Below are 54,013 nucleotides of genomic sequence, written 5' to 3'. Positions count from 1 at the left end.
GGGGGGGGGGCCCCCCTCCGTAGCTCGGTGAGTGTGGATCAGCGCATGGCGGTGATCAGTGCTTCTCGGAGCCTTCCAGCTCGCGTGTCTCGGCGGCACCCTCGTGCTCGAGCTTGTGCTCAGCGTCCTGCTCGGCGCCGTGGTGGGCGTGTGCCTCCTCGAGCTCCTCGCGGGTGGGGTGCGGGATGTTGCCCTCGGCCCACCACCGGGACGCCCTGGCGCGGGCCTTCGAGACGTTCTGCCCGTTGCGCTGCACGCCGCGGGCGTCGGTGTCCGAACCGGACTCCAGCACCGGCGCATCGTCCGTCGAGGTGAGGGTGAACGCCTCGTCGTGGCTGATCTCCACGTGGTCCTCGACGTAGCCGCCCTCGGCGTTGCGGCGCATGTCGCCGGTCGGCGAACCGTGCAGCAGACGCTCGTGGTCGGTGTTCTTCTTGCCGAGGCAGATCCGCTTGGTCACCCAGAAGGCGATGACCGGCACGACGAAGATCGCGATCCGCAGGAACCAGGAGATCGCGTTCAGTGACAGCTTGAAGTGGGTGGCGATGAGGTCGTTCGCGCCACCGAACTGGAGCAGCAGCATCAGCGTGATGATCGCGACACCGAACGCGGTCCGGGTCGGGTTGTCCTGCGGACGCTCCAGCAGGTTGTGCGACCGGGTGTCACCGGTGAACCAGGCCTCGATCCAGGGCCACAGCGCCATCAGCGTGAAGAAGGCGCCGAGCAGGATCACGCCGGGGATGAAGATGTTCCAGGACCAGGTGGTGTGGCCCCAGTGGGACTCCCAGCCCGGCATGATGCGGACGGCACCCTCGACCCAGCCCATGTACCAGTCGGGCTGGGAACCCGCGGTGACCTGGGCCGGGTTGTACGGGCCGTACGTCCACACCGGGTTGATGGTGACCAGCGCGCCGAACAGGGCGATGACGCCGAACACCAGGAAGAACAGGCCACCGGCCTTGGCGGTGTACACCGGGAACGCCGGCTCGCCGACCGCATTGGTCTCGGTGCGGCCCGGGCCGGGGAACTGGGTGTGCTTGTAGTAGGCCACCAGGCCGACGTGGACCGCCAGCAGACCGAGGATCAGGGCCGGGATCAGCAGGATGTGCACCATGTAGAGCCGTGACACGATCAGGTCGCCGGGGAACTCGCCGTTGAAGGTGAAGAACTCGACCCAGGTGCCGATCAGCGGGATGGAGCGCATCAGACCGTCGGCGAACCGCAGGCCGGTGCCCGACAGCAGGTCGTCGGGGAGCGAGTAGCCGGAGAACCCGGCCATGGTGCCCAGGAAGAGCAGACCGACGCCGAGGATCCACTGGATCTCGCGGGGCTTGCGGAAGGCGCCGGTGAAGAACACCCGCGCGGCGTGGGCGAAGGCCGACGCCACGAACAGCAGGGCCGCCCAGTGGTGCATCTGGCGCAGCAGCAGGCCGCCGCGGATGTCCATCGAGATGTGGATCGTCGACTCGAACGCCTGGGACATCATCATGCCCTTCATCAGCTGGTACGAGCCGTTGTACTCGACCTCAGCCATGGAGGGCTTGAACCAGATGGTGAGGAACACGCCGGTCAGCAGCAGCACGACGAAGGACCACATGGCGATCTCACCGATCAGGAACGACCAGTGGTTCGGGAAGATGTAGCGCAGCCCGAACTTGCCCAGGCCGGCGATCCCGAGGCGATCGTCGAGCCAGCCCGCGAGCGGGCCCCGCTTGACCAACGCCGGGGGCAGGTCGACGTCCTTCGCGGAGGCGGTGCGCGTCGTGGTGGCGGCGCTGCCCGGGTCGCGGGACTCAGAGACGGAGGTGGGCTTGGCCATCACGCGTCACCTTCCTTGAAGTCGTTGCGGGAGTCGCGCTCGAAGAAGCTCGGGCCCACCGGGACGGTGAAGTCCTGGGTCGCGATGAGGTAGCCCTCGGTGTCGACGCTGAGCTTGAGCTGGGGCAGCGACCGGGCGGCGGGGCCGAAGACCACATGACCGGAGTTGCCGAGGTCGAAGGTCGACTGGTGGCACGGGCACAGCAGGTGGTGCGTCTGCTGCTCCCACAGGGTGATCGGGCAGCCGACGTGGGTGCAGATCTTCGAGTAGCACAGGATGCCCGACACCTGCCAGTCCTTGCGGGAGGCCGGGATGTTGATCGACGCCGGATCCATCCGGACGACGATGATCGACGACTTGGCCTTCTGCTGCTGGTACTCGACGCCGTGGTAGTTCTCGAGGTTCTCCGGCTGCGCGTTGATCAGCTGGCCGATCTCGACGTCGGCGGCCTTGATCGGCTTCCAGCTGACGTCGTTCACCAGACGGATCGGCTTCTGCGGGGTCGCCTCGGCGAAGATGGTCCGCTCGATCGTCTGGGCCCGCTTGCGGCCGGTCGGCCACGGACCCATGTCGGCGAGGGTCACCACGAGCGGCAGGGCGAACAGGCCCAGTGCGCCGCCGAGGCTGCCCATCACGAACCTGCGGCGGGCGACGCCGGAGTCACGGACCCCGTCACTCAGCATCACCATCGCGTCGGTACGGGTCTGCTCGTCCGAGTACGGAACGTGCCGCTCCTGGACGATCTCCTCGTCGCTCATGATGTTGCGGGCCCAGGTGATGGCCCCGACACCGATGAGGAAGATCGCCAGGCCCATCGTGGTCCCGAAGATCACGTTGTGCAGGTCGGAGTGGAACGGACCGATCTCGATCTGGATGCCGAGCGGGATCGCGAAGTACGTCACCACGGAGGCCAGGGCGGACAGTGCCGAGACCGCGAAGGCGACCACGACGCGGCCCTCCGCGTGCTTGTCCGCGTGCGGGTTCGTGGAGACCCAGCTGGGGACGTGCGGCTCGAGGCCCGGATCGTCGACCGGTCGCTGGAGCTGGTTGGTCGTGTTGTCGTTCACTTGGAGCGAGCTCCCTTCGAGGTGATCCAGGTGGCGAGCAGGACCAGGCCGCCGATGCCCACGACCCAGGCCCACAGGCCCTCGGTTACGGGGCCCATGCTGCCGAGGGACAGGCCGCCGCCGCTGGAGCCGGCGCCGCCGTTCACGCTCTTCAGGTAGCCGATGATCTCCTGGGCGTCCTGGTCGGTGATGACGTTCTTCGAGAAGACCGGCATCTGCTGCGGACCGATGCGCATGGCTTCATAGATGTGCACCGAGTCCACGTTGACGAGGGAGGGGGCGAACTTCCCGTTCGGCAGCGCGCCGCCCTTGCCGGAGATGTTGTGGCAGGCCGAGCAGTTGGTCCGGAACAGCTCGCCGCCGCGGGCGATCTGCTCGTCGGTCAGGTTCGTCGGGTCGACGACCGAGGCCTCCGGGATCGCCGGGCCGGGGCCGAGGGTGGCGACGTACGCGGAGATCGCGGAGATCTCGTCCGGGGAGAACTCCGTCTTCTTCCGCGGGGCCTGCTGGCCGGGGCGGGACATCGGCATCCGGCCGGTGCCCATCTGGAAGTCGACGGACGCAGCGCCGACACCGACCAGCGACGGGCCCTGGGTCGTGCCCTCACCGTTCAGGCCGTGGCAGGACGAGCAGGACACCTGGAACAGCGCCTTGCCCTGCTCGACCTGTTGCGACAGGCCAGGGGCGGCGGAAACCCGGGTGCCCGGCATGACGAGCGCGTACACGGCTCCGACCAGGAACAGGGCGAGCACCAGGATGAGTGGCTTGGCAGCCGGGTGTCGCCTCCGCGTGGACAGATACTTCACAGCAATGTGCCTCTCTGTGGTTGGGGGTCCGTGACGCTCATCAGTGCAGGAAGTAGATCACCGAGAACAGGATGATCCACACCACGTCGACGAAGTGCCAGTAGTACGACATGGCGATCGCGCTGACCGCCTGCTCGTGCGTGAAGGTCCGCGCGAAGTAGGTGCGGGCCGTGATGAAGAGGAAGCCGACGAGGCCGCCGAGCACGTGCAGGCCGTGGAAGCCCGTGCCGAAGAAGAAGACCGAGCCGTACGCGAACGACTGCGGGGTGAGGCCCTCGGAGGCGAGGGTCGCGTACTCCATGATCTGGCCGGAGATGAAGAAGGCGCCCATCATGAAGGTGAGCGTGTACCACTCGCGCATGCCCCAGCCCCCGATGTTCAGGAGCGACCCCGTACGCTTCACGCGGCCGTGCTCAGCGGCGTGCACGCCCAGCTGGCAGGTGACCGACGACAGCACCAGGACGACGGTCACGGCGACCGCCTTGGGCACGTCGAGCCACTCGGCGGGGGTCCACCCGCCGGTGCCGGCGGCTGCGTGGATGTTCCGCATGTTGAAGTACGCGGCGAAGATCGCGGCGAAGAACATGAGCTCGGACGCCAGCCAGATCCACATGCCCAGGGCGAGCGGATCTGGGCGGCCCGGAAGGCCGCGGAGTCGGGTGTTGGGGACGGCATGGAGGGCTCCGGTGGGAATGGCCCGCCCAGCGCCCATCAAGTCAGATGAAGAAGCCACGTGTGCATTATTGCCGTAATCAGTGCCCCGCGCTCCCCGTCGCGGTCCCGGAACGGGTTTGGTTGGGTGATCGTTACGCGGACCCCATGGAAGAGGGTGGATCGGGGTGAGCGCGAGGATGTCGGTGTGGCGGCCGTCACTTTTGCCGGGGCCTGATCTTTGCCGTCAGGTGGCACGAAGGGTCCGGTGGGGTGGTATGCGAACGGTCGGCGCGGGGCGGTCGGGGCGCTGACGCTACGATGCACGTGTTCACTGGAAGTCGAGTCCCGAGGAGGGCAGATGAGCGCAGACGCGTCGGCCGAAGAGAAGACGGTGACGGTCCTGCTGTACTCCGATGACCGTCAGGTGCGTGAGAGCCTCAAACTGGCTCTGGGGCGCCGAGTGGCCGCCGATCTGCCCGAGGTCGTGATCATCGAGACCGCCACTCATGCCGCCGTCGACAGTGCGATGCGACAGGGTGGCGTCGATCTGGTCATCCTGGACGGCGAGGCCGCGCCCGCCGGTGGGATGGGGATCTCCAAGCAGTTCAAGGAGGAGATCGCCGACTGCCCGCCGATCCTGCTGCTGGTGATCCGCAAGGACGACGCCTGGCTGTCCGCCTGGTCGCTGGCTGACGCCGTCGAGCGGTACCCGATCGACCCGGTGACGTTCCCCGACACCGCCGCGCGTCTGCTGCGCAAGCGGCTGCAGGTCGCCGGCGCCTGACCCGTCGGGCCGTCGGCGCCTGATCCATCGGCGACTGATTCATCGGGTCGGCGACACCGGGGCCGACGTCCCGATGCTGACCGTCCTGGGGTCGCCAGGGGCTGATCCGGTCCTGGCCGGCCACGTCGAGGGCCGGCCCATTGACGTCCGTACGACCCCGCCCGGGGTCCGCAAGCACCGAGGAGGAGTGACATGACCACAGGGAGTCTCAACTGGCCGGATGTGCTGACCGGCTTGCTGAAGGGCGAGAACATGGCGCCGGAGGCGACCGCGTGGGCGATGCGCGAGATCCTCGGGGGCAACGCCACGCCGGTGCAGATCGCCGGGTTCGCGGTGGCGCTGCGGGCCAAGGGAGAGACTGTCGAGGAGGTCGCCGCGCTCTCGGACGTGATGCTGCAGTTCGCGCGTCCGGTCCACGTGGACACCCGGGCGGTGGATGTGGTCGGCTCGGGCGGGGATCGCGCCAACACGGTCAACATCTCCACGATGGCCGCGATCGTCGCTGCGGCCGCCGGGGCGAAGGTGATCAAGCACGGCAACCGGGCCGCCTCGTCGATGTGTGGCACCGCCGACTGTCTCGAGGCGCTCGGCCTCGCGCTCGACCTGGCGCCGGAGAAGCAGCAGCAGGTGATGGACGAGGAGGGCATCGTCTTCCTCTTCGCACCGCTCTACCACGGCTCCCTGAAATACGCCGCCAGCTCGCGCCGGGAGCTGGGCATCTCGACGATCTTCAACTATCTCGGCCCGCTGTCGAACCCGGCGCGGCCCCAGGCGCAGGCCATCGGCATCGCCAACGAGACGATGGCGGGCCTGCTCGCCGGTGTCCTGGCCCAGCGGGGCAACCAGGGCATGGTGTTCTACGGCGGTGACGGGCTCGACGAACTGACCACCACCACGGCGTCCAAGCTCTGGCTGGTCAGGGATCAGCGGGTGGTCCCGACCCGGCTCGATCCGCTCGACCTGGGCATTCCGCGGGCGGTGACATCGGACCTGGTCGGTGGCCGGCCGGACGTCAACGCCGCGATCGTCCGGGAGACGTTCGCCGGCAAGACGGGGCCCGTGCGCGACATCGTCACCCTCAATGCCGCCGCCACGATCCTGGCGTACGACGGGCCGGATCTCGACGCCGACATCACCGAGCAGCTCGCCGCGTACGTCGAACGGGCCCGCGGGGCCATCGACTCCGGCCGTGCCCTGGCACGCCTGGACAGCTGGGTGGCGACCACCCGGCGGCTGGCCGGCCGCTGACTCCCGCCGGAGCGGCGTGACCGTTCCGGGCCACGGCCCACCTCTGAGCCACCGGCCATCTGGGTCACCGGTCCACCCGGGTCACCGGTCCACCCGGGCCACCGGTCCACCCGGGCCACCGGCCCACTGGCCTCTGACTCGCGCTGGGGCCACCGGGCACCCGGGGCACCGGCCCACCCGGGCCACCGGCCATCCGGCACCGGCCCACTGGGCCTCTGACTCGCGCTGGGGCCACCGGGCACCCGGGGCACCGGTCCACTCGGACCTCCGGCACGCGCCGGGGGCACCGCCCCGCCTTGCATGCGGACGCTTCAGAGCAGCCCCGGCCCGGCCGCATCGAACAGCAAGGACGCGGCCGGGCCGAGCCACATCCACGGCCCGTAGGCGAACGGGCCGCGGCGTCCGGTCAGGATGCGGGCGATGCCCCACAGTGCCCCGAGCAGACTGCCGGCGACCAGCGCCACCCACCAGCCGGTCCACGAGACCGAGGCTCCGAGGGCCCCGATCAGCGGGCTGATCCGTACGTCGCCGAAGCCCAGGCCGTGGCCCAGCCGCCACAGGACGAGGTAGAACAGGCCGCTGGCCAGCCCGCCGAGCAGCACCCGGACCAGGTCGGCCGGTGCGGCTGCCCGCCCGGACAGGGGCAGCAGCGCCAGGATGACGGCGACCGACCCGAGGCCCCAGACCATGTGGGTGAGTCGCAGCGGCAGCCAGGTGGTCCGGGCATCGATCGACACCAGCAGGGCGAAGGCGGTGGACCAGACCAGCCACAGCGGCAGCCAGGGGGCCGGTGCCAGGGCGAGCGCGGTCAGTGACGCGGCGGCCCCGAGGCCACCGCAGGCCAGGGCGAAGCCGCGGGTGGCCAGCGCAGGGTAGTGCGGCGGGGCATCGTCGGGGATCGCCTCGCCGAAGAGCCCCGGGGGTGCAGCGGGCCCGGGGAGCGGATCACCGTCGTGGAGCCGGGAGCCCTCGGGCGTCCGGCCGGGTAGCCGGCGCAGCACCGGGCCGGTCAGCACCGCGACCAGGACACCGAGGATGACGGCCCCGGCGAGGGGAACGAGGAGGGGCGGGGGCACGCTCATCTCCGCCCGGTGCCGCGCAGGTCACCGCGGTCCCGACGGCCCCCATCGGCGTGTATGTCGTCGTCGTTCCGGTGGCCGGAGTCCGGGCCGCCGGAGTCGGCGCGGTTCCGGGCCCGGCGGTCGGGGTCGGAGGCGAACGAAGGGCGGAGGGCGACGATGGCCCTCCGCCTTTCGTGGTGCGGCGCCGAGGCGACCGGTGCCGCGAGACCGCCGGTCAGCGTGTCGCCTTGGTGAAGCCGGCTTCGGCGGCCGCTTCCTCGGAGGCGAACCAGACGTCGGTGACGGTCCGGTTGTAGGAGTCGGATCCGGGCAGGTGGTACTTCATCGAGCGGGGGTTGCCCTTGATGGTGAAGCCCTCCGGCGGCTCGGTGCCGACGAAGGAGTCAGGGCCGTAGCTCGTCGCAGTGTCGGTCGACACCGCGAGGTCCGCCTCGGTGATGCCACCACCCTCGCCGATCATCTCGGCCTCGGCCTCGGCGGTCTCCTCGTCCATCTCCCCGTCGGTGACGTCCGGGGCGGTCGGCTCAGCCGCAGCTTCCGCGGCAGCGGTCTCGGCCGGGGCCGGGGCCGTGGGGGCGGGCGCAGGTGGCGTGGGCTGGTAGTTCTGCCAGGCGTCCTCCTTCGGGGAGCCGAGCTTCTTGGCGATGACGAAGCCGATGCCGACCACGCCGGTGAGGATCAGCAGCACCTTCCAGAAGCCGCCACCGCGCTTGCTCTCTCGCCTCGCCAGCTTCGCCTCGGCCTTTGACAGTTCGGCCTCCGCCTTCGCGAACTTCTTCGCGGCCGCCTTGGCCTGCTTGCGGGACATCTTCTTCGCCGTGGCGGCGGTCTCCTCGGCGACGCCGGTGACCGCGTCGGAGGCCTTGTCGAGCAGCTTCTCGGCCCGGGGAACGACGTCCTCCTTGATCCGGGTCGCGGCCTCCTCCGCCAGCGGGCCGACGGCGAGCAGTGCCCCCTCGACCCGGGGAGCCAGTGTCTCCAGCGTGCCGCGGGCGCCGGCGATGCCACGCACCTTGGCCTCGTGGGCGACGGGGGCGAGTCGTGCCTGCGCCTCCGCGGCCACCGGGGCCAGCCGGACCTGGGCCTCGTGGGCGTACTCGGTGAGGATCTCCTGGGCCTGCTGGCCACGCTCCTTGGCCTGTTGGGCGAGCGGGCCGAGCTTGGCCTGGGCGGAAGCCGTGAGCGGGGCCATCCGGTTCTGGGCGCCGGCGACCTTGGCGGCCCCGGCCTCGCGGGCCTGGTCGACGTAGGGGGTGGCGGCCCTGATCGCTGCATCGACGGCGTCGACGCCGACTTCGCGGGCCTGTTCCAGGTAGGGGGTGGCGGCCTTGATCGCCGCATCGACCGCATCGACGCCGACCTCGGTGAGGGACTTCGGCACCTCGGCCTCGATGACGATCTTCTGGGTGTTGCGCTTCACTCTTGCCTCCGAACTCGTCTGTCCGCGCCTGTGAGGTCCGGGTGCGCACCCGTGGACGGGCGGCGCCGCCGGGGCGTACGTCCAGCGTAGCGACCGCCATTCCACATCTGACAGATTTGCGCAGGGTTCTTCGTGACAAGCCGACAATTGCCCCCGGTGCGGTTGCTCCGAGCTGTTGTCCGATGCCGGGGGCGTTGTCGTTGTCCACCGCGGCCGGCGTGACAAGATGGACAGGACATGACCGTGTCGTCGGGTCGCCACCCGTCGACCCGACGAGAGGAAGCTCGTGGGCAACTCCACTGCAATCCTGCACACCAACCATGGGGACATCTCCATCACCCTGTTCGACGACATGGCCCCGAAGACCGTGGCCAACTTCGTCGGCCTGGCCGACGGGACCAAGGAGTACGTCGATGCCAAGACCGGTGAGCGGGTGACCGGGCGGTTCTATGACGGGCTCATCTTCCACCGGGTCATCCAGGGCTTCATGATCCAGGGCGGCTGCCCGCTGGGCACCGGCACCGGTGACCCGGGCTACAAGTTCGCCGACGAGATCCACCCCGAGCTGGCGTTCACCAAGCCGTATCTGCTGGCGATGGCCAATGCCGGCCCCAACACCAACGGCTCGCAGTTCTTCATCACCGTGGACCAGACCCCGTGGCTCAACCGCAAGCACACCATCTTCGGTGAGGTGTCCGACGAGGCGTCCCGCAAGGTCGTCGACGAGATCGCCGCGGTCCGGACCGGCCGCGCGGACCGTCCGGTCGAGCCGGTCGTGATGGAGTCCGTCGAGATCATCGCGGGCTGATCCCGCCGTGACCCAGCCGATGGGGAGCCCGGGCCTCGACGGCCCGGGCTTCCGCCCCTGTTACCGGCATCCCGGCCGGATGACCGGCATCACCTGCCAACGCTGCGGACGGCCGATCTGTGGTGAGTGCATGATCCAGGCCTCTGTCGGGTTCCAGTGCCCGGAGTGCGTCGCCCGGGCCCGCTCCCGGCAGCCCGGCACCCGGACCACCTCCCGGCGGAGCCGACCTCGCGGCGGGGGCGCCGGGCGGTTCAGACTGCGCGAGCAGAGCGGGACCGTGCTGCTGATCGGCCTGATCGTCATCATCCAGGCGCTCGACTCACTGTCCCTGTACCGCGTCCAGGGCCTGCTGGCCTACCAGGGCAACGCCGTCCTGTCCGGTGAAGTGTGGCGCCTGGTCACCCACGTCCTCGTCTCCGGCGGGATCCTGGCCCTGGTCATCAACGGCTTCGTGCTGTGGATGTTCGGCCGGACGATGGAGATGATGTGGGGGCGGTGGCGCTTCCTGGCGACGTACTTCCTGGCCGGCCTCGGGGCCGCGGTGCTGATGCTCGCTGCCGGGCCGACGAGCGTGGTGCTGGGCGGAGCCTCGAGCTCGATCATCGGGCTGCTGGCGGCGAACGCCGGCGCCAAGTTCCACGAGCGGGAGGATGCCCGGGCCGACCTCGTGCTGCTGGCCATCCTGGTCGCCTTCAGTGTCTTCACCGCCCCGGTGCTGGTGATCGCCGACGTGGGGTCCATCCTTGCGGGCGGTGCCTGCGGCTGGCTGTGGATGACCGAGCCGCGGGCCGGCAGCAGCGGCCGGCGCCGCGGGCGGCTGACCGTCTCCGACCAGCTGCATCTGCGCGGAGCGCTGCTGATCCTGGCGGTCTGCGTCGCCGTGGCCGCGGTGGCCTTCTTCGTCCGCTGACCGGTTCCCGCGGGGACCTTGCCCGCAGGGAACCCATGTCGTCGGACGCCGACTGACGATCGCGCGGCTGGCGGGGACCTTGCCCGCAGGGAGCCCACCCGCGGGGAAGCCCACCCGCGGGGACCTGCCGACCGGGCCCCCGCGAGGTGCGGCCGATGCTCGGGCCGCCCGGGTCAGCTGCCGAGGCTGAAGGCGGCCTCCAGGTCGTGCTTGGAGAAGGCGCGGAAGGCGATGTGGGTCTCGGTCTCGATGATCCCGCCGACCTTGTTCAGGCGGTCCGAGACCACCGCCGACAGGTCGTCCAGCTCGCGGACCCGCACCATCGCCACCAGGTCGATCGCGCCGGTGACGGAGTAGACCTCGGTCACACCGTCGAGATCGGCGATCTCCTGGGCAACCTCGGGGATGCGGTCGGTTTCGGCGTTGACGAACACGATTGCGGTGACCATGGGCGTCATCCTAATGTGCGGGACCCGTCGTCGCGGCGCGGGAGGGCGTGCCCCCGTCCGTACGCAGCGCGGCCAGCACCCGGGGCAGGTCAGTGGTGGCGATCGTGGTGCGCAGTGGCCACATCCACTCGCCCCGGACGTCGATGAGACGTACGCCGGGCTCCTCGAGCCAGGCCGCGATCAGCTCGGTCTCCTCGGGGAAGGCCGCCGTGCCGTGGGTCGGCGCCGGGACGGACTCCGCCAGCAGCACGGCCTCATCGGCCACCCGCACCGCCGACTCGCCCGGCCGGGTCCGCGCGGCGCCCGCCAGCCGCCCGTACCGTACGACGTGGATCTCCCACCCCGGGCGCCCGGCCGCGCCCGCGGGCGCGAACGTCTCCGTCGTCCGGCGGGCGGCGACGAGCTGGGGGCACCCGGCGAGTGAAGCGATCCGGTGGTGCCGTCGGCTGGTGTCCAGGTAGCACTGGAGCCGGGCCCGTACCTGATCGGCCTCCTCGTAGCGTTCCTGGTCGCTGAGCGGGCCGATCCGGGCGGCGTGCCCGCTCACCACCGACCCGACATCGCCCGACATCGCGGCGGCCACCCGGCCGATCAGGTCGCCGTAGTCGTCGGCGGAGATCCGATGGTCACAGGGCGCCGGGCACCGGTCCATCTCGGCCAGCGCACAGGCGGCGGTGGGGCGGCGTACGCTCAGGCGCGTCGTGCACCGGCGGACGGGGAACGCCTCCTGGAGCGCCTCGACGACGGTCCGGGCGGCCTCCCGGCCGGGGAACGGACCGAAGCGCACCTTGGCGCCCGGATCGCGCACGATCGACAGCCGCGGGTAGGCCTCGTCGGTGAGGACGATCCACACCGGATGGGCGGCCCGCTTGGAGCGCCGGTTGTACCGGGGCTGGTGACTGGTGATGAGGCGCAGCTCGCGCACCTTCGCCTCCAGCGGCGTACGACACTCGACGCAGGAGACGCCCTCGGCCTGGCGGATCATGTCCTCCATCCGCGCCCGCCGCTCCGAGGCGGTGAAGTACCCCTGGACCCGCCGGCGGATGTCGACACTGGTGCCGACGTAGAGGATCTCCCGCTGCTCCGACCCGGCCGGCTGCGCCGACCCGGCGCAGGTCTCCTCAGCAGCGGTTCCCTCGGTGGCCCTGTCGGCGCCGTCGGGGGCCTGCGGGTCAGCCGCGCTCGTCCGATCGCCGTGGGGCCGGGTGTCGGCGCGGTAGAACCAGTAGACGCCGGGAGCGTGTGGCAGGTCCTTGGCCCAGGGGGCGCGTGCGCGGCGGGCCGGGGACACCGGATGCATCATCGCGACCAGGTCCTCCAGCGTCGTGACGCCGCGATTGCCGACCCGGGCGATCAGGTAGTGCAGCAGGTCGACGGTCGCCCGGACGTCCTCCAGCGCGCGGTGGGTCGGGGCGGTGTCGGCGCGGACGTGGGCGGCGAGCGTCCCCAGCGTGTAGTTGCGCACCTCGGTGCGCGGGATGATCCGGCGGGCGAGCGCCAGGGTGTCCAGCACCTGCCGCGGGCGCCAGGGGTGGCCCAGCCGGTCGCAACCCCGCTGCAGGAACCCCATGTCGAACCGCGCGTTGTGCGCGACCAGCACGCAGCCGTGGCTGAACTCGAGGAAGGCCGGCAGCACCGAGGGCAGTGCCGGCGCCCCGCGCAGCATCCTCGGGGTGATGCCGGTGAGAGCGCTGATCTCGGTCGGGACCGGGCACTGGGGGTCGACCAGTGTCTGGAACTCCCCGACGATCTCCCCGGCCCGGACGTGCGAGGCGCCGATCTCGGTGATCGCGGCGTCCCGGCCGGTGCCGGTGGTCTCCAGGTCGACCACGCAGAAGTCGACATCCGCCAGCGGCTCGCCCAGGTCGCCGAAGGACGGCTGCAGGTCGTCGGCTGCGTGGAGCAGGCCGTCGAGGGGGAGCTGGGTGATCACGGACAGCAGGCTAGAGGCAGCCACTGACAGTGCCCCGCGCCGGGCCGCGCACCTATCCTGGGGCCGGACGCGGCACCGGGCCGCACGGCCGAGGAGGACGGGTGCAGGTCTCGGATGCCTCGGGGACCCGCCGGGCGGGGACGATCCTGATCGCCGTGCTCGCGGTCGCCCTGGTCCTGGTCACCACCGCGGCACCTGGTCAGGTCGGCACCGGGTCGGTGGCCCGCACGGTATCGGTGACATCCACCGTGGCGCGTACCGGAGCCGGACCGTTCTCCGGTGCGGCGCGGCTCCCGGACGGCAGCGTCGTGGTCTGTGCAGCTCCCGCAGACTGCGGGCTGTGGGCCGATGCCCTCGCGCAGGCCGAGGCCGCTCTCGATCCGTGGCTGCCGGCCGAACCGCCGGTCAGCGACCTCACCGTCGTCGCCCCGACCACTGCCGGCCAGGCGGCGCTGCTCGGCGTCCCCGCGACCGCTCGCCCCGCGGCCACCACCCTTGTGGTCGACCAGGCCATGGTCGCGTCGGGCCTCGCCACCGCCGACCAGCGCGGGCGGACCTGGATCGTGGTCAATCCCGACGTCGCCCGTACGGATGGTGACCTTCCGCGGCAGGTCCTGACCCACGAACTCGTCCATGCCCGGACCCGGGCGGCGGTCCTCGACGGCCCGCTGTGGGTGGAGGAGGGGTACGCCGTCGCCCTCACCCACCGGGTGCTGGGGCCGTCGGCGGGGCCCGTACCACCACGGTCGGCGGGGCCCGTACCGTCACCGTCGGTGGGGCCCGTACCGTCACCGTCGGTGGGGCCGACGGCCTGGCCGTCGGACGACTGGGTGCCGCGGACCCTCGACGACTACGGCATCGCCGGGCAGGCCGTCACCGATCTCGCCGCGCGGATCGGCTGGGTGGGCGTGGCACGCTGGTACGCGGCATCGGAGGCGGGCGCCGGATCGCTCGCCGCGGCCCGGGCGGAGCTCGCCCGCCGCGACATCATCGACGGACGGGGATGAGGAGACGCACATGCCCGCAGTGCAGCAGCGGCCGGCGATCGGGATCGACATCGGTGGGTCGAAGGTGGCGGCCGCCGTCGTGGGCCCCGACGGACGGCTGTCGGGGCGTCGTACGATCCCCACGCCGACCGACCGGGCCGATGCCGTCGAGGAAGCGATCGTCCGGCTCGTCGATGCCCTGGCGAGTGACCACGACGCCTGCGCCGTCGGGATCGGCGCCGCCGGCTGGGTCGACGAGACCCGCCGGATCGTACGGTTCTCGCCGCACCTCGCCTGGCGCAACGAACCTCTGGTGGAGCGTCTCGAGGCCCGCCTCGATCTGCCGGTGGTGGTCGACAACGACGCCAATGCGGCGGCCTGGGGGGAGTACCGGTTCGGCGCCGGGCAGGGCAGCACCACCTTCGCGATGATCACCCTCGGCACCGGCATCGGCGGTGGCCTGGTCCTGGACGGCGAGGTCCACCGCGGCCGATGGGGCGTGGCCGGCGAGTGGGGACACCTCTGCGTCGTGCCCGACGGGCAGATCTGCCCGTGTGGCAACCGGGGCTGCTGGGAGCAGTACTGCTCCGGTGAGGCGCTGCGGCGCGAGGCCGTCGCCCTGGCCGGCACCGGGTCCCCGCGCGCGCTGCCGTTGCTGGAACGGGTCGGTCACGATGCCGGGGCGATCCGTGGCTTCCATGTCACCGCTGCGGCACTGGCCGGCGACCCGGCCTGCGAGGAGATCCTCACCGGGGTCGGGGAGTGGCTGGGCCGCGGGCTGGCCGGGCTGGCCGCGGTGCTCGACCCTGAGCGTTTCGTGATCGGCGGCGGGGTCAGTGAGGCGGGCGAGAAGCTCCTCGGTCCCGCCCGTGCGGCTTTCGCGCGCCACCTCACCGGACGCGGTTTCCGGCCGATGGCCGAGATCCTGCCGGCCCGGCTCGGCAACGACGCCGGTCTGGTCGGTGCCGCCGATCTCGCCCGCCGCGGGGTGGCCGGGGCCTGAGGCTCCCGGCGCGGGGCCGGATCGCGGTCGGGCCGTGTCGGGTCAGTGCCGGGTGGTGAACCGGTCGAAGAAGTCTGCGGTCCCGGCCTGGACCTGTGGGGAGTCGTTGTCCAGCGTCGCCACGTGGTAGGAGTTCTCCAGCATCCGGACGGTCAGCTCGCACGGCGCGCCGCGCAGCAGGCCCAGCGAGGCGTCGTCCACCACGTGGTCGACGGTCGAGCGGAACACCAGCGTCGGCGCGGTCAGTCGGTCCAGATGCGCCACCACGTCCTTCCACAGCTGCCGCATCGAGTTCGCCGCGGCCAGCGGGGTCCGGTCGTACGCGTACTCGCGCCGCCCGGGGTTCTTGATGTCGCCGGAGATCCCGGGGATCGAGGGGATCAGCCGGGACAGCACCGGCAGGAACACGTAGCGCCGGTCGAAGGTGGCGATCGACGGATTGACCAGCGCGACCGCCGGGATCTCCGGGTGACGTTCGGCCAGCCGGACGGCCAGCGCCCCGCCCATGGACATGCCCCCGACGAACACCAGGTCGTGCGAGGCGGCCAGCCGGATGTACTCCTGTTCCTCGCGGTCGTACCAGTCGGTCCAGGTGGTCCGGTTCATCTCGCGCCAGGTCGTGCCGTGGCCGGGCAGCCGCGGCACCGACACGTCGTAGCCGCGGGCGGCCAGGTGGTCGGCCAAGGGCCGCAGCGAGGACGGGGTGCTGGTGAAGCCGTGGCACAACAGGACGGCGCGGGAGACCTCGGGTCGGACAGCCCCGGAGGCCGCGGTCGGGACAGTGCGGGAAGCCGCCGGCAGGACGGGGCCGGAAGCCGTGGTCGGCCTGGTGGGCGAGTCCCCGGGGGAGGCCGGGTCATCGGCGAGGGCGCCGCGGGCCGCCGCCAGGCGATAGCTCTGCGACTCCGGGTTCACCGTGACGACCGGCCGTACGGGGCGGTTGACCATGGCCCGACTGTAGCCGGATCGTCCGGTCCCCGCCGGTCCCCGATCGAGGTCCGCCGCCGGGGAGCGATTGGATAGGCTGAGCTGTCCGCAGACCCGTGCCCACGGCGGCGTACGGGTCGGTCCCCAGTACCGGAGGTACCCGTGTCCCAGATGGCGTACTCGCTCTTCAAGCGTCTGCTGTTCCGCCCGGCGATCGTCGGGCTCTGGCGGCCGTGGATCGAGGGCGAGGAGAACGTCCCGGAGGCGGGGCCCGCCCTGATGGCGAGCAACCACATCTCGGCGGGGGACACGCTGATGCTGCCCGCGATGATCCGCCGACGGATGGTCTTCCCGGCCAAGTCCGAGGCGTTCCACGGCAAGGACCTCAGGTCCCGGGTGGTGGCCTGGTTCCTCAAGGCGGTCGGGATGCACCCGATGGACCGTTCCGGCGGCCGGGCCAGCGCGGAGAGCCTGGTGGAGGTGTCGGAGGTGCTCGAGGAGGGCGACCTGCTCGGCATCTACCCCGAGGGCACCCGGTCGCCCGACGGGCGGCTCTACAAGGGCAAGACCGGTGTCGCGCGGCTCACGCTGCACTCGGGTGCCCCGGTGATCCCGGTGGCGATGATCAACTCCCAGCTGGTCAAGGGGCCGTTCGGCATCCCGCTGATGCGCAGGCCCGGCATCCGGATCGGCCGCCCGCTCGACTTCTCCGAGTACCGCGGCCGGGACAACGACCGGCAGGTGCTGCGCTGGATCACCGACCGGATCATGGCCGCGATCGCCGAGTTGTCCGGCCAGGAGTACGTCGACGTCTATGGCACCTCCGTGAAATCCGGCAACTTCACCCCCGAGCAACTCGCCGCCAAGGTGATGGCCCGCCCCGGGCTCAACACCCCCAAGCCGCCGGTCGAGGTCGCGGGGCCCGGCACGGAGTCATGAGGCACGTCAGGGTGGCCCGGGTCGCAGTGCGCGATTCCCGGGACGGCGCGGGACAGTGGTCGTGACCGCCTAGACTCGACGGCGTGTCTGATGCATCACGATTCCCTGCCCTCGAGCAGCTGCATGCCATGAATCCGGTCCAGCAGCCGAGCTATGAGGATCAGGCCGAGCTGGCCGACGTCCTGGCCCAGCTGCGGACCCGCCCGCCGTTGGTGTTCGCGGGGGAGTGCGACGACCTGCGGACCGAGCTGGCTGCCGTCGCTCGTGGTGAGGGTTTCGTCCTGCAGGGCGGCGACTGTGCGGAGACCTTCGCCGGCGTCACGGCCGCCAACATCCAGAACAAGCTGCGGACCCTGCTGTCGATGGCGGTCGTGATGACGTACGCCGCGCAGGTGCCGATCGTGAAGATCGGCCGGATCGCCGGCCAGTACGCCAAGCCCCGCTCCAAGGACACCGAGACCCGGGCCGGGACCACCCTGCCGGCGTACCGCGGGGACGCCGTCAACGGCTACGACTTCACCCCGGAGTCCCGCCGCCACGACCCGAAGCGGCTGCTGGAGACGTACAACGCGTCCTCGGCGACGATGAACCTGGCCCGTGCGCTGCTCACCGGCGGCTTCGCCGACCTGCGCACCGCACACTCGTGGAACGCCGACTTCGTCCGGTCCGCGCCGGTGAACGAGCGCTACACCGAGCTGGTCCAGGAGATCGACCGGGCGCTCGCCTTCATGGTCTCCTGCCGGATGGACGCCGAGGCGATGCACACCGTCGACTTCTACTCCTCCCACGAGGCGCTGCTGCTCGACTACGAGCACGCGATGACCCGGATCGACTCGCGCACCCGTACGCCGTACGACGTGTCCGGGCACTTCATCTGGATCGGCGAGCGGACCCGGCAGCTCGACGGGGCCCACGTCGAGTTCCTGCGTCATCTGCGCAACCCGATCGGCATCAAGCTGGGCCCGAGCACCTCGGCGCAGGACGCCCTGGCGCTGGCGGACAAGATCGACCCGGATCGCGAGCCCGGCCGGCTCACGCTGATCACCCGGATGGGGGCCGGCAGGATCCGTACCGTGCTGCCGCCGGTGATCGAGGAGGTGATGGCGTCGGGCCGTCAGCCGGTCTGGATGTGCGACCCGATGCACGGCAACACGTTCACCACCGACAACGGGGTCAAGACCCGGGCCTTCTCCGATGTCGCGGACGAGGTCGACGGCTTCTTCCAGGTGCACGAGCAGTGCGGCACCTGGCCCGGTGGCATCCACATCGAGCTGACCGGTGACGACGTCACCGAGTGCGTCGGTGGTGTCGGTGAGCTGGGCGAGGACGACCTGGGGGCGCGCTACGAGACGCTCTGCGATCCGCGGCTCAACCGCAACCAGTCGCTGGAACTGGCGTTCACCGTGGCCCAGCGCCTCAACGAGGGGCGGATCAAGCGGGCCAACCCCGTGCAGGAGTACACGCCGAGGACGTTCTGAGCGTCGTGACCGGCCAGGGAGGGGACGCCTGATGTCCGCACCGTTCCGGATCCTCACGGTCTGCACCGGTAACATCTGCCGGTCCCCGGCGGCTGAGTACCTGCTCCGCAGGGCGCTCGGCCCCGGGGTCACGGTGGCCAGTGCCGGCACCGCGGCGCTGGTGGACCGGCCCGTCGACCCGCCGATGGCCGATCGGCTGCGGGCCGACGGACTGTCCACCGACGGCTTCCACGCCCGCTACCTCGTCCCCGCCCTGATCGAGGGCGCCGACCTGGTCCTCGCGATGACCCGCGAGCACCGGGCCGAGGTGGTCACCGCGGTGCCGCGGGCGCTGGGGCGTACGTTCACGCTGACCGAGTACGCCGCGCTCCTCGACCAGTGGTCCGAGGGTGGCCGGCCGCGCCCCTTCTACACGATCCGGGTGCCGGACCGGCTCGCGGAGTTCACCGTGGCCGCGGCTCGGCGGCGGGGGACGGTGCGTTTCGCCGACCCGGGCGACTACGACGTGCCCGACCCGTTCCGGGCCGCCGAGGTCGTCTACGACGAGGCGTTCCGCCGGATCAGCGCGGCCGTCGACACCGTCGCCGCCGGCCTGCACGCGGCCGGGTCGGCCCCGCGTGAGGCCGGATCGCCCGGCTCGGCCGGCGGCCGGGGCGCGTCCGCCGCGACGCGGCCCGGCGCACCGGTCGTGCCCGCTCCGTCGGCCGAGGCGCCGTGGGTCGAGCCGGGCCGGCCGGCACCGGGCCCGCAGGAATCACGCGCGCGAGGCCTGCGCCGCCTGTTCGGGCGCCATCGTCCGTGACCGGGTCTGCGCCGCCACGTCGGAGGCGGCCTGACGTACGGCCGTCGGGTCCGACAGGTAGCTGTTCATGTGGACGTCGAAGCCGTGCAACATGCTGGCCGGGGAGGCGCTGGACACGGTGAAGTCGCAGACCGAGTCGCCGACGTTGCAGATGGTGTGCCACCGGTCCGGGTGGTCCCAGAAGGTGTCGACGGTCGAGGTCGTGGGGCGGTAGCGGTTGCCGGCCATGAACGGCGCCGCGTACGAGATGCCGTAGTGGTCCGGGCCGGTGGCGGTGGTGCCGTAGAGGTGGCCGGTCTCGTCCGGCAGCCGGTCGGGATCGGCGATCGCCAGCACGCCGTCGATCCGGTCCATCAGGCCATGCCCGTACGCGGTGGGGTGGGCGGCCATGTCGGCCATCGCCCGGTGCACGACGATCGAGCCCTGGGACTTGCCGGAGAGCACGTAGTGCTCGGTGGGGCAGGTGACGGAACGTTCGGCGAGCACGGCCTCGAGCTTGGTGACGCCGGTGTCGATGCTGCGGAAGAAGTCCTGCGAGGAGTACGGCGAGGCGAGCGTGGTGACCGGCGTCGACGGGTAGTCGATCGACATGGCGGCGGCCGAGTGCCCCGGGATCTCCATCCGGTACTGCTGCCAGGCCAGCGCCGACTCGGGACCCATGCCGTAGAGGCTGCCCTCGGGGGTCTCACCCGAACCGCGGACGCCGATGAACATGACGTCCTGGCAGGGGAGCACCGTCGTCATCTGGGGCTCGGGGGCGGTACGGGTGGCGGCATCGGCCGGCATCGCGACGACCGCGCCGTAGAGGGCGAGACCTGCCCCTACTCCGGCGGCGACACGACGTCGACGCCGACGGGAGAGGGACTGACGCTCGGGGGTGAAGGATCGGTCGGGGCGCACCATACGAAGGAGAGCGGTGAAGCTGGTCAAACGGGGGAAGCGCACTCAGTGTTCCTGTGATCGGGCCGGGGCGGTGACCCGGGGTGGGGCCCCGGTGCCCTGATGAACGTCTTGCTTCAGGGTACGAGACGGAGTCAAGGAATAACGAATCGATATCGTTCGGGCAGCACAGCGACGTCTCAGGGACGATGCGGGTCCACTCCTGATCGGGGCCGGACACCGCCATCCGCCGGGCCGTCGAGGGTGGTGGGAATCACATCGGACGCCCGGGCGAGGTGGTCGCTGGGGTTCGGACCCGGCAGGCCTCAGACCAGGTAGAGGGTGATCGTGCTGCCCCTGGCCACCATGGTGCCGGGGTCGGACGAGGCCCGCGCCACGTAGCCGAGCCCGAGGTAGTTGGCCTCGACCGGCTGAGTGGTGGTGCGGAACCCCGCCTTGGTCATCGCGTCCTGCGCGTCCTTCACCGCCATCCCCTTGACGTCGGGGACGGCGACCGGCTGCGGCCCCTTGGAGATGGTCAGGGTGACCGTGTCGCCGCGGTGCAGCGTCCCGTCGGAGGGCGTCTGGCCCAGCACCTTGCCGGCCGCGACCTGGTCGGAGAAGTCCTCCCCGGTGACGACCCGCAGGCCCTTGCCGGCCAGGGTGGCCACCGCATCCTTGGCGTCCCGGTTGTACCAGTTGGTGACGGTGATCGGCTCGCGTCCCTTGGAGACGGTGAGGTCCACGACGGTGCCGGGCCGGACCGAGGTGCCCGGCTCCACCGAGGCGGAGATCACGGCGCCCTCGGCCACGCTCTCGCTCCAGGCCTGGTTGACCGTGCCGACGGCCAGGTGTGCCGTCCTCAGCGCCTCCTGGGCGCCGGCGCTGTCCTTGCCGATGACGGCGGGCACCGCGTAGCGCTCCGGTCCCTTGGACAGCACCGCGGTGAGGGTGGCGCCCCGGGCGACGTCCTCGCCCGGGCCGGGCACACTGGCGATCACCCGGCCGGTCGGCACCGTCTCGGAGAACTCCTCGGTGCTGGCGAACTCCAGTCCGGCCGCCTTCACGGCGGCCGAGGCCTCCGGCTGGGTCAGGTTGGTGACGGTGGGGGCAGGTACGTACCGTCCGACCGCCAGCCACCAGACCCCCATCACGAGGGCGGCCGCGGTCAGCAGGGTGACGAGGATCGACACGACCCGACGGGCGCGTCGCCGGCGCGCCTCCCGGGTGATCTCGTACGCCCCGGAGTCGGCCCACTCGACCTCATCCTCCGGCTCGGGCCCGTCGTGACCGTCGTGACCGTCGGTCGCGTCGAGCGCGTCGGCGGCACCGGGCCGGTCGGCGTACGTCACCGATGCCGTCGGCAGCCCGGGTGTCGCCGGCGCGGAAGCGGCGCCGCACGCTGATCCGGTGGTCGATCCCACTGCAGTGGCCCGGGAGGCGGCCAGCGCCGCCATCGCGCGCCGGGTGGGGGTGTACTCGATGTCGACCGGCTCGGTGTCGTCGAGGGAGTTGGGGTCGGCGAGCAGGGTGGTCAGATGCGGGTCGTGCATGATCCCCGACGACAGCGCCTTGCGGGCGCGCCGGACCCCGTCGAGGAACGCGCGGGCGTCGCGCGGCCGCTGCTCGGGATCACGCGCGGTCGCGGCGCCGACCAGAGCGTCGAGGTACGGCGGGATGCCGTCGAGGGACCGGCGCCAGTCGGTGTCGACCCAGTCGGAGGGCTGGGGGACGTCCTTGTGCACGTGGGCGTACGCCACCTGGATCGGCGTGTCGCCGGTGTGCGGCTTCTTGCCGGTGAGCATCTCGAACAGCATGATGCCGGCCGAGTAGACGTCGGAGCGGGTGTCGGCGTAGCCGTGCTCGACCAGCTCGGGCGGCAGGTAGGAGACCGTCCCGACCAGCAGGCCCTGGGTGGCGGCGGCCGACTGGGCGGTGACCGCACGGGCCAGGCCGAAGTCCGCCACCTTCAACTGGCCGCGGCGCGAGATCAGGACGTTCTCCGGCTTCATGTCGCGGTGGATCAGGCCCGCGTCGTGCGCGGCGCACAGCGCCGACAGGATCGGGTCGAGCAGGTCCAACGCACGCGTCGGTGTCAGCGGGGCCTCCCGGCTGACCAGCCGACGCAGGGTCGACCCCTCCACCAGCTCCATGACGATGTACGGGCGGCCGAAATCGTTGCCCTGATCGAAAACAGAGACTATGTTGGGGTGCGAAAGATGTGCAGCAGCCCGGGCTTCGCGATCGAAGTTCGTCGCGAAGTCCTGGTCGTCGCCGAGTCCCTCGTGCATGATCTTGACCGCCACGGTGCGGTCCAGTCGCCGGTCCTCTGCGCGATAGACCGTGGCCATGCCGCCACGCGCCAAGCGCGAGATGATCTCGTAGCGACCGTCGAGGGCACGGCCGATCAATCTGTCGACAGTGCTGGAATGGGTCACGTCTGCTCCTAACACGGTCGAAGGGGAAGGGGCCGTGTCAGCCTCGGCCACGAGTCTAGAGGTGTGGTCGAGTGTTTCGGAGGCAGCGACACGGCGAGTGTCAGAGGTCTGTGCTCCGGCCGGAGACCCGGTCGTGACCTGCGGAAACAGGCGGTCCGAGGGGGCGTGTCGATGCGTCCGGGGGACGCTCGGCTGTGACAACGTTGTGAGTTTTCGATCTCCTGGCGTGCCTTCCGTCGGCCGTTAGCCTGGGATCGTGACCGTCCTGCTGCCGGTGCGCCGGCGACTCGCCATGGCACGGCTGTGGGCCGTGCTGGTGCCCTCGCCGTTCACTCCGCCCGAGGCACTGCTCCGTCGGGTGGAGGACCTGCTCGCCGCCGGGGCCGAGGTCGTCCAGGTGGTGCTCGACGACTGGGAGGCTGCCGACGCCCTCCGTCTCCTGCGGCGCTGCGCGGTGACCACCGGGGCCCTCGGGCGCCTGCTCGTGACGGCCCACGACCCCGAGCTGGCGGTCGATCTCGGCGCCGAGGCGTTGCTGCTCGGCTCGGAGCAGAACCTCCCGGAGGACCTGCTGGGCCGACTCGGCCCCGGCGCGGCCGTCGGGCGCGAGGTGGCCGACGCCCACCAGCTCCTCGAGGCCCTCCGCGAGGAGCACCTCGCCTTCCTGGTCCTGATCGGTGATCGCGCGGAGCGGCTGGCCCGCGATGCGCACGACCACGGCCCGCGGGTGGTCCGCGATGAGTTCGCCGACCCGGTGACGGCTCCGCTGCCGTGGTTCATCGACCTGGGGACCGACTGGAACGCGCCGGGAAGCATGCTCGCAGGGCCCTGTCGGGTGCGCTTCGAGGTCCCGGTGCCGGTCTCCTCGCCGACCGACGAGCCGTCGCCCGGGCTGCGGGCCGACGTCCGCGCGCTGGCGGCCCGGGTCGAGCAGCGCTGGGCGGCGGACCCCACGGTCGCCCGGCACCGGGTGGCGGAGTGGGCGGCCGCATCCGCGGCGAGTCGGTCCTTTCTTACCGGGGCGACCGATGCCGTCACCGGGGCGACCGATGCCGTCACCGGGACGACGGATCCGGTCCCCGGGACGACCGGCTGAACCGGCGTCAGTGATTGCGGCGCACCGCGGCGTGGGCCAGTCCGGCGAGTGCGCGGTGGCCCTCGTCGCTGATCGGCGCCCCGTCGAGGGCGGTCAGCGCACGGTCCAGGTGCGACTCGATGTCGGTCTCCACTCTGTCCCGGGCGCCGCTGGCGATGATGATCTCGCGCGCCTCGTCGATGCCGTCCTGGTTGAGGTCGGGGGAACCGACCAGGCTGAGCAGCCGGTTGCGGCCGACATCCTTCGACCCGGCCAGGGCGTACGCCAGCAGCAGCGTGTGCTTGCCCTCGCGGAGGTCGCCGCCGGCGGGCTTGCCGATCACGCCCTCGTCGCCGAACACGCCCAGCAGGTCGTCGCGGTACTGGAAGGCGCGGCCCAGCGGCGAGCCGTACGCGGCCAGCGCCTCCTGGGCCGCATCGCCGGCACTGCCCAGGGCGGCGCCGAACTGCACCGGCCGGCGGACCGAGTACCGGGCCGACTTGAACTCCACCACGCGGCGGACCTGGTCGATGTTGTCCTGCAGGCGGTCGGGGCGCAGCGGCTGGGCCTGGGCGACCACGTCGAGGAACTGTCCGCAGGTCACCTCGGTCCGCATCGCCGTGAGGTAGGGCAGGGCCCGGTGCAGCACGTCGAGCGGGAGCCCCGCCGCGTGGACCATCTCGTCGGACCACATCACCAGCAGGTCGCCGAGCAGGATCGCCCCGGCCCGGCCGAACTGCTCCCCGGAGCCGACCCAGTCGCGGGTGTCGTGCAGGCCGGCGAACTGCAGGTGGGCGGCCGGGACGCCGCGGCGGGTGTCGGAGTTGTCCATCACGTCGTCATGGACCAGGGCGGAGACGTGCAGCAGCTCCAGGCTCGCGGCGGCCCGGACCAGGGTGGCGTACGTGTCGTCATCGGGGCTGCCGGCCGCTGCGACATAGCCCCACAGGGCGAACGCCGGGCGCAGCCGCTTGCCGCCTCCGGTGAACACCTCGGCGAGCTCGGTCATCGGCTCCAACTCGGTGCCGATCCCCGCCAGGACCTGCCGCTGTTCGGTGAGGAAGCCGGTCAGGGCGTCCTGGACGTCCTGACGGAACTCGGCGGCGAGCGGCTGGGTGGGATCGAGACGGTTGACCACGGACTGAGCCTAGGGGGTCCGCTCTGAATCGGCCACATTATGGTGAGCGCCATGACGCCCAGGACCATCGACGAGATGCTGCGTGCCGGCGACCGTACGCTGCATTCCTTCGAGTTCTTCCCGCCCAAGACCCTCGAGGGCGACGCGGTGCTGTGGCAGTCCCTGCGCGAGCTCGACGACCTGGAACCGGACTTCGTCTCGGTGACGTACGGTGCCAACGGCTCGCGGCGCGACATGACGGTGACGATCACCGCACGCCTGGCGCAGCTGATGAACGAACGGCTCGCCCGCAACGCCGAGGCCCACGTCATGCAGGTGATGGGGCATCTGACCTGCGTCAGCCAGCCGGTCGACGAGCTGGCCGAGGTGATCGACCGCTACGCCCAGGCCGGGATCAACCACATCCTGGCGATCCGCGGTGACATGCCCGGCGGGCCGACGGTGCCGTGGGTGCGCCATCCGCAGGGGCTGGACAACGCCACCGAACTGGTGCGGCTGATCCGGCGCCGCAACCCCGCCGCCGTGATCGGTGTGGCGGCGTTCCCCGATCTGCACCCCGACCGGCGCGACGCCGAGCTCGACGCGCGGATCCTGGTGGAGAAGCAGGAGGCCGGGGCCTCGTTCGCGATCACCCAGCTGTTCTTCGAGCCCGACCGCTACTTCGAGCTGGTCGACCGGGCCCGCGCGATGGGCTGTGACCTACCGATCATTCCCGGCATCCAACCGGTGACCAACCTGGGCCAGATCGAACGGTTCGCCGAACTGTCCGGTGCCGCCCTGCCCGACCGGGTCGTCGCCCGGCTCCGTGCGGTCGGCGACGACCCCGAGGCGGTGCGCCGGGTCGGGGTGGACATCGGGGTCGAGCTGTGCGAGCGGCTGCTCGCCGGTGGGGCGCCCGGATTGCACTACTACACACTGAACCGCTCCCGGGCCACCCGGGAGATCTTCTCCCGGCTCAAGCAGAGCGTCCCCGGCGCCTGAGCCCGCCCAGCCGCGGGCCCGGACGACCGGGGACGCGACCGCGCCGGGGGCGGGATCTCAACCGCCCGCCAGCACGCTCACATGGTTGGCGACCGCGAGACCGCCCATGTTGTGCACCAGACCGAGGTGCGGCGCCGGCAGCTGCATCTCCCCGGCGCCGCCGGCCAGCTGACGGGCCACCAGCACGTGCTGGGAGACCCCGGTTGCGCCGATCGGGTGCCCCTTGGCCTTCAGACCGCCGGACACGTTCACCGGCAGCCGCCCGTCGGGCTCCACCCAGCCCTCCTCGATCGCCCGCCGACCCTCGCCGGGGCCGGTGAGGCCGAGCATCTCGTACGCCACGAGCTCGGCGATCGTGAAGCAGTCGTGCACCTCGGCCAGGTCCAGATCGTCCAGCGTCACCCCCGCCATCGCCAGAGCGCGGGCGACCGCCACCCGACCGGCGGCGAACTCGGCGAGGTCGCGCCGGTGCGGCTCGAGGGCCTCGTTGGCGTGCCCGATGCCGGCGATCGTGGCCAGCGGGCGGACCGGGTCCCGGCGCAGCACCAGCGCCGCCGCACCGTCACTGACCAGTGAGCAGTCGGTCCGGCGCAGTGGCGCGGCGACCATCGGGTTCTTCTCCGACACCGTGCGGCAGAACTCGAAGCCCAGGTCCTTGCGCAACTGGGCGTACGGATTGGCGCAGCCGTTGCGATGGTTCTTCGCGGCGATCCGGGCGAGCACGTCCCCGAGCCAGTCCTCGGCGTGGTGGCGCTGTGCGTACGCCACGGCCACCTCGGCGAAGCTGCCGGCGAACCCGGTGGGCGAGTCGGTCCCGGCCCGCTGCAGGTCGGCGCCCAGCAGGGCGCGGGCGACCGTCGGGCGGTCGGCGTGGGTCATCTTCTCCACGCCGACGACCAGGACGGTGTCGGCGAGGCCGGACAGGATCGCCCGGACCCCCTGGTGCACGGCGGCCGACCCGGAGGCGCAGGCGTTCTCCACCCGGGTCATCGGCCTGCCCCACAGTCCCGGCTCCCGGCTCAGCGGCAGCGAGGAGGGAAACGCGAACGGGGTGAGGCCGCTGTTGAACTGCGAGACGTACACCTCGTCGATGTCGCGCGGCTCCAGGCCCGCCTCGGCGATCGCCTCCACGGTGACCCGGCCGACCAGACTGCTCACGGTCTCGTCGGGAAGCCGGCCGAACGGGGTGTGCGCGGTGCCGACGATGCCGATCCGCACGGGCAGGGTCGAAGGGGACATTGGTGCTCCTCGGAGGGTGGGGTTCAGGACGGGGTGGTGGATCCGTGATGGGTGGATCCGCGATGGGTGGATCCGCGACGGGTCCGCGGCGGGTGGATCCGCGACGCGGGCGGGGCCGGGGCGGATCCGTGGGGCGCGGTGACAGGAGCCGGGGTGCGCGGCGTCGTCAGAGCGTGATGCCGTAGCGGTGCAGCTTGCGGTAGAGGCTGGAGCGGGACAGGCCGAGCTGGTGGGCGGCGGCCTGCCGGTTGCCGCCGCACTCGTGCAGCGCGGCGGTGATCGCGTCGCGCTCGGCGGTCTCCAGCGGGGTGAGGGGGCGGATCTTGCTGGTGTGGCAGTAGCTGGGCAGGTCCTCGGTCCGGATCTCGCCGACCGGCCGGCGATGCACCGCGTACTCCAGCGCCTCATGCAGCTGCGGGACGTTGCCCGGCCACGGGTAGCGGGCCAGGGTGCGCTCTGCCTGGGGTGACAGACGGACCCGGCGGTTCGGCGCGAGCTGGGCGAGCAGCCGGTCGACGATCGTGGCCAGGTCCTCCGGACGACACCGCAGCGGAGGCACGGTCACCGAGACGGTGAAGTGCCCGAGCAGGGCGTGGAACGGCAGGTCGGGATCCGGCCGGCCGTCCGGGAGGGTGGCCGCCACCATCGTCCGGCCCGCGGACGCCGTCAGGGTGGGGAGCAGCCGGTCGAGGAACGCGACACCGGCGGCGGAGACCCGGTCGAGGTCGGGGATGATGCACAGCGTCGGCTGGTGGGTGGCCGGCAGCGCCTCGAGGTCGAAGGGGGCTGCGCCGTCCAGGTGCGCCGGTTCGATGGTCATGCTGCGCCCGCCCGGGTGGGTGGCGTGGAAGATCTCGGCGACCAGGGTGAACCTGCCCGACCCCGGCTCGCCCAGCACCAGGGTCGGCTCGCCCTCGGTCAGCGCGGCCCGCAGCTGCGCCCCGGCCCGTCGCCAGGCCGGCGCACTGCCGTCGGCGATCGGCACGTACGGCCGGCGCAGGTCGCCGGCCAGCTCGCGGGTGGGCGAGTCGGGGGCACCGACGGTCAGATCCGGCAGCCGCTGGATGGTGAAGGCGGTGCCCCCGGGTGAGCCCGCCGTCGGGTCGGCGGACGACTCGGCCGGGTGACCGGCCGCCGCCGTGCCGTCGGTGCCGTCGACTGGCGCCGTACGACCGGACGACACCGTACGACCGGACGACGGGGCGACACCTGCTGTCGCGACGTCGGGCCCGGCCGCGGCCCGCGGGTCGGCGCCGCGCCCCGGGCCTTCGATCGCCTCGACGATGACGACGAGGCCCGCGGTCTGCCCGCCCGCGAGGATGCGGGTGCCCCGCAGCCGGATCCGGCGCCCGGAAGCGAGCTCGACGGTGTCGCTGGCCCGGTCGCGATGCGCCATCACGAACGAGGCGTGGTGCCGGATCGCGCGCTGTTCCTCACCGGTGAACAGGCCCTCGGCCGCCGCGTTGAGCATGCTCGTCGACTCGCCGAAGGCGAACACCGCCTGCCGGGTGGCCCGGGCGTCCGCCCGGACGTACGTCTCGAACAGCGCCTGCTGGGCCCGGCTGCGGTCGAGCAGCAGGTTGCGGCTGATGTCCTTGGCCGCCGACCGGGCGAGTGTGTGCATCAACGGGGTCCAGGCGTCGGCCAGGGTGGACAGATCGAGGATCCCCTCGACCCGCCCGGTGAGCGGGTCGATGATCGGGGACCCGGTGCAGGCGAACGACTGCAGCTGCTCGGAGTAGTGCTCGGGGCCGACGATCGACACCGACCGGCCCGACTCGATCACCGTGCCGATGCCGTTGGTGCCGACCGCACCCTCGGCGTACGCGTACCCCGGGACGAAGTCGACCCGGTCCAGCAGCCGGCCCAGCCGGCGTGAGGAGTCGCGACGCTGGATCAGCCGGGCACTGCGGTCGGTCAGCGCGATCACCACCGCCACGTCAGCGGTGTCCTCGCGCAACTGGGTGAGCACCGGCTCGGCACACCGGGCCAGCCGGGAGGCGGGGTCGAAGTCCGCGGTGAACGGTGCCTCCCAGCGGGCGGCGTCCACGCCGGCGGCCCGGCTGCGCTGCCACGACGCGGCGACGAGGTCGGGCACCCCGAGGTCGGGCACACCGTCGGTGGCACCACCCCGTTCGAGGAAGTCGGCGCGCGCCGACGCGATCCGCCGCAGGCGCTTCTCGGGATCCGGCATTGTCACCTCCTTGTGACGGAACCGTACGCACTGTGACGCACGGCACGTCCCATGGTGACGTCCGGGCCCCGGTCGGTCCAACCCGTACGGGTGTCCCAACTTGGGACATGGCGGCCGATGTGAACCAGATCACGCTGGTGTTCACCGTCACCGACGCCGGTCGCCGCCCCCAAGGCGTCGTGCGTCGACGGTCCATCCGACCAGAGGGAGAGGGCATGGACACCCTGATCAACATCGACAACGGCGGGACACTCACCGACATCTGTGCGTGGGACGGCGACGCCTTCACGTTCACCAAGACCCTGACCACCCCGCAGGACCTCTCGGACTGCCTGTTCACCGGTCTGGAGAAGGTCTCCGCCGCACTGTACGGGGAGGCCGACCTGGAGCGCCTGCTGCACGCGACCCAACACATCCGTTACTCGACCACCCAGGGCACCAACGCCCTGGTGGAGCGCCAGGGCCCGATGATCGGCATCCTCACCACGATGCCGGAGCTGGCCGACCTGATGCGGACCACCGACCCCGAGCGTGACCTCTTCACCGGGCTGGTCGGCGACCGCTGCCTGCGGATCGACCTGGCGGCGGGCGATGCCGAGGAGGTCGACCGGGAGGCCGTCCGCCTCGTCACCCGGCTCACCACGCTCGGCGCCGGCCGGGTGGTGGTCGCGGGACGTACGCCCGAGGAGGAGCACCGGCTCCGCCATGTGCTGCTGCGCCGGTTCCCCCGACACCTGCTCGGCTCGGTGCCACTGCTCTACAGCTGGGACCTCGCCGGTGACCGGCACGACGTGCGCCGGGTGTGGTCCTGCGTGATCAACACCTTCCTGCACCCCACCATGGAGCGGTTCCTCTACGGGGCCGAGCGCCGGCTGCGGTCGTACCGCGTGGTCAACCCGCTGCTGGTCTACCGCAACGACGGCGCCTCCTCACGGGTGGCGAAGGCGGTCGCCCTCAAGACGTACTCCTCCGGCCCGCGCGGCGGTCTGGAGGGCACCGCGGCGCTGGCCCGGGTCTACGGGCTGGCACACACCGTGATGATGGACATCGGCGGCACCACGACCGACGTCGGCGTCGTCAGCGGCGGCAAGGTCGCCCCCGACGGGCGGGGGAGCGTCAAGGGCGTGCCGATCTCCTACCCGATGAGCAACGTGCACTCCAAGGGGGTGGGCGGCTCCTCCGTCATCGCCGTGCAGGACGGGGAGATCACCGTCGGCCCGAGGTCGGTGGGCGCCGCGCCCGGCCCCGCCTGCTTCGGCTTCGGCGGCCGCCGGGCGACCATCACCGACGTCAACCTGCTGCTCGGCGTGCTCGACGCCGACACGTACATGGACGGGACCTTCCGGCTGGACCCGGAGCGCTCCCGGACGGTGATCACCGAGACCATCGCCGAGCCGCTCGGCATCCCGCTGGAGGAGGCCCTGGTCCGGATGGAGCAGGCCTACTTCGCGGCCCTCGCCGACAGCTTCGCCCACGTCGTCACCCCGGACACCACCCTTGCCGCGTTCGGCGGCGCCGGGCCGATGAGCGCCGCCGGCGCGGCCCGCATCGCCGGGGTGCGCGACGTGCTCGTCCCACGGACGGCCGCGGTGTTCTCCGCCTTCGGCATCTCCTTCTCCGACATCGGCAAGTCGTACGAGGTCGGCGTCCCGACCCCCACGACCGAGGCGGTCCGGACGGCCCATGAGGAGCTGGTGGCCCGGGCCGAGCGGGACATGTTCCAGGAGGGCTACCACCTCGCCGACTGCCGGTCCTCGTGGGACCTGACCGTGGAGGAGGCCGACGGCACCCTCGTCGGGTCCCATGCCTACCACCCCGGCGACCCGGTCGAGGCACCCGGCCAGCAGGTGTCCCTGCGGCTCACTGTCACCGCACCGCTGCCGCACCCGGTGCTGCCCGACGATCGGGCGGTCGAGCCGCGGCCGGCCGCGATCGCCGGCACCCGCCGGGTGCGCTCCGCCGCCGACCGGGTCGACGACGTGCCCGTGCACGTGCTCGACGACCTGGCGCCGGGCGACGCCGGCGAGGGCCCGGCGATCGTCGAGGGGCCGTTCTTCACCGCCCGCGTGCTGCCCGGCTGGCGGTTCCGGGTCACCGCTGTCGGTGACCTGCTGCTCCACGACTCCCACTGAGGCACCCCACCCGCCCGTCCGACCGACCCGAAAGGACGACTCCCGATGCGAGTCCCGATGACCGAATACCTGCTGATCGACCTGGACACCGAACGCTGGGTGTGCCGCGTGTGCTCCCACGACTTCGGCGACGCCCGGGGCAACTACAAGCGCGGTGCCCTGGTGTACGACCGCGACCCGCGCGAGATCCACCAGCCGATCATCGACCCCGAGCGCTACGAGTACACCTTCTCCCCGGATCCGGGCTACTGCCGGATCCTCGAGTACTACTGCCCCGGCTGCGGCACCCAGCTCGAGGCCGAGTACCTCCCGCCGGGCCACCCACCGACCGTGGACATGCTGGTCGACGTCGACGCGCTGCGCGGCCAGTGGGAGGTGCGCGGCCTCGACGCGGAGGCGGTGCACACGTACGGCCCCGGCGACGACGCCGCGGCCGCGAGCGCCCACAACGCCCTGTCCGCGAGCAGCACCCACAGCACCCCGTCCGTCCGGTGATCCGGCCCGACACCCCGACCACCTCCCAGGAGACTCCATGAAGCGCATCTCCGTCGACATCGGCGGCACGTTCACCGACTGCTTCTTCGTGTGGGACGAGCAGTACATCGAGGCCAAGGCCCTCACCACCCACCACAACTTGGCGCTCGGCTTCAACGAGGCCCTCGACCTCGCCTGCTCGCGGGCCGGGCTCGAACGGTCCACCGTCCTCAGCGGTGTCGACTCGGTCCGCTACGCGACCACGCTGGGCACCAACGCGCTGATCGAGCGCAAGGGCCCCAAGGTGGCGGCCATCGTCACCCACGGTTTCGAGGACACCATCCCGCTGTCCCGTGGCCGCGGGTACGGCGAGGGCCTGGACCAGACGATGCAGCAGAACCTGCCGGCCGCCGAGCGGCCGGACCCGATCGTGCCCCGCCACCTGATCCGTTCGGTGAAGGAGCGGGTGAACTCGGCCGGCCGGGTCGTCGCCCGGCTGGACCCCGACGACGTGCGGCAGGTGTTGCGTGAGCTGGTCGACGCGGGCGCCGAGGCGATCGTCGTCGCGCTGGTCAACGCCACCGAGAACCCGGCCCACGAGCTCGCCATCCAGGAGATCTTCCTCGACGAGTTCCCGGCCCACGAGCTGGGTGCGATCCCGATCCTGCTCGGCCACCAGGTGTCCGGCCGCAAGGGCGAGTACGTCCGGTCCACCTCGACGATCATCGACGCCTTTCTGCACGAGATCATGTTCCACGCCCTCTCCCAGCTGTCGAACAACCTGCGTGACGCCGGCTACGACAAGCCGATGCTGGTCATCCACAACTCCGGTGGGATGGCCCAGATGAACTCGACCGACGCCCTGCAGACCATCCACTCCGGCCCGATCGCCGGGGTCGGGGCCGCGGAGCACCTCAGCGACGAGACCGGGCTGGGCCACGTCATCTCCACCGACATGGGCGGCACCTCGTTCGACATCGGGTTGGTGCCCGAGGGCGGGGTCAAGCACTACGACTTCCTGCCGACCATCGACCGGTGGCTGGTCTCGGTGCCGATGGTCCACCTGGACACCCTCGGCGCCGGTGGCGGCTCGATCGCCAGCTACGACCGGATCCATCACTCGATCAAGATCGGCCCCGAGTCGGCCGGATCCAACCCCGGCCCGGCCTGTTACGACCGCGGCGGACTGCGCCCGACCGTCACCGACGCCGACCTGCTGCTCGGCTACCTCGACCCGGACAACTACGCGAACGGCTACATCAAGCTCAACCCCCGGCGGGCGCGGTTCGCGATCGAGGAGACCCTGTGTGACCCGCTCGACCTGGACGTCATCGAGGCGGCCCGGTCGATCAAGGACGGCGTCGACGAGCAGATGGCGATCGGCATCGGCAAGGAGCTGCGGGTCCGCGGCTATCTGCCGGAGGACTTCACCATGCTCGCGTACGGCGGCAACGGCCCGCTGCACGCCTGCGGCATCGCCCGGCACGCCGGTATCTCCCGGGTGCTCGCGCCGCCGTTCTCCTCGGTGTTCTCCGCCTGCGGTGCCGGCAACATGAAGCAGCTGCACTTCCACGAGCGCGGCGTGCACGTGACGCTCTACAACGCCACCACCCGCCGGCTCTACGACGACTACGCCGAGTTCAACGCCGTCGTCGAGGAACTCGAGGCCCGTGGCCGCGAGGACCTGATCCGCCAGGGGTTCGCCCCCGGCGACGTGCGCTACCGCCTCGAGCTGGACATGCGCTACGGCAACCAGCTGCTCACCCAGGCCGTCACGGTGGACGACATCGACCGGGTCCGCGGCGTCGGGGACGTGCTGCACATCATCAAGAAGTTCGGCGACGTCTACAGCCACCGGTTCGGCGCCAGCAGTGCCGCGCCGGAGGCGGGCATCCGCTGCAACACCATCCGGGTCGCCTCGTACGTGGCGGGTGACGCGGTGAAGTTCGCCGCACTGCACACCGGCGGTCCGCGTACGGTCCCCGCCCCCGTCTCCCGCCGCCAGGCCGTGTTCGTCGGGATCGAGGGACACGTCGACACCGCCCTGTACGACGAGTCCGCCCTCCGGCCCGAGCACGTCATCCCCGGCCCGGCGATCGTGACCACCCAGAACACCACCTTCCTGGTCGAGCCCGGATGGCGACTCGAGCCGACGCCGCAGGGCGCCGTCTGGTTCCTGCAGGACTGACCGACCACTCCACAGCAAAGGAGCTGTTGATGACCATCACCGACGACACCCCGACCACCCGGCTCACTCCGCAGGAGCAGCAGTGGGTCGACGACTTCATGGACGAGACGACGCTGTTCCTGGGCCCCGACCCGGAGATCATGCGCAGCCACCGCATCGCCCCGCGCACCGAGCGCGAGGACCAGGTGGTCCGCGCCGGGGTCGACCGACTCCAGGTCGAACGGATCCGCAAGCGCATCGCCGGTGCCCTCGACGAGGGCTACGAGATGTGTGAGGCCCAGGGGGCGGCGCCCGGCGCGAAGTGGGGTGACCTCACCACCGCGATCTACACCGCCCAGGGCGATGTCTCCTACCTGTCCTGCCACGGCGTGATCGCCTTCAGCGCGATCCTGCACCACCCGATCCGCTACATCATGAAGTACTGGAAGGACGAGCCGACGGTCGGCGTCCGGCCCGGCGACGGCTTCATCCACAACGACGCCCGGTTCGGCAACGTGCACAACACCGACCAGTCGATGATCATGCCGATCTTCCGCGACGGCGAGCTGATCGCCTGGGTGGCGGCCACCATCCACGAGGGCGAGAACGGCGCCTGCGAACCGGGCGGCATGCCCTCCGGCTCCGAGACCCCGTTCGACGACGGCCTGCGGATGAGCCCGTTCAAGATCGTGGAGGAGGGCCACCTGCGTCGTGACCTGCTCACCTTCCTGCAGCACTCGGTGCGCGACCCGAAGCTGCAGCTCGCAGACCTCAAGGTCAAGATCACCGCGGTGCGCAAGATCATCGACCGGATCGACCGGGTCGTCGACGAGGTCGGGGTGGACGCCTTCATCGGCGCGCTGCGGACCACCGTCGAGGATGTCGATGTGGAGGTCCGTCGGCGGATCGCCGAGCTGCCCGACGGCACGTACCGGATGGACCAGTTCATGGACTCCACGCTGAAGGAGAACATCCTGATCAAGTTCGCCTGCGCGATCACCGTCAAGGGCGACCAGATGACCGTCGACCTGCGCGGCACCGGCCCGGAGATCCTCAACCGGGCGATCAACTCCCCGCTGTGCTCGGTGAAGTCGATGTTCATGCAGGCGATCCTCGCCTTCTGGTGGCCCGACCTGCCCCGGTGCACGTCGGCGATGAGCTGTATCGAGATCATCTCCGACGAGGGGACCTGGGCGGACGCCTCGTACGACGCGCCGATGGGCCAGTCGTTGCAGGCCTCCTTCCGCGGGTTCTCCGCGCTGCAGGCGCTCTACAGCCGGATGTCGTTCTCGACCCCGCACAAGTACAGCAACGTCGTGGCGAACTGGTTCAACCAGATCAACACCTTCCTCTGGGGCGGGATCACCCAGCACGGCGACGTCGTCGGCAACCTGTGCGCCGACCTGAACGGCATGCCGGGCGGCGCCAAGCCGTTCCGGGACGGTGAGGACGCGGTCTCCCCGCTCTTCTGCGCGATGGCCGACACCGCCGAGCAGGAGGTGATGGAGGAGGAGGTGCCGTTCATGCAGTTGGTGTCGAAGCGCCTGGTGCGCGACAACATGGGCTTCGGCAAGTTCACCGGAGGGATGGGCTACGAGATGATCGTGGCCGCCGAGGGGTCGCCGCAGTGGGGCTTCATGACCGTCACGTCCGGCGCGAAGTTCTCCTCCATCTACGGCATGTACGGCGGCTACGGCTGCGGCACCTACCCACTGGCGATGGTGAAGGGCACGAACGTCTACGAGCACATCCGCCGCGACAACACGAAGTTCGACCTGTCCATCGCCAAGGTGATGAACGAACGGCCGTTCCCCGAGGGCCGCTACTCGACCCACCACATGGGGCTGCAGTTCGACCTCGCCAAGGACGGTGAGCTCTACATGATCAGCCAGGGCGCCGGTGGCGGCTACGGCGATCCGCTGGAGCGGGCGCCCGAGGCGGTCATCCGCGACATCGAGCTGAACCGGATCAGCCAGCAGGTCGCCGAGGACATCTTTGCGGTCCGCTACGACCCGGCGACCCTGCGGCTCGACGCCGAGGCCACCCGGGAGGCCCGCGCCGAGGCCCGCCGGGCCCGGCTGCGCCGCGGCAAGCCGTACGACGAGTTCGTCGCGGAGTTCGTCACCGCCGAGCCGCCGGCCGACCTGCCCTACTACGGCTCCTGGGGCCCGGACCACACCGAGATCACCGCCACCATCTACGGCATCGACGGGCCCGAGCGGGTCACCGCCCCGCTCGCGGAACTGCCGCCGGTGATGGTCCCGGACCGCCGCGAGGTGAAGATCGCCCGGCTGGAGCAGCGCCTCGAGGAGCTCGAGAGCAAGCACGGCGAGCGGGTCCACCGCCTCGCCTGACCGACGGGTGCCGCCGGACCCGCTCCGGCGGCACCTGCCACCCCGCCGGCGTCTGCCGTCGGCCTCCCGCCCGGCGCCTTCCGATCCGTCCGAGGCCTCTTCCATCCGTCCCGCATCCCTGCCGTCCCCTTCCGACCCGGAGGAACCGTGTCCAGCTCATTGCAGTCGCTCATTGCGGCGCGACCCACCGGCCGCCAGCGGCCCCTGCTGCTCGACCCCGACGCCTATGCCACGGCGGTCATCCGCCAGGGCGCCGCCATCCCGTGGATCGACCTGCCGGCCCTGGCCGGCCACGTCGGCCAGGTCGCGGGACTGCTCGACCCGGACGCCGGCTGGGTCGACATCGGCGCCCTGTACGGGGCCCACCTCGCCGAGCACCCCGAGCTGGTCGCCGCGATGGGCGCACGGCCGCGCGCCGGCGTCGCGCTGCGTACGCTGCTCGGCGACCCGTCCGGTGTCCGGCTCGTCCTCGAGACCCTGCAGGCGATCGCGGCGGCGAGCCGACGGCCGCTGGTCCTCGACCTCCCCTCGCCGGTCCGCTGGCTGCTGGCGGCCCACGAGGCCGCCGGGACCCCGCTCGACGAGGTGGACGAGGACCGCGCCGATGCCGCCTCGGTGTACGTCGCCGAGTGGCTCGGTCATCTCGGGGACCTGCCGGTGGGGCTGGTCCTGCTCGACGCCCGTGCCCGGGGCGACGAGGTCGCACCGTCGGTGCCCGAGACGCTGGCCGCGTACACCGCCCTGACGAACGTCTGCGGACACTTCGGCTGGTCGATCGGGCTGCGGACCCACAGCGGGATCGCGCTCGGCGACGACGAACCGCGCCTGGCGGTGCTGGACGAGGCGTTCTGGACCGGCGTCGCCGAGGTCCCGGAGGCGGACGCCCTGGTCGCCACCATCCCGGCGACCGCGGTGCCGGAGCAGGTGCTCGACCGGCTGGCCCGGCTGTCATGACGCAGCGGGCCGACGCACCGGGACCGAGGGTCCCGCGATCGAACAGACAGGAGTGAACAGATGGACAAGGTCGTTGCCACGGCCGCCGCGGCGGTCGAGGTCGTCCGATCGGGCGACATGATCGCCGCCGGCGGCTTCGGAGTGTGCGGCATCCCCGCGGTGCTGCTCGAGGCCCTCAGCCGGACACCGGTGGATGATCTCACCGTCGTGTCGAACAACTGCGGCCTGGAGGGGATCGGCAACTCACTGCTGCTCGAGCACCGTCAGGTACGCCGGCTGATCGCCTCGTACGTGGGGGAGAACAAGGAACTCGAACGCCAGTACCTGGCCGGTGAGGTCGAGATCGAGCTCAACCCGCAGGGCACCCTGGCCGAACGGCTCCGGGCCGGCGGCTCGGGCATCGCCGCCTTCTACACCCGCACCGGCGTCGGGACGGTCGTCGCCGAGGGCGGCATGCCGTTGCGGTACGCGTCGGACGGTTCGGTGGCGCTGGCGTCCGCGCCGAAACCGACCGAGCTGCTGGCCTGGGACGGCGCGGAGCACTTCTTCGTCCGTGAACTCGCCCTGCGGCCCGACGTCGCGTTCGTCCGGGCCCGGCGCGGCGACCGGTTCGGCAACCTCGTCTTCCGGCAGGCCGCCCGCAACTTCAACCCGCTGTGCGCGATGGCCGCCCGCTACACCGTCGCCGAGGTGGAGGAGTTCGTCGAGGCCGGCGAACTCGACCCCGACGCGGTGCACCTGCCGGGGGTCTACGTCGACGCGGTGCTGCCGTTGACGCCCCGGCAGGCCGCCGACAAACCGATCGAGCGCCGGGTCGTCCGGCCCCGCGCCACCGTGGAGGTGACCCGATGAGCTGGACCCGCGACGAGATGGCGGCCCGCGCGGCACGTGAACTGGCCGACGGCGACTACGTGAACCTCGGGATCGGCCTGCCGACCCTCGTGCCCGCACACCTGCCGGCCGGGGTGCACGTGGTGCTGCAGTCGGAGAACGGGATCCTGGGGCTGGGGCCGAGCCCCTACGACGGCGAGGAGGATCCCGACCTGATCAACGCCGGCAAGCAGACCGTGACCGTGGTGGCCGGGGCGAGCTTCTTCGACTCGGCCCTGAGCTTCGGGATGATCCGCTCGGGACGGATCGACGTCGCGATCCTCGGGGCGATGCAGGTGAGCGAACGCGGCGACCTGAGCAACTGGGTGGTGCCCGGCAAACGGGTGAAGGGCATGGGCGGGGCGATGGACCTGGTGCACGGCGCCCGTCGGGTGATCGTGCTGATGGAACACGTGGCGAAGGACGGCTCCCCGAAGCTGCTGCGGGAGAACGTGCTGCCGCTGACCGGGTGCCGGGTCGTCGACCGGGTGATCACCGATCTCGCCGTGCTCGACGTCACCGACGAGGGGCTGCGTCTGGTCGAACTGGCCCCGGGCGTACCCCTCGAGGAGGTCCGTGCGGCGACCGGGGCCCCCGTCGTGGCCTGACTGCCCGTGCGGCCACCGGAGCCCCGTCCTGGCCTGAGACGGTCAGGGTGGCGACCGGAGCTCCGGGCCGGCCTGACGGCCAGGATCGGGCGGGGGCCGGACGGGGTCGGGGAGGAGCCGGACGGGGTGGGAGCGGGCCGGATCAGAGCCCGACCCGCCAGGCGCCGGGCTCCAGTGCGGCCCCGTTGGCCACCAGATCGAGCGTCACCAACCGCTGGGTCGGCCGGGTGAGGGCGACGTAGAGGATCCGGGTCCCGCCGATGTGCTCGGCGATGATCTCGTCGGGGGCGACCACGATCACCGCGTCGTACTCCAGGCCCTTGGCCTGCAGGGTGTTGACCACCGCGATCCGGTCCCGGAGGACGGGGTCCAGGCCCAGGGCGTCGACCAGATCCTCGAGGTCGTACTGGCGCGACGGCGGGGTGATGATGCCGAGGGTGCCCTCGACCTGCCGGGCCAGCTCGGTGAGCAGCTCCGCCAGGGTCTCGGTCAGTTCGCCGCGGTGGATCGTGCGCAGGTCGGGCAGCACGCCGGTGGAGCGTACGGCGGTCGGCAGGTCCGCGTCGGGCACGTCGCGGGTGACCACCGCGGCGGCCAGGTCGAAGACCTCGGAGGGGGACCGGTAGTTGGTGCTCATCCGGAACGTACGGCGCTGGCCGAGGCCGACCAGTGCCTCGAGCTCCGCGTCCAGCTCGTGGCGGTCGGGCCAGGAGCTCTGGGCCGGGTCGCCGACGATGGTCCAGGAGGCCTGCGCCCCGCGCCGGCGCAGCATCCGCCACTGCATCGGGGTGATGTCCTGCGCCTCGTCGACCAGGACATGGGCGTACGTGGTGAAGCGGTCGGCGTACGGGTCGTCGGTGTGCTGGCGGGCGAGCCGGTCGGAGATCGTCACGATCTCCTGCATGGTGGAGCCCGCGGTGAGGAACAGCGGCTCGTCGGGATCCTCGTCCAGCGGGGTGCCGAGCAGGGCGACCAGCTCGTCGAGCAGGGCGACGTCGGCGACCGACCAGTCCTCGTGGCCCTCCGCACCGAGCTCGGCGAAGGACTTCAGCAGGGTCTGCTGCTCATCGGCGTCGAGGATGCCGTCGGCCACCCGGGCGACGACCTCCGGGTAGGAGAGCCGGCGCAGCTCGACGGTCGCGTGCTGCGTCGGCCACCACACGTTCAACGCCTCGACGAAGGCCGGATGGTCGGTGACCAGGTCGGGGAACTCCTCCCGCTCGATGCCGTGGTCGGCAGGCATCAGGTCCCACAGCGCCGCGACCATCGCGTCGCGCCCGGCCCGGCGGGCGTGGTTGGCCTTGGGCTGGCGGATCGTCTGGCGGCGCAGGCCCAGCAGCGCCCGCCCGGTCAGGCGCAGTGCGTTGCCCTTGACGGTGAGCAGCAGGTCGCGGTCGAGCTTGGGCTGGTGACCGGTCCGGCCGATCACCTTGACCGTGCCGGGCACCTGGACCAGCCGGGTCAGCACGTCGACCATCCGCACCGACCCCTTGATCGCCGCGGCGCGGGAGGCGTCCGTACGGTGCGCCTCCACCGGCAGCACGTCGGAGGGGACACTGCCCACCGACCGCAGGGTCACCGCATCTTCGCCCAGTGACGGCAGGACACGTTCGATGTAGGTCATGAACACGTCGGAGGGGCCGACGACAAGCACGCCGCCCTGTTCGAACCGGCGCCGATGCGTGTACAGCAGGTAGGCCGCCCGGTGCAGGGCCACCACCGTCTTGCCGGTGCCGGGGCCGCCGGAGATGATCGTGACGCCCTGGTAAGGGGCCCGGATCGCCTCGTCCTGCTCGGCCTGGATGGTGGCGACGATGTCGCGCATCTGGTGCCCGCGGGCCCGGCTCAGGGCGGCCAGCAGGGCCCCCTCTCCGATCACCGGCAGGTTCTTCGGCGCCGATGCCCCGTCGAGCAGGTCGTCCTCGATGCCGATCACCCGGTCGTCGCGGCAGCGCAGCACACGTCGGCGGATGACGTCCATCGGGTCGGCGGCGGTCGCCCGGTAGAAGGGCTCGGCGGCCCGGGCGCGCCAATCGATCACCAGCGGCTCGTAGTCGTCGTCGTGGACGCCGATCCGGCCGATGTAGTCGGTGTCGCCGTTGGTCAGGTCGAGCCGGCCGAAGACCAGGCCCTCGTGCTCGGCCTCGAGGACTGCCAACCGCTTGGCCGCCTGGTAGGCGAAGACGTCCCGCTCGTAGACGCTGGTCGCATCCTCCTCCCGGAGGTAGTCACCGCGATCGCTGGTGTAGTGCGAGGCCCCGGCCCGGGCGGCCCGCTGGGCGCCCTCGGTGGCGATGGCCAGGCGTTCGTAGACCTTGTCCACATGGGCCTGTTCGACGGCGAGCTCGCGGGCCAGGTCCGACGAGATGTCATGAGAAGTCAAGAGCGTTTCGTCCTTACCGGGAGTGACTCTCAAGTCTATCCCGATGCCTTGTCCGCACGCCGCAATGGTCCGGTCAAAGGGAATCCGCGTCCTCTCGTGCGCCTGTCCGAGAGGCCTTGACCGGTCCTTTTCGGAGAGGGACACAGGGTCCTTTCATAGGGCTTGTCGGTCCCTTTCGGAGTGCTGACGGAGTCCTTCGTGGGCCTCAGGGGCCTTGTCGGAGGGCTGACGGAGTCCTTACCTGGGAGCTCACTGGTCCTTGTTCGACGGGTGGGTGTCCAGTCCGGTGAGGTCGAAATGGGCGTCGTACGTCGCCAATGCCGCGGACGTCAGGACGCCCGCCAGATCGTCGCCGCCCCGGCCCCAGGGGCCGGCGGAGTACAGCCGTTCACCCAGCCGGACCGGCAACCTGCACAGCCACGAGGCCTCCCCGTCCCAGGCGGGGCCGCGGTCCGGCGCGACGGTGGCCGCCCCCCAGTCGTGCAGCAGCGTCCGGGCGGGGGTGGCCCAGCTGACCCGGCGGGTGGTGTGGTCGACGGTCTCGGTGAGGACCGGGCCGGGGCCGGGCGCGCGGGGAGGAGAGGCACTCAGCGAGCCCGGGCCGGGGGAGTCGGGGTCGGGGGAGCCGGTCGGGATGGACGAGAGCCGGGGGGCCAGCACGGGGCCGAGGCCGGACACCCGCCGGGTGGCGCGGGTACGCAGGCCGTACGTCGCGGCCGGGTCGTGCAGCCCCTCGGTGAGGACGACCGCGTCGGGCCGCCCGTCCGCCAGCACGGCCCCGACCACCTCGGTCGCCAGGGCCCGGCCGTCCGGACGCCGGGCTGACCCGTCGAAGCCGATCGGGCCGTCGTAGCGGACGATCTCCACCCTGCGGGCGATCAGCCGCGCCTCGAGCAGGTCGAGCAACCGCTCGCTACCGGCCGGCCGGCCGTGCTCGTCGACGACCATCCAGCGGCCGAAGGTCCGTTCCACGTTGAGCCGGCTCGCGACGAAGGCCGGCGTCCGGGCCGGGTCCTGTCCCTGGCGCCAGGCGCTCGCCTCCACCAGGGCCCGCAGGTGGGGGTGCGGCTGGGTGGCCGCGAGGTCGGCGACCGTACGACCCCAGAGCAGGTCCCGGCGGTGCGGGCGGAGCTGGCGTGCGGCCAGCAGCGAGGTCTCCAGCCCGAGGTTGCGCACCCGGTGCCAGACCGGTTCCAGCGAGTCCACCAGGGTCCGCCAGGAGTCCGCGACCGCGTCCCCGTAGCTGGCGGCCATCCGGTGGAACTGTTCTCCCCGATCGCCGCCGAGGACGAGCTCCTCACCGCCGGCGAAGACATGGCGTGTCGGTGGTGCCGGGACCAGGTCGAGCCCGGCCCGGGCCAGTTCCGCCGGCAGGATACGGCCGGACTTCTTGAACAGATCGCGCCACGCGGCCGGCAGGGTCAGCACCTCGGGCAACGGGCCGGGCCCGCCGGGGGCGGTGGGCCGCCAGTCGGCGCCGAGCCGCTCCGTACGCTGCAGCAGGGTCACCCGGTGGCCGCGCTTGGCCAGCCGGGCCGCGGTGGCCATCGCGGCCAGGCCACCCCCGACGATGACGACGGTGTTACCGGTCCCGGTCCCCGCGACCGCACCGTGGGGACCGCCGTGGCCGGGGCGGCCCGCCGCCCTGCTCACTGCAGGGCCGAGGTGACGGTCCCGGCCCACAGCTGGGCCCCCTGTTGGGTCGGCCGGGCGCCGATCACCAGCTCGGTGAGGGGGACGGAGGCATCGGTGAAGGCCTTCATGACGTCGACGGTGGGCAGCCCGAGCCGGTCGGCGGTCCGGGCCAGGTTCTTCATCCGGGTCTCCTGGAGACCTGTGGTGGCGGTCTCCGGGTTCTGCAGGATCACCAGGCCCAGGGGCGTCTGCTTGGCGGAGACCGCCTGCCATAGCGTGGTGACATCGGCGTCGAAGGTCGCCTGGTCGTCCTGGTGGCCCAGGTTGAGGATCACGATGTCGGTGGGTTGCGGGTAGAGCTTGCCGAGGTCGGCGGTGTCCTTCGCGGCTGTCGCGCTCAGGTAGGAGGCGTTCCACACGTCGACCGTCGGCCCCTTGCTCGACAGGGTGCGCGCCGCCGCGTAGCCCCCGGTGGTCCGGTTGTACTCGTGGTAGACGACCGTGTGGTCGGCACCGAGGGTGTCCCGCGCCCAGAGGAACACCCAGCCGGTGTCCCCGACCGAGGAGTCGTCCCCGAGGACGGTGATCGACAGCGGCTGGCCGTCGGTGAGGCGGGCCCGGATCTGCCCGATGCCCTGGCGGCGTGCCGCCGCGGCGATGGTCGGGGAGGCCGTGGTCGAGGGGTCGGGGGTCGTCGCGGAGGCGGACGGTGACAGGGCGGAGGCGGTCGCCGAGGGGGCGGAAGCGGTGGCGGTGGGATCCCCGGAGGCGGGACCACCGACCGTCCCGCCGGTCGCGAGTGCGGTGGCGGCCGCGACGACGGCAACGACGATGACGGCGGCGACGACGGTCCCGCCCGGGGTGAGGTTCCTGACGCTGTCACCGGGATGCATGGGTCCGATCGTACCCAGAGGTACGGGTCGGGCAGCGCTCATGGAGCGCCGGTGGCCGGTCGTCCGCGCGCTCCCGCCGGGTGTCTGAGACGCCGTCCAGGCTTCTTCCTTCTCGAACAATTGTTCGATGAGTTTGAGCTCTGGTCGGTGTCGGAGATCGGTCCGGGCAGGGCTCGTTCGGAGTCGGCCCGTCCGGGCGCTGCCCGCACCGCGCGTGAGCCGGTCGCCGCGCAAGCCGCGGCACTCCGGCCCGGGGAGCTCGGGACGGTAAGGGGACGACTGGGTAGGCTCGGAGTGCCCGCCATACCGCTGCGGTGCGCCACCTCCCGACGAAGGACTCGCCATGACCCGACCCGACCAGCCGACTGCGGCACCCTCCACCCTCGCAGTCGACAAGAAGCGTCGGTCCCTCGGGGGCACCTTCACCCTGCGGGTGATCCTCGAGCAGGCACAGGTCTGGCAGGGGGATCGGCCGGCGGAGGAGATCCGGGTCGTCGACCTCGGTGGTGGTGCCGGAGGCATGGGCGTGCCCCTCGCCCGCGCGGGCTACGACGTGACCGTCGTCGACCCGAGCCCCAATGCCCTGGCCTCCTTGCAACGCCGGGCGGCCGAGGCCGGGTTGTCCGGCCGGCTCCGGGGGATCCAGGGGGATGCGGCCGACCTGGTCGATCTGATCGGGGTAGGGACCGCGGATCTGGTCACCTGCCACGAGGTCCTCGATGTGGTCGAGGACAAGCCGGCCGCCGTCCGGGCGATGGCCACGGTCCTGCGGCCCGGCGGAGCGGTCAGTCTGCTGGTGCGGCAGCGCTACTCACGGGTGATGCACAAGGCCCTGGCCGGCGACTTCGCGGCGGCACGGGCGGCACTGGCCGACCCCGGCCGGTTGGACCAGGGACGGGTCCGCGCCCTGTTGGAGGACACCGGCTTTGCCGTCGTCGAGACCCGGGGGATCGGGGCCGTGCTCGGCGCGGTGAACGAGGAGTACCTCGACGTCCCCGGTGCCCGGGACGAACTGCTCGCCCTGGAGGATGAGATCAGCCGTACCCCGGACATGTGGTCCCTGGCGGCGCAGCTGCACGTCCTCGCCTCGATCGGCTGACCCACCCTCGATCGGCCCCGGGACCCTGTCAGCGGCGGTGCGGCGCGTGCCGCGCAGGGCGACGAGGATGCCGGATCGGTGGACACCGCCTAGGCTGGTAATCCGCGATGTCGTTCCGGTACGACGCAGCGGGCACTAAACTGTAGTCAGAAGGCGCGGAGGGGCGGCGATCGCCGTACCTCGCAAACCAACAAGGACGGTCGGAGGTAGCGCGGTGGCCCTCTCAGAGCACGAGCAGCGGCTGCTCGAACAGATGGAAGCTGCTTTTGCTGCCGAGGATCCCAAGCTTGCGGACACCCTCAGCGGCAACAGTGGACGGCGTCTCGAGACCCGTCTCGCCATCGGTGCCGGACTTGCCTTCGTGGTCGGCGTCGTCCTGCTGCTGGTCGGCATCCAGGTGCACTGGTTGATCAGTGTGTTGGGCTTCTTGGTGATGCTCACCGCCACGATCGTGGGACTGAGCGCATGGCAGAAGCAGGATGCCCTCTCCCAGCACAAGGGGCGCACCAAGGTGCATGTCAGCGCCGATGACCGGCGCATCATGCACAGGTTCGAAGAGCGGTGGAACCGTCGCCAGGAGGGCAACGATCACTGACGGTCGTGCGCCGGGTACGCCGGCCGACGTTCCACCCGAAGACGCGACAGCGCACGCGGTGACCGAGGTCCCGCAGACCGCAGCGTCCCATGACCGCACGGCGGGCGACACCCGCCGGCGGCCTGCATCCTTCGGACAGTTGATTCCCCGGGACCTCATCCTCCCCGCCTGATCCCCCGAAGGCGGACGGACATCCGGCCGCACCCCCACCGGTTCTCCTCAGCGCGGTAGCCGGCAAACGGCGACGCGGCCAGGAACGGTTCCGTGACGGAGGGCGACACCGGGAACGACGTCCCTCAGGAGTACACAGGAATACGTGTGGGCCGACCCGCAAGGGCCGGCCCACACGTACGTCACCAGTCGTACAGCACTGTCATCGGTCGCGCTGGTCGTGCGGGTCGCGCAGCACTGTCATCACGCTGTGGGCATCGTCATCGGTCGTCCGGCACCGTGTCATCACGCCCGGTGCCCGTCGGTTGCCCGGACCGTCGGTTGTCCGGCGGGCACCGGATCAGCGGGCCCGCCAGCCTGCGATCACGGCCTTCGCCCTGGCCCACAGCGCCTGCCAGGCCAGTGCCTGCCCCAGGGCGCGCCACCACGACCGGGGCCACCACTCGCTGATCAGCCGGGCATCCCAGCCCTTGTCGGTCCGCAGCCCGTCCCGGACCGTCCCGACCAGCGCCGACAGGTCGGCCGAGTGCACCGCCGCCAGCGCGTACCGGGACCGCTCGACCTGGCGTGACAGGATGACCAGCGCCCGGCCGGCATCCTCCGGCAGCACCTGGGCCGCCTGCCGGCCGACGGCGCGCGGTGACCCGGACGGCCACGTGTAGCCGTAGTCGACGAAGCTGTCGCGCACCTCGGACCAGGCGGCGTCGACCGCTTGCTGGGAGACCTCGACGTCACCGCCGTCCGGTGGGGCCAGGCGACGCCTCCGCTGCCGGTGGCGCAACAGGCCGGGCAGGGCGAGGAGGCCGGTGACGAGGGCCAGCAGGCCGATCGCCACGCCGATCCGGGCGAACACCGCGAGGACGTTGATCACCGGCGCAGCCGGCTGCACCGGAGCGGCGGAGACCGTCGGGTTGACCGACGGGGTCGGGGCGGCCTCGGGGGTGGCCGATGCGGTCGGTGTGGGCGTCGCGCTCGGCTGCTCGGGGGCCGTCATCGTCCAGGCCGGCGGAACGGCGACACCGGGGGTCGGCTCGAACCGCACCCATCCGACGCCCTCGAAGTACAGCTCCGGCCAGGCGTGCATGTCGTGCATGGTGACGCTGTAGCCGTCGCCCTTCCGGGTGCCGGGGAGCCAACCGACCGCCACCCGCGAGGGGATGCCGATGATCCGGGCCATCGCCGCCATCGAGCCCGCGAACTGCTCGCAGTAGCCTTTGTGATCCTGCAGCAGGAAGCGCTTCATGGCATCGTAGCCGGTGCCCGGCTGCGGCTCGAGGCTGTAGCTGAACTGGTCGCTGCGCAGGTACTTCTGGATCGCCGCGGCCTTCAGCGCCGGGGTCGGCTCCGACTGGGTGATCTTCAGCGTCAGGTCGACGATCTCCTGGGGCATGTCCTGCGGCACCGCCCCGGTCAGGTTCGCGTCACTCGGCCGGCCGGCCATCGCGGTGGAGAGCCTGGTCCCGTCCGGGGTCGGGTCGATGCTCGTCACGTCGTAGGACAGGTCACGGGTCGCGGCCGTACGGTCCTGGCCGGTGGCGACCACGACGAGGGAGTCCGTGCCGTAGGCCCATTGCCCCGGGGCGTCGAACCGCTTGGGGGCGTACGGCAGCGGCAGGTACTCCGCCCGGAAGTCACCGATCTTCACCTGGGTGCGGACGTCGGGGCCCGGAGTGTCCATCCCCGGCGGCGCGGGCAGGGTGTTGCCCTGGGTGAGGTGGAACGAGGCGTTCTGCCAGCCCCTGCCGTCGAAGACCGACAGCGACGCCATCCGCAGGTACTCGCCCCCGGCTGCGGTCGTGGTGTATGTCAGCACGTCGGTGTCGGCCGGCTGGGACAGGTTGCGTCGCATGTCGAGCATCGGGTCGGTGAGCTGGACCGGGCCGGTGTCCTGGTTGAGCTGCCCGCCGTTCAACTGGTGCGCCGGCGGCAGCGGCACCACGAGCCCGACGAGGAGGGTCGCGGCGAGCGCCGCGACGGCGACCACGCCGCCCATCCGCAGCGCCAGCGGGGTGATCCGCCCGGTGAGCCGTACGGTCCGCTCCAGGTGACGCGGCCAGCTCTCGGCCGAGTTGATCCCGTCAGCGAGCAGGATCCACAGGTAGCCGACCGCCACCGGGAGGATCGTCCACCACGGGATGTCGCGCAGCAGGCCGACCGCGCCGATCAGGTAGAGGGTCAGCGACGGGAGCAGGGCCCAGCCGGGGCGGTCGACGCCCTCGGCCAGCAGGTCGGTGAGGATCGTGGTGACCCCGACGGTGGCCACCAGCAGCATCGTCAGCCCCGGGTCGGCGATCATCGGCGTGGTGTGCGTCGACATGTGCCGTACGCCTTCGGCGAACAGCCCGGCCATCCCCTGGCCCGGCCGCGCCAGCGACAGGGAGATCGCGAACAGATACACCACCAGCGCCACGAGCTGGGCGAGGAAGGCGATCGCGTCGTTGACCCGCATCCGGCGCAGCGCCAGGCCGATGGCACCGAGCAGCACCACCAGCGGGATCGCGCTGATCAGGTACGACGGGTCCTGGGTGAACGGCAGCAGGATCAGCGCCGCGAGGATCGAGGAACCGGCGATCGCGCCGGCGGTCCGATCGAGGGGCCGGATCACAGCAGTTCTCCCATCCGCGACATCCTCATCCAGGCGTCGTCCACGGTCATGTCGGAGGTGACCCGGACGACCCGCCAACCGGAGTCGCGTAGCACCGTCACCGCCCGCTCGTGGTCGTCGAGGACCGTACGGAAGGCGTGGTCCACTTTCCCCGTGCCGTTCACCCAGCCGTCGATGTCCAGCACCCAGGCCATGGCGTACGCCTGGTTGCGCTGCATCTCGACCATCCGCGCCGCGTCGGCCGACGACATCAGGCCGAGCACGGCCACCGTCATCTGGGAACCGACGCCCCGCAGGGACGCCTCGGCGGCGCGGCTCAGATCGGTGCTCCCGGACAGCGTGACGTCGGTGAGCTGGGTGATCGCCTCCCGGCGGCTGGTCGCCTTGCCGAGGTCACCGAGCTGGGGGTCGGCCAGCGGCCCGTCGGCACCGAACAGGGTGATCGCGTATCCCTCGCCGAGGAAGTGCACGGCCAGCGAAGCGGTCAGCGACACCGCCCACTCGAAGGAGCTCTCCGGCCCGGTGCCGCGGTGGGCGTGTTCGCGCGAGTCGAGCAGCACCGTGGCGCTCGGGTCCCAGGCCTGCTCCTCCTGGCGCACCATCAGTTCACCGTGGCGGGCGGTCGAGCGCCAGTGGATCCGGCGGACGTCGTCACCGCGGACATAGGTACGGACCAGGATGTCGTCCTGGCCGGACAGGCCCAGACGCTGCGGGCGGGCCTCACCGGTGCTGCCCGTGCCACCGGCGTTGCCCATCGAGTCGAGCGGGACGATCCGCGGGGTCACCATCACCTCGCTGGTCGCGTTGAACTGTCGGTCCAGCGCGGCCATCCCGAACGGGTCGGAGACCCGGACCAGCAGCGGGCCGGTGCGGAACCGGCCACGTTGACTGCCGGTGAGCGTGTAACTCACCTCGCGGCTCCACTCGGCGGCGAGATTCTGCAGGGTGAAGCGGGGCCGCGGCCCCAGGGCCGGGGGCACCTGGTCCTCGAAGCGCAGCACGCCCACCGGCAGTTTGCCGTGCCGGTCGAGCGCAAGGGTGCCGGTCATCTCTGCACCGATGGCGGCCCGGGACGGGGAGACCTTGCGCTCGCAGGAGAGCTTCAGCCGGCTCCGGTCGACGAAGACGGCCGCGGCCAGCGGGATGAAGACCAGCAGCAGACCGAGCAGCAACGCATCGCGCTGCCCGAGGAGGACCGACAGGATGGCGAGCGCGGCGCCGGCGACGAAGGTCACCTTGCCGCGCAACGTCATCAGGACCCACGGATTGCGCAACAGCAGGCGCATCACTCAGCTCCGGTCGGGGATCGGGACCGACCGGACGCAGCTGCCGATGATGTCCGCGACCGTCCGCTGCGCCAGCTGGGCCTCGGTGGAGGGGAGGACGCGGTGGGCCAGCACCGGGACCGCCAGTGCCGCGACGTCGTCGGGGGTGATGTAGTCCCGCCCGGAGATCGCCGCCAGGGCCCGACAGGCCCGCAGCAGCTGCAGGCTGGAGCGTGGTGAGGCGCCGAGTCGCAGGTCGCGGGTGGAGCGGGTCGCGCCGACCACCTGGACGATGTAGCGCTCCAGCGCGGGGGCGACGTAGACCGTGGTGACCGCCTGCACCAGGCCGTTGATCGTCCGGCCGTCGGTGACCGGCTTCAGGTCGGCGAGCGGGTGGCGTCCGCCGTGGTTGCGCAGCATCTCCACCTCGGCGTCCTCGGCCGGATAGCCCATCTCGATCCGGGCCATGAAGCGGTCACGCTGGGCCTCGGGGAGGGGATAGGTGCCCTCCATCTCGATCGGGTTCTGGGTGGCGATGACCATGAACGGGCTGGGGAGCTGGTACGTGGTGCCGTCGGCCGACACCTGCCGCTCCTCCATCGCCTCCAGCATGGCTGACTGGGTCTTGGGCGAGGCGCGGTTGATCTCGTCGCCGAGGACGATGTTGGCGAAGATGCCGCCCTGCTTGAATTCGAACTGACGGGTCGCCTGGTTGTAGATCGACACGCCGGTGATGTCGGTCGGCAGCAGGTCGGGGGTGAACTGCACGCGGTTGACCCGGCAGTCGATCGCCCGGCCGAGGGCCTTGGCCAGCATCGTCTTGCCGACCCCGGGGACGTCCTCCAGCAGCAGGTGCCCCTCGGCGAGCATGACGACCAGGGCGGTGTCGATCGCGCCGCGCTTGCCCTCGATGACGGTCTCGACAGCGTCGCGTACCCGGCCCATCACCGTGGTGACATCGGCCAGGGTGTGGGTGCCGGCGGGTGCCGGTCGGGTCACCCGCGGTCCGGTCGGGGCGCCCGCGGCCGGCTGAGAGGCCGCACCGGGCTGGCCGGTGGCACTGGACCGGCCGGCGGCGCTCACCTGGGAGGTGGCGCCGGTCGCCGAAGCGCTCCGCTGATACGCCGGGACGCCGGGCCGGGTGGCGCTGGGCCGGGTGGTGCCCGACTGGGTGGAACCGCCCTGAGCGGCAGCCGATCCCGGCTGCCCGGGGGGAGCCTGGTAGCCGGTGCCGGTCGGGTAGCCCGCGCTCGACTGGTAGCCGGGTGCCGCGGAGGCGGAGCCGTACGGGGAGGTCGACGGGGGGCCGGTGAGGCGGCCGGTCGGCGAGCTGCTGCGTCCGGTGCTCGACGCCGGCGAGGTGTAGCGGGACGCCGAGGGTGCGGAACCGGCTGACGTGGCCGAACCGGACGACGTCGGGGTCCACGGAGCCACCGGTGTGGCGGACCGCTGCGGGGCCGGGGTCGCCGACCGTTGGGGTGCCGGTGCGGCGGAGCGTTGGGGTGCCGGTGCGGCGGAGCGCTGGGGCGGCGGGCTCGCGGACCACGGAGAGGCGGGTGTCGCGGAGCGCTGGGGTGCGGGTGTCGCGGAGCGCTGGGGGGCCGGGGTGGCCGACCGCTGCGGGGCAGGTCCTTGGTCGCCGGACGGGGTGGAGCTCACTGTGCCTCCCAGGAGTCGTGACTGATGTCGCCCACCAACCCTACATGTCCCCGCCGTGCCGGACTCCGCGCGGAAACGCGGCCGGACTCCGCGCGGAATCGGGGCAGTGGAGGGCTGTGGAGCGGGCTCCGGCTGCGGTGGAGCGCGGTGGGGAGCAGGTGCTCCGGCGCGAGGCAGGAGGGCGGCGCCGGGAGCGACACGCCCGGATCCGTCCGTTCCCCGTGCCATGGCACCCCGGTGGTGGTGCGCCTCCGGGGTGGGGACGGGGGCGGAAGTGGGTGATGAGGGTGGCTGGGTGGAGGGAAATGGCATAAGGTGGGGGAAAGTGGAGGACGGTGGTCCAGCTGATCGGGTCAGGGGGTGGCCGGCATGTTCCTCGGCACATTCACCCCGAAGCTCGATGAGAAGGGTCGCTTCGTCCTGCCGGCGAAGTTTCGCGAGGAGCTCCAGGACGGCATCGTCGTGGCCCGGTCGCAGGACCGGTGTCTCACGATCGAGACCGTCCAGGCGTTCACCGCACGGACGAAGGAGTTGGCAGACGCACCGATGACGGTCCGACAGGTCCGCGAGTACCAGCGCATGCTGGCCGCGACAGCCTTCGACCAGGTCCCTGACAAGCAGGGACGGGTGACGATCCCGGCGAACCTGCGTGTCTACGCAGGGCTCGACAAGGAGATCGTCGTCACCGGGGTGATCAATCGGCTCGAGATCTGGGACGCCGCCGCGTGGGAGCAGTACTCCACTGAGCACGAATCGGCGTTCGCCGAGATGAACGAAGAAGTTTTCCCGGGGGCCTAGGCCGCCGGGGGATCGGGACAGGCCGTACGGTCCGGCCCCGACCCGAGGGGTGAGCCCCCTGACACAACTTCCCCTGTGTCAGGTGGCACTTCCCGCACTCCTCGGGTCGGAACCAGGTCGTACGGCCCTCCGGTCTCCCGGCTGCGGGACGACTCCGGATCGGTGCGGGACGACACGAGCGAGGGCAACGACGAAGGGCAGGACCGAGACATGGCTTCGACGCGGCGACCCGAGGGGGCACCCGGAGACGACGCTGCCACCGGCACACCCTCCGCAGACCTGCCCGACGTGGACGCCACCGGTGCCGGTCGGGCCCGCCCCGAGGCGGTCCACCTGCCGGTGATGCGGGACCGCATCGTCGAACTCCTCGCCCCGGCGCTGCAGCAGCCCGGCGCCGTGTTCGTCGACTGCACCCTCGGACTGGGCGGGCACACCGCCGCGCTGCTCGACGCCTGCCCGCAGGCCCGTGCCATCGGGCTGGACCGGGATCCCGACGCATTGGCCACCGCGGGGGAGCGCCTCGCCGGGTACGGTGACCGGGTCACCTCGGTCCGGGCGGTCTACGACGAGATCGGCGATGTGCTGGCGGATCTCGGGCTGGCCCGGGTCGACGCGGTGTTGGCGGATCTGGGGCTGTCCTCGCTGCAGATCGACGCGCGTGACCGTGGGTTCGCGTACGCCGTCGACGCCCCTCTCGACATGCGGATGGGGCAGGAGGGGCCGACCGCGGCGGACGTGGTGAACACCTACACCGCCCCGCAGCTCGCCCGGATCCTGTCGCGGTACGGGGAGGAGAAGTTCGCCGACCGGATCGCCCGGGCGATCGTGGCCGCGCGGGTCGAGGCGGAGCTCACCACCTCGGCGCGACTCGTCGAGGTGATCGCGGCGGCCATCCCGGCGGCGGCCCGGCACACCGGCGGCCATCCTGCCAAGCGCACCTTCCAGGCCCTGCGGATCGAGGTCAACCGGGAACTGGAGGCGTTGGAGGGGATGCTGCCCGCCGCTCTCGACAGCCTCGCCCTGGGCGGCCGGATCGCGGTGCTCGCCTACCACTCCCTCGAGGACCGGCTGGTGAAGCATGCCCTCCGCGACGTCACCACCAGCCGCGCCCCCCGCGACCTCCCGGTCGTCCCGGACGAGCTGCTGCCCACCTTCACCCTGCTGACCAAGGGGGCCGAGAGGCCCTCCGACGAGGAGACCGCCACCAACCCACGTGCCGCCTCGGCCCGGCTGAGGGCCGCGCAGCGGATCAAGGAGTCGCGATGAGTGCCCTGCTCTCCCCGGCCGCGTGGGGCTCCCGTTCGGGCTTCGTGGCGGCCGCCCAGCGTCGGCGCGCCCAGCTGGAGGTCGTTCCGCGCCTCACGGCGCAGATCTCGCAACGGTCGTTCTGGACCGTGCTGATCGCGACCGTTGTGGTCGGCACCACCCTCCTGCTGATGCTCAACGTCACCCTGCAGAACCAGGCCTTCCAGCTGCGGACCTCGGCCGCCCGGGCCCAGGTCCTGAAGAACCAGGAGGCCGACCTGCAGCAGCAGCTCACCCGGACCTCCTCGTCGGCCCAGCTCGCCCAGCGGGCGGTCGACATGGGCATGGTGCCGGACACCACGCCCGGATTCGTCACCGTGCCGGCCGGCACCGTGGTCGGCGACGCCCGGCCCGCGTCGGGCGGCGGGCCGTACGCCGGTCTGCGCGCCCTGCCCCCCACGGCGGCCCAACCCGATGCCCAGGCCGCGCCGCAGGCGACGACCCAGCCCCAGGCGCCCGCCCAGCCGCAGGCCTCACCGTCCGTCTCCGCGAGCCCCACCACGACCCCACAACCCACACCGTCCCAGGGATGATGACCATGCCGGAAGACCGCCGCCACGACCGGGCAGAGCCGTCCCGGGGGCGTCCCGGCGCCGGCGACCGTCGCGGTGAGCGCGGCGCCGACCGGGCACGTACGTCTGAGCGGGCACGTACGCCTGAGCAGGGACGTACGTCGGACGGGGGGCGTACGTCTGAGTGTGACCGTGGGGGCGTCCCGCGCAGTGCCGGCCGGACCGGGGCAGGCGGGGTGACCGGGAGCGCCCGGGCGACCGGGACGGGTGGCGGGACCGGCCGTGGCCCTGCCGCGCAGTCCGGGTCGCGCTCTGCCGCGCCGTCCGGGTCGCGCTCTGCCGCGCCGTCCGGGTCGCGCTCTGCCGCGCAGTCCGGGTCGCGCTCTGCCGCGCAGTCCGGGTCGCGCTCTGCCGCGCAGTCCGGGTCGCGCTCTGCCGCGCAGTCCGGGTCGCGCTCTGCCGCGCAGTCCGGGTC

43 protein-coding genes are annotated in these 54,013 nt (G+C 71.7%); 23 read left to right on the top strand and 20 right to left on the bottom strand.

The annotated features are described in order from the left end of the window. Positions 1-55: 55 nt before the first annotated feature. From VB059_RS10570 to VB059_RS10555, 4 genes are read right to left on the bottom strand one after another with little or no spacing between them, the layout of a single operon-like run. Entirely contained in the window at positions 56-1,819 is a 1,764-nt protein-coding gene (locus VB059_RS10570) for a cytochrome bc complex cytochrome b subunit (RefSeq protein WP_323421985.1), read from the bottom strand. Further along, entirely contained in the window at positions 1,819-2,886 is a 1,068-nt protein-coding gene (locus tag VB059_RS10565) for a Rieske 2Fe-2S domain-containing protein (RefSeq protein ID WP_416339543.1), read from the bottom strand. Before VB059_RS10565 ends, VB059_RS10570 begins: the two co-directional genes overlap by 1 nt. Continuing rightward, positions 2,883-3,692 carry a c-type cytochrome gene (locus VB059_RS10560; protein WP_323421984.1) on the bottom strand — a complete coding sequence of 270 codons (810 nt, stop codon included), beginning with the start codon at positions 3,690-3,692 and terminating at the stop codon, positions 2,883-2,885. Before VB059_RS10560 ends, VB059_RS10565 begins: the two co-directional genes overlap by 4 nt. A 40-nt stretch (positions 3,693-3,732) precedes the next feature. After that, positions 3,733-4,311 carry a cytochrome c oxidase subunit 3 gene (locus tag VB059_RS10555; protein ID WP_323421989.1) on the bottom strand — a complete coding sequence of 193 codons (579 nt, stop codon included), beginning with the start codon at positions 4,309-4,311 and terminating at the stop codon, positions 3,733-3,735. Positions 4,312-4,704: 393 nt separating this feature from the next. Between VB059_RS10555 and VB059_RS10550 the strand changes: the two genes are divergently transcribed. Both VB059_RS10550 and trpD read left to right on the top strand, forming a co-directional pair. Continuing rightward, positions 4,705-5,130, top strand: a complete 426-nt coding sequence (locus VB059_RS10550; RefSeq protein WP_323421983.1) for a response regulator — start codon at positions 4,705-4,707, stop codon at positions 5,128-5,130. A 192-nt stretch (positions 5,131-5,322) separates the two neighbouring features. Further along, positions 5,323-6,378, top strand: coding sequence for an anthranilate phosphoribosyltransferase (gene trpD / locus VB059_RS10545; protein WP_323421982.1), 1,056 nt, complete (start codon positions 5,323-5,325; stop codon positions 6,376-6,378). Between the two features lie 311 nt (positions 6,379-6,689). Here the strand turns inward: trpD and VB059_RS10540 are convergent, their stop codons facing one another. Together VB059_RS10540 and VB059_RS10535 are read right to left on the bottom strand one after the other, a co-directional pair. Continuing rightward, complete coding sequence (locus VB059_RS10540; RefSeq protein ID WP_323421981.1) at positions 6,690-7,454, bottom strand: prepilin peptidase; 765 nt, start codon at positions 7,452-7,454, stop codon at positions 6,690-6,692. 220 nt (positions 7,455-7,674) lie between these two features. Continuing rightward, positions 7,675-8,880, bottom strand: coding sequence for a hypothetical protein (locus VB059_RS10535; RefSeq protein ID WP_323421980.1), 1,206 nt, complete (start codon positions 8,878-8,880; stop codon positions 7,675-7,677). Positions 8,881-9,166: 286 nt separating this feature from the next. On the opposite strand from VB059_RS10535, the gene VB059_RS10530 reads away from it, so the two are divergent. Together VB059_RS10530 and VB059_RS10525 are read left to right on the top strand one after the other, a co-directional pair. Beyond that, complete coding sequence (locus VB059_RS10530) at positions 9,167-9,688, top strand: peptidylprolyl isomerase (protein ID WP_323421979.1); 522 nt, start codon at positions 9,167-9,169, stop codon at positions 9,686-9,688. 130 nt (positions 9,689-9,818) lie between these two features. Continuing rightward, entirely contained in the window at positions 9,819-10,598 is a 780-nt protein-coding gene (locus VB059_RS10525; protein ID WP_323421978.1) for a rhomboid family intramembrane serine protease, read from the top strand. 173 nt (positions 10,599-10,771) lie between these two features. Here VB059_RS10525 and VB059_RS10520 read toward each other — a convergent pair whose 3' ends face one another. Then, a complete protein-coding gene (locus VB059_RS10520) occupies positions 10,772-11,047 on the bottom strand; it encodes an Lrp/AsnC ligand binding domain-containing protein (protein ID WP_323421977.1) in 276 nt (91 codons plus the stop codon). Between the two features lie 10 nt (positions 11,048-11,057). Beyond that, complete coding sequence (locus VB059_RS10515; RefSeq protein WP_323421976.1) at positions 11,058-12,980, bottom strand: DEDD exonuclease domain-containing protein; 1,923 nt, start codon at positions 12,978-12,980, stop codon at positions 11,058-11,060. Between the two features lie 101 nt (positions 12,981-13,081). On the opposite strand from VB059_RS10515, the gene VB059_RS10510 reads away from it, so the two are divergent. Beyond that, complete coding sequence (locus VB059_RS10510) at positions 13,082-13,987, top strand: hypothetical protein (protein ID WP_323421975.1); 906 nt, start codon at positions 13,082-13,084, stop codon at positions 13,985-13,987. A gap of 10 nt (positions 13,988-13,997) precedes the next feature. Further along, positions 13,998-14,969, top strand: a complete 972-nt coding sequence (locus VB059_RS10505) for an ROK family glucokinase (protein ID WP_323421974.1) — start codon at positions 13,998-14,000, stop codon at positions 14,967-14,969. 42 nt (positions 14,970-15,011) lie between these two features. Here VB059_RS10505 and VB059_RS10500 read toward each other — a convergent pair whose 3' ends face one another. Further along, positions 15,012-15,917 carry an alpha/beta hydrolase gene (locus VB059_RS10500; protein ID WP_323421973.1) on the bottom strand — a complete coding sequence of 302 codons (906 nt, stop codon included), beginning with the start codon at positions 15,915-15,917 and terminating at the stop codon, positions 15,012-15,014. A gap of 150 nt (positions 15,918-16,067) precedes the next feature. On the opposite strand from VB059_RS10500, the gene VB059_RS10495 reads away from it, so the two are divergent. From VB059_RS10495 to VB059_RS10485, 3 genes are all read left to right on the top strand, one after another. Beyond that, positions 16,068-16,835 carry a lysophospholipid acyltransferase family protein gene (locus VB059_RS10495; protein WP_323421988.1) on the top strand — a complete coding sequence of 256 codons (768 nt, stop codon included), beginning with the start codon at positions 16,068-16,070 and terminating at the stop codon, positions 16,833-16,835. A gap of 128 nt (positions 16,836-16,963) precedes the next feature. Beyond that, a complete protein-coding gene (locus VB059_RS10490) occupies positions 16,964-18,313 on the top strand; it encodes a class II 3-deoxy-7-phosphoheptulonate synthase (RefSeq protein ID WP_323421987.1) in 1,350 nt (449 codons plus the stop codon). 31 nt (positions 18,314-18,344) lie between these two features. Then, positions 18,345-19,115, top strand: a complete 771-nt coding sequence (locus VB059_RS10485; protein WP_323421972.1) for a hypothetical protein — start codon at positions 18,345-18,347, stop codon at positions 19,113-19,115. Here VB059_RS10485 and VB059_RS10480 read toward each other — a convergent pair. Then, positions 19,068-20,060, bottom strand: a complete 993-nt coding sequence (locus VB059_RS10480; protein ID WP_323421971.1) for a cutinase family protein — start codon at positions 20,058-20,060, stop codon at positions 19,068-19,070. The two genes, VB059_RS10485 and VB059_RS10480, sit on opposite strands and share 48 nt — an antisense overlap. Before the next feature lie 260 nt (positions 20,061-20,320). After that, a complete protein-coding gene (gene pknB / locus VB059_RS10475; protein ID WP_323421970.1) occupies positions 20,321-22,432 on the bottom strand; it encodes a Stk1 family PASTA domain-containing Ser/Thr kinase in 2,112 nt (703 codons plus the stop codon). A 256-nt stretch (positions 22,433-22,688) separates the two neighbouring features. On the opposite strand from pknB, the gene VB059_RS10470 reads away from it, so the two are divergent. Continuing rightward, positions 22,689-23,528 carry a thiamine phosphate synthase gene (locus VB059_RS10470; protein ID WP_323421969.1) on the top strand — a complete coding sequence of 280 codons (840 nt, stop codon included), beginning with the start codon at positions 22,689-22,691 and terminating at the stop codon, positions 23,526-23,528. A gap of 7 nt (positions 23,529-23,535) precedes the next feature. On the opposite strand, the gene VB059_RS10465 is transcribed toward VB059_RS10470, so the two are convergent. Then, the gene (locus VB059_RS10465; RefSeq protein WP_323421968.1) at positions 23,536-24,645 is read right to left on the bottom strand and encodes a polyprenyl synthetase family protein; all 1,110 of its coding nucleotides are present in this window, start codon (positions 24,643-24,645) and stop codon (positions 23,536-23,538) included. 51 nt (positions 24,646-24,696) lie between these two features. On the opposite strand from VB059_RS10465, the gene VB059_RS10460 reads away from it, so the two are divergent. Further along, positions 24,697-25,626, top strand: coding sequence for a methylenetetrahydrofolate reductase (locus VB059_RS10460; protein WP_323421967.1), 930 nt, complete (start codon positions 24,697-24,699; stop codon positions 25,624-25,626). 57 nt (positions 25,627-25,683) lie between these two features. Here VB059_RS10460 and VB059_RS10455 read toward each other — a convergent pair whose 3' ends face one another. Both VB059_RS10455 and VB059_RS10450 read right to left on the bottom strand, forming a co-directional pair. Continuing rightward, the gene (locus tag VB059_RS10455) at positions 25,684-26,865 is read right to left on the bottom strand and encodes a thiolase domain-containing protein (protein ID WP_323421966.1); all 1,182 of its coding nucleotides are present in this window, start codon (positions 26,863-26,865) and stop codon (positions 25,684-25,686) included. A 166-nt stretch (positions 26,866-27,031) separates the two neighbouring features. Then, positions 27,032-29,059 carry a sigma-54-dependent Fis family transcriptional regulator gene (locus tag VB059_RS10450; protein ID WP_323421965.1) on the bottom strand — a complete coding sequence of 676 codons (2,028 nt, stop codon included), beginning with the start codon at positions 29,057-29,059 and terminating at the stop codon, positions 27,032-27,034. A gap of 215 nt (positions 29,060-29,274) precedes the next feature. Between VB059_RS10450 and VB059_RS10445 the strand changes: the two genes are divergently transcribed. The 7 genes from VB059_RS10445 to VB059_RS10415 all read left to right on the top strand — a co-directional run bounded on the left by VB059_RS10445 (position 29,275) and on the right by VB059_RS10415 (position 38,618). Next, on the top strand, positions 29,275-31,191 hold the full coding sequence (locus tag VB059_RS10445; RefSeq protein WP_323421964.1) for a hydantoinase/oxoprolinase family protein: 1,917 nt from the start codon (positions 29,275-29,277) through the stop codon (positions 31,189-31,191). Between the two features lie 45 nt (positions 31,192-31,236). Next, entirely contained in the window at positions 31,237-31,686 is a 450-nt protein-coding gene (locus VB059_RS10440) for an acetone carboxylase subunit gamma (RefSeq protein ID WP_323421963.1), read from the top strand. A gap of 37 nt (positions 31,687-31,723) precedes the next feature. Further along, a complete protein-coding gene (locus tag VB059_RS10435) occupies positions 31,724-33,853 on the top strand; it encodes a hydantoinase/oxoprolinase family protein (RefSeq protein ID WP_323421962.1) in 2,130 nt (709 codons plus the stop codon). Between the two features lie 29 nt (positions 33,854-33,882). Then, positions 33,883-36,186 carry a hydantoinase B/oxoprolinase family protein gene (locus VB059_RS10430; RefSeq protein ID WP_323421961.1) on the top strand — a complete coding sequence of 768 codons (2,304 nt, stop codon included), beginning with the start codon at positions 33,883-33,885 and terminating at the stop codon, positions 36,184-36,186. A gap of 147 nt (positions 36,187-36,333) precedes the next feature. Beyond that, a complete protein-coding gene (locus VB059_RS10425) occupies positions 36,334-37,140 on the top strand; it encodes a hypothetical protein (protein ID WP_323421960.1) in 807 nt (268 codons plus the stop codon). Between the two features lie 60 nt (positions 37,141-37,200). Next, the gene (locus tag VB059_RS10420) at positions 37,201-37,992 is read left to right on the top strand and encodes a CoA transferase subunit A (RefSeq protein WP_323421959.1); all 792 of its coding nucleotides are present in this window, start codon (positions 37,201-37,203) and stop codon (positions 37,990-37,992) included. Beyond that, positions 37,989-38,618 (top strand): CoA transferase subunit B, encoded by a 630-nt coding sequence (locus VB059_RS10415; protein ID WP_323421958.1) that lies wholly within the window; start codon positions 37,989-37,991, stop codon positions 38,616-38,618. The genes VB059_RS10420 and VB059_RS10415 overlap by 4 nt, the downstream gene beginning before the upstream one ends. Positions 38,619-38,760: 142 nt before the next feature. Here VB059_RS10415 and VB059_RS10410 read toward each other — a convergent pair whose 3' ends face one another. From VB059_RS10410 to VB059_RS10400, 3 genes are all read right to left on the bottom strand, one after another. After that, positions 38,761-41,001, bottom strand: coding sequence for a HelD family protein (locus tag VB059_RS10410; protein WP_323421957.1), 2,241 nt, complete (start codon positions 40,999-41,001; stop codon positions 38,761-38,763). A 249-nt stretch (positions 41,002-41,250) separates the two neighbouring features. Beyond that, a complete protein-coding gene (locus tag VB059_RS10405) occupies positions 41,251-42,654 on the bottom strand; it encodes an FAD-dependent oxidoreductase (RefSeq protein WP_323421956.1) in 1,404 nt (467 codons plus the stop codon). Further along, complete coding sequence (locus VB059_RS10400; RefSeq protein ID WP_323421955.1) at positions 42,651-43,529, bottom strand: hypothetical protein; 879 nt, start codon at positions 43,527-43,529, stop codon at positions 42,651-42,653. The genes VB059_RS10405 and VB059_RS10400 overlap by 4 nt, the downstream gene beginning before the upstream one ends. Before the next feature lie 343 nt (positions 43,530-43,872). On the opposite strand from VB059_RS10400, the gene VB059_RS10395 reads away from it, so the two are divergent. Both VB059_RS10395 and VB059_RS10390 read left to right on the top strand, forming a co-directional pair. Next, complete coding sequence (locus VB059_RS10395) at positions 43,873-44,628, top strand: methyltransferase domain-containing protein (protein ID WP_323421954.1); 756 nt, start codon at positions 43,873-43,875, stop codon at positions 44,626-44,628. 214 nt (positions 44,629-44,842) lie between these two features. Next, positions 44,843-45,223, top strand: a complete 381-nt coding sequence (locus VB059_RS10390) for a DUF3040 domain-containing protein (protein ID WP_323421953.1) — start codon at positions 44,843-44,845, stop codon at positions 45,221-45,223. 511 nt (positions 45,224-45,734) lie between these two features. Here VB059_RS10390 and VB059_RS10385 read toward each other — a convergent pair. From VB059_RS10385 to VB059_RS10375, 3 genes are read right to left on the bottom strand one after another with little or no spacing between them, the layout of a single operon-like run. After that, positions 45,735-47,999, bottom strand: a complete 2,265-nt coding sequence (locus tag VB059_RS10385; protein WP_323421952.1) for a transglutaminaseTgpA domain-containing protein — start codon at positions 47,997-47,999, stop codon at positions 45,735-45,737. Beyond that, on the bottom strand, positions 47,996-49,285 hold the full coding sequence (locus tag VB059_RS10380) for a DUF58 domain-containing protein (protein WP_323421951.1): 1,290 nt from the start codon (positions 49,283-49,285) through the stop codon (positions 47,996-47,998). Before VB059_RS10380 ends, VB059_RS10385 begins: the two co-directional genes overlap by 4 nt. A gap of 3 nt (positions 49,286-49,288) precedes the next feature. Next, the gene (locus VB059_RS10375; RefSeq protein ID WP_323421986.1) at positions 49,289-50,209 is read right to left on the bottom strand and encodes a MoxR family ATPase; all 921 of its coding nucleotides are present in this window, start codon (positions 50,207-50,209) and stop codon (positions 49,289-49,291) included. A gap of 1,083 nt (positions 50,210-51,292) precedes the next feature. Between VB059_RS10375 and mraZ the strand changes: the two genes are divergently transcribed. The 3 genes from mraZ (at position 51,293) to VB059_RS10360 (ending at position 53,559) form a co-directional block, all read left to right on the top strand. Continuing rightward, positions 51,293-51,721, top strand: coding sequence for a division/cell wall cluster transcriptional repressor MraZ (gene mraZ, locus VB059_RS10370; RefSeq protein WP_323421950.1), 429 nt, complete (start codon positions 51,293-51,295; stop codon positions 51,719-51,721). 210 nt (positions 51,722-51,931) lie between these two features. Next, positions 51,932-52,987, top strand: coding sequence for a 16S rRNA (cytosine(1402)-N(4))-methyltransferase RsmH (gene rsmH, locus VB059_RS10365; protein WP_323421949.1), 1,056 nt, complete (start codon positions 51,932-51,934; stop codon positions 52,985-52,987). Beyond that, positions 52,984-53,559: a hypothetical protein gene (locus tag VB059_RS10360; RefSeq protein ID WP_323421948.1), complete on the top strand. Its 576-nt coding sequence runs from the start codon at positions 52,984-52,986 to the stop codon at positions 53,557-53,559. The genes rsmH and VB059_RS10360 overlap by 4 nt, the downstream gene beginning before the upstream one ends. The last annotated feature ends 454 nt before the right edge of the window (positions 53,560-54,013 follow it).

The organism is Raineyella sp. (genome assembly GCF_034933565.1).
Classification (GTDB): domain Bacteria; phylum Actinomycetota; class Actinomycetes; order Propionibacteriales; family Propionibacteriaceae; genus Raineyella.
This window is presented reverse-complemented; position numbering and strand designations above follow the sequence as displayed.

What these genes read in the sequence shown, in the direction of transcription:
- VB059_RS10570 (WP_323421985.1), bottom strand. Translation starts at nt 1,819, where the DNA reads ATGGCCAAGCCCACCTCCGTCTCTGAGTCCCGCGACCCGGGCAGCGCC.
- VB059_RS10550 (WP_323421983.1), top strand. Translation starts at nt 4,705, where the DNA reads ATGAGCGCAGACGCGTCGGCCGAAGAGAAGACGGTGACGGTCCTGCTG.
- trpD (WP_323421982.1), top strand. Translation starts at nt 5,323, where the DNA reads ATGACCACAGGGAGTCTCAACTGGCCGGATGTGCTGACCGGCTTGCTG.
- VB059_RS10525 (WP_323421978.1), top strand. Translation starts at nt 9,819, where the DNA reads ATGATCCAGGCCTCTGTCGGGTTCCAGTGCCCGGAGTGCGTCGCCCGG.
- VB059_RS10520 (WP_323421977.1), bottom strand. Translation starts at nt 11,047, where the DNA reads ATGGTCACCGCAATCGTGTTCGTCAACGCCGAAACCGACCGCATCCCC.
- VB059_RS10505 (WP_323421974.1), top strand. Translation starts at nt 13,998, where the DNA reads ATGCCCGCAGTGCAGCAGCGGCCGGCGATCGGGATCGACATCGGTGGG.
- VB059_RS10500 (WP_323421973.1), bottom strand. Translation starts at nt 15,917, where the DNA reads ATGGTCAACCGCCCCGTACGGCCGGTCGTCACGGTGAACCCGGAGTCG.
- VB059_RS10495 (WP_323421988.1), top strand. Translation starts at nt 16,068, where the DNA reads ATGGCGTACTCGCTCTTCAAGCGTCTGCTGTTCCGCCCGGCGATCGTC.
- VB059_RS10490 (WP_323421987.1), top strand. Translation starts at nt 16,964, where the DNA reads ATGAATCCGGTCCAGCAGCCGAGCTATGAGGATCAGGCCGAGCTGGCC.
- VB059_RS10485 (WP_323421972.1), top strand. Translation starts at nt 18,345, where the DNA reads ATGTCCGCACCGTTCCGGATCCTCACGGTCTGCACCGGTAACATCTGC.
- VB059_RS10460 (WP_323421967.1), top strand. Translation starts at nt 24,697, where the DNA reads ATGACGCCCAGGACCATCGACGAGATGCTGCGTGCCGGCGACCGTACG.
- VB059_RS10455 (WP_323421966.1), bottom strand. Translation starts at nt 26,865, where the DNA reads ATGTCCCCTTCGACCCTGCCCGTGCGGATCGGCATCGTCGGCACCGCG.
- VB059_RS10450 (WP_323421965.1), bottom strand. Translation starts at nt 29,059, where the DNA reads ATGCCGGATCCCGAGAAGCGCCTGCGGCGGATCGCGTCGGCGCGCGCC.
- VB059_RS10445 (WP_323421964.1), top strand. Translation starts at nt 29,275, where the DNA reads ATGGACACCCTGATCAACATCGACAACGGCGGGACACTCACCGACATC.
- VB059_RS10440 (WP_323421963.1), top strand. Translation starts at nt 31,237, where the DNA reads ATGCGAGTCCCGATGACCGAATACCTGCTGATCGACCTGGACACCGAA.
- VB059_RS10435 (WP_323421962.1), top strand. Translation starts at nt 31,724, where the DNA reads ATGAAGCGCATCTCCGTCGACATCGGCGGCACGTTCACCGACTGCTTC.
- VB059_RS10430 (WP_323421961.1), top strand. Translation starts at nt 33,883, where the DNA reads ATGACCATCACCGACGACACCCCGACCACCCGGCTCACTCCGCAGGAG.
- VB059_RS10420 (WP_323421959.1), top strand. Translation starts at nt 37,201, where the DNA reads ATGGACAAGGTCGTTGCCACGGCCGCCGCGGCGGTCGAGGTCGTCCGA.
- VB059_RS10415 (WP_323421958.1), top strand. Translation starts at nt 37,989, where the DNA reads ATGAGCTGGACCCGCGACGAGATGGCGGCCCGCGCGGCACGTGAACTG.
- VB059_RS10400 (WP_323421955.1), bottom strand. Translation starts at nt 43,529, where the DNA reads ATGCATCCCGGTGACAGCGTCAGGAACCTCACCCCGGGCGGGACCGTC.
- VB059_RS10395 (WP_323421954.1), top strand. Translation starts at nt 43,873, where the DNA reads ATGACCCGACCCGACCAGCCGACTGCGGCACCCTCCACCCTCGCAGTC.
- VB059_RS10380 (WP_323421951.1), bottom strand. Translation starts at nt 49,285, where the DNA reads ATGCGCCTGCTGTTGCGCAATCCGTGGGTCCTGATGACGTTGCGCGGC.
- VB059_RS10375 (WP_323421986.1), bottom strand. Translation starts at nt 50,209, where the DNA reads ATGGGCCGGGTACGCGACGCTGTCGAGACCGTCATCGAGGGCAAGCGC.
- mraZ (WP_323421950.1), top strand. Translation starts at nt 51,293, where the DNA reads ATGTTCCTCGGCACATTCACCCCGAAGCTCGATGAGAAGGGTCGCTTC.
- rsmH (WP_323421949.1), top strand. Translation starts at nt 51,932, where the DNA reads ATGGCTTCGACGCGGCGACCCGAGGGGGCACCCGGAGACGACGCTGCC.
- VB059_RS10360 (WP_323421948.1), top strand. Translation starts at nt 52,984, where the DNA reads ATGAGTGCCCTGCTCTCCCCGGCCGCGTGGGGCTCCCGTTCGGGCTTC.